The organism is Aequorivita capsosiphonis DSM 23843, from assembly GCF_000429125.1.
Lineage (GTDB): Bacteria > Bacteroidota > Bacteroidia > Flavobacteriales > Flavobacteriaceae > Aequorivita > Aequorivita capsosiphonis.
In genome coordinates, this window is sequence record NZ_AUBG01000014.1 from 57,672 (window position 1) to 115,342 (window position 57,671).

Below are 57,671 nucleotides of genomic sequence, written 5' to 3' on the forward strand. Positions count from 1 at the left end.
GTATAAATATCTTCTTTTGTTATTGTTTCTGAAATATTCATGGGAAGCATAAAATAACCTCCTGAAAGAAAATAACCTTCTTCTCTATATTTAACGTGTTGCTCCACAAAATCTTTTCGTGGAATACAATCGCCGTCGCTCATAATTATATATTCGGTAGTGCAATGTAAAGTGGCCTTGTTGAGAATTTGCGATTTCTGAAAACCTTTGTCCTCATGCCATACATGGATTATTGGGTAAAAAACCTCCTCTTGCATAATTTTAAGCAATTCTCTCGTCTCCTCATTAGAGCCGTCATCCGCTATTACCACTTCAAATTGCCTATAGGTTTGATTATTATAACCATACAACACTTTCTCCAGCCAATCGGTGGAATTGTAGGTACTTATAATAATAGAGGTATCTAATTGCTTCATACCTGCAAATATAAAGTTATTTATCAAGTTGGCTTAGGTTTAAAAAAGTTGTAATTTCGAAAAAATAAAAATGCCACATCCGAAGCTTCGGGACACGAATAATTTGAGAAAGACTTACAAGGTTTTAGAAATCTTTCAGGATATAGGATATTCGTGTATTTGCCTGTCAACAGTCAGATTTGTCGATAATAAAATATGCCGAAACTCACAGTAATCATACCTACCTTCAACGAAGAAGCCTATTTGGAAGATGCGCTTTTCTCAGTTTCCTTTGCCGATGAGATCATTATTATTGACTCCTTCAGTACTGATAAAACCCCAGAAGTCGCCAAAAGATATGCTACGAAATTTCTACAACGAAAGTTTGATAACTTCTCGAATCAGAAAAACTTCGCATTAAAAGAAGCAACTGGAGATTGGGTGCTTTTTGTAGATGCCGATGAGCGCGTTACACATTCCTTGGAAGCGGAAATCCTAGAATCCATAGAAAACCCCAAACACGCTGGTTACGTAATAAATTTCCCGCATTTCTATATGAATCGGTTTCTGTATCATCACAGTGACGATGTTTTACGTCTTGTAAAACGCGAAGGTGCTCATTTTACGGGAACAGTTCATGAAAAATTACACTGCAATGGCAGTGTTGGCAAGCTGCAAAATAAAATGCTCCATTTTACTTATAAGGGTTTGCGCAATTACATCAATAAAAAAGAATCTTATGCCTGGTTTCAAGCCGAAAACCTTTTTGAAAAGAACAAAAAAACAACCTGGTTTCACTTAGTTTTTAAACCTGGGTACCGGTTCTTTAGTTCCTACATCATAAAAGGCGGATTCCGAGATGGTATTCCTGGATTAACCGTTGCCGCAGTTAATGCTTATGGAGTTTTTCAACGCTATGTAAAATTGTTGTTGCTTCAAAAAGGAATGCGATAAAGCCCCCTAACCCCCGAAGGTGGAATTCAATGGGGTTCTGCCCATCTGTGAGGATGTTGGTTGTGGTCTAAAACAATTTTCCAAACCGAATTTTCTGTCTAAACTTCAATAATGACCACTCTCCTTTAACGTCTATTCTTTCAATTTCATAGGGTTTCTTAAAGGGAAATTGGTTTATTCGGTTGCCAATTCGCAGGCCAAATTGAATTCCGTTTTGCTGCATTATCTCATTAAAGATTTTGTTACGCTCTTTGTCCTTTGGGAACTTCCCGTAAGGATAAGCCAAGGCAGGAGAAAAGTTTAGTTCATTCACTGAAACAAATTCTATGCATCGGCGCGTATCGGCTTCTATTTCGGCATTTGAAAGCTCCGTGTATTTTTTATGATAAAAAGAATGAAAACCGAGTTCCACGATTTTAGGGTCCAATGACTTTAATTGTTTTAAATCCATTATTTCCAAAGAAGAAGTATTCCAGCTATCTGTCTTACTAAGAAAGTTTAAAGGCACAAAAAAAGTGGCTTTCAGCTTGTATTTTTTCAACAAAAGAAGCGCAAGTTGCATTTGACTCACGTAGGCATCGTCAAAAGTAATGACTATGTTTTTCCCTTCGGGTAACTCCTTTAAATGCAATAATTCCTCTAAATGGTAGCTTTTGTAATTATTTTCTGATAAATATTTAAATTGCTTTTCTAGGCTTTTCACAGAAATGGTCAAATCCTTTCCATCTTCAAGACTAACATCGTGGTACATTAAAATAGGTAGTTTCGCCATAACAGTTTTCAATTTTATCCCTGTAAAATTATTACTTTTACGCAAATTACAAACCATTCTTGGAAAACCCTACAAAAATCTCCGCGCTGGCCATCACCCTCAACGAAGCCCACAACATTGAAGCTTACCTTAAAGGGCTTTGGTTTGCTGATGAAATTGTGATCGTAGATTCCTTTAGTAGCGATGAAACCGTGGCTTTGGCTTCAAAACACGAAAAAGTTAAGGTTTACCAACGTAAATTTGATAATTTTTCTTCTCAAAAAAACTTTGCCATTTCAAAAGCAAACAATGATTGGGTTACATTCTTTGATCTGGATGAGGAAATAACGCCGGCCGTGGCTATGGAAATTTTACAAGTCTCAAAAAAACCAAAGGCCATTGCTTACTTTGTGAAACGCGATTATAATTTTATGGGAAAACGCATAAAATACAGCGGCTTTCAAACGGACTATGTCATTCGGTTTTTTAATAAAAATAAGTGTCGTTACAACTCAAACCTCGTTCACGAAACTATAGATGCCAATGGCAAAACAGAAAAATTGAGCCACAGTGTGCCGCACCACACCTATAAGTCTTTTGATCACTACACAGGAAAACTCCACCAATACAGTGAGCTACAGGCCAAAATGCTTTACGAAAAAGGCAAGAAGCCCACGCTATATCATTTCCTTTTTAGGCCATGGTATCGATTTTGGCATCAATATGTAATTAGGCTGGGAGTTTTGGATGGAAAAGAAGGTTTTATTCTAGCCTATGTAAGTGCGTTTTCAGTTTTTAAAAGGTATGTAAATCTTTGGCTTTTATATCGAAAAATAAATTGAACTATGAATGGAAAACATAAGATTGCTATAATATTCCTGGATGAGATCCATCACATTTATCATTTTGTCAGTGTGGCCGTGGAACTTGCCAAAAACAATGAAGTACATATTTTAACGCATCCCGCATCACATAAAGTACTTCACGACTCTCTGAAAACGCTTCATGGCGAAAATGTAATAGTTGAAAACCTACCTACTGCCTCCTTTCGGGCTTTTACCGATAAACTAAAAGGAAGAAGTTTACCGCGAAAAGGTTTTTGGATAAAGAAATATCAAAGCTATATTCTGAATAATTTTGACGCTGTTATATTTACAGATTATTTTCATCACTATCTTTTAAAAGCACGAGGGAATAGAAACATCAAGTTCATCTTTACGCAACACGGTACGCCAGGAAGAGCCTACGCATACTCAAAAGACACATTGGATTTTGATTTTCTACTTTTGTGTGGAAAATTCCATTACGAAAACCTAAAAAGTTTGGATCTTTTGAAAAGTGATCATAAAATTACAGGTTATCCTAAATTTGATGCGCTGGAGAAAATTCGAACTGACACTATATTTTCAAATTCTAAGCCCACAGTGCTTTATAATCCCCATTTTTCACCGCCATTTTCATCTTGGCACTTTAATGGTCCTGAAGTATTGGAGTTTTTTTATAATTCAAATCAATACAATCTCATTTTTGCGCCCCATATTAATCTTTTCAATAAGGTGGGAGGAGATAATAGTTCTGTTATCCCAAAGAAATACTTCACCGCCGAGAATTTTTATATAGACTTGGGCAGTGAAAAAAGTGTGAATATGACTTATGTTAATCAGGCTGATATTTACTTAGGCGATGTTTCCAGTCAAGTTTTTGAATACATGGTCAATCCTCGGCCTTGTATATTCTTAAATCCAGAAAACATTGAGTTTAAAGACGACATAAATTACCGCTTTTGGAAATGTGGCGACGTGATAAGCGCCACCAATGAACTAGAAGATGCCTTGAAAAATGCTTCAAAAAACTTTGAGGAAAAATATAAACCGATTCAGGAAAAAATGAATTCGGAAAATTATTATACCCAAGAAGGTTCCACTGCTTCCGAAAGAGCTTCAAAGGCAATTACCGAATATTTAGACAGGAGTTTATAGATATTTATCGATCCCGCTTCTGCACCATTTGCTATTTTCGGCTATCGATTTCTCCTGAATTTCATCGTTGGTCTCAAAACGACTTTGGTCTTTTATTTTATGCCAGATATGATATACAATTCCACGATACCTTAGCCTTCGTCCTTGCACCCCATTATTCATCATCCTTATTATCAGTTCTGAATCTTCTCTTCCCCATCCCTCAAATTCCTCATTGTATCCGTTAACAGCGATCACATCACACTTCCAAAAGGAAACATTACATCCTCGCATTTTTCCAGAGAGCTCATTGGTGATTTTGTAGAGATTGCTCAGTGCGGGAACACGAATATTCCGGGTTCGTTTCTTTATTCCTTTGTCAAAAAAATTGAACTTAATTTTTTGTGAAGCGAATAGCTGTGGAAGAAACTCCTCTTGAATATTCACACGACTTCCAAAAAGATAAACATTAGTTTCTGCCAATGCCTTGTGATCACGAATAAAATCCTTGTGCATTATGCAATCGCCATCTACTTGAACAATGTATTCACCTTTTGCTGCGGCAATGGCTTTATTCAAAATAACAGCCTTCCGAAAACCTTTATCCTCGTGCCATAGGTGATGAATTGGCACGACCAACATTTTTTTAAATCGCTCGATAAGTTCTCGAGTTGCTTCCGAAGAACCATCATCCGCAATCAATATCTCATTCGGCGGTTCAGACTGGTTACTAACACTAAGCAGAACAAGTTCCAATGCTTCCGGCCAGTTATATGTTGATATTAAAAGAGATGTTTTCATAAAAATTTAAAGTATATTCCAAATTGTCATGGGTATATTAACCAATTTTCGATTCTACATTCCGAAATCTATTTTAGGATTAGCCTAGGTTTATTGCTGGCAGAAAAATTATAGGTATCAATTTTCGATACATTTCCCAAAATTGCTATTATGTTATATTTTCAACCCACAAAAAGAATGATTGGTCTCACAAATATATAGTAAATTTACCGACCATATCTTGAAGTAAATTCATTGATTATTGCGTCGTCGAGTCTTGTCCAAGATAAAAAGCATTCCAAAAATAAAGATAATTAGTGAGTCGAGAAAAGGTTCATCCAATTCTAAAATCACGAATAAAAAACGAACCCTACAGATGAAAACTGAAATTGAAAACGCCCTTACAACCCTAAAAAGAGGCGGTCTCATCCTCTACCCTACTGATACTGTTTGGGGAATAGGTTGTGATGCAACAAATGCCGAAGCTGTGGAAAAAGTTTTTCAGCTTAAAAACAGAAGCGATAAAAAATCTTTGATCTGCCTAGTAAGCGATTTCAAAATGCTCAACGAGTATATTGAAGATGTGCCGGAAGTGGCCTATGATATTCTGAAATACGCAAAAAAACCAACGACCATTATTTACGACGACCCCATTCGCGTAGCCGAGAACATTATTGCAGAAGATAATTCGCTAGCCATGCGAGTTGCAAAGGATGATTTCTGCAAGAAGTTGATAAAGAAATTTCGCAGACCTATTGTTTCCACCTCGGCAAATATTAGCGACGCCAAGACTCCACAAAGCTTTGCCGAAATAGACCCTTTAATTTTGGAAGGCGTAGACTATGTTGTAAATTTGCACCACGAAAAAAAATCGGGAAAGCCCTCGGCGATTATTAAGTTGAAAAATGATGGAAGCGTGAAGGTGATCCGGAAGTAAGTCATGCCACAAATGCACGAATGATTTTGGAGTATGTGGAATATTGAATACTCACTAATGTTCAAAGATGAAAAAGCGAATAATGCATAAACGGTCTTGGAGAGTGAGTAGATAAGAATAAATAGGGATATTTAAAACGAGAATCGCCGAGAATTATCGATCTTTTAAAATTAGAATATTATGAACAACATAATCTATAAAAAAGAAAGTTATGATATAGTAGGATGCTTGTTTGATGCATAATAATCTTGGAGGTGGGTTTTCTGAAATAGTGTATAAAGATGCGTTGGAGTATGAGTTTAAATCATAAAACATCAATTACGAAAGAGAGAAAATGTATTCTGTGAAATATAAAGACATAGTTCTCCCCCATAAATTCTACGCAGATTTTGTGGTTATGGATAAAATTATTCTCGAAATAAAGTCGATAAAAACGTTCCACGACAAACATTTCGCCCAGTGTATAAACTATTTAAAAGTATCAGAATGTAAACTTGCACTTTTGATCAATTTTCATAGAGATTTTTTAAAATATAAAAGAATTGTACTCTAAATTTTAATAGTATAAAAAACCATTGCAATAATTAATGTGAATCCACTTAATTCAAAATAAACTCATCAAAAGTAAAAATATTATACATCTATTCTGGCGTAAAAGAGATTCGTGAAAATTCTCCTTTAAGCGGAGAATTATAAAATATTCGTGCATTAGTGGCAAAACAAATGACAAAACAAACTTACATATCCGCATTAGAAAACCCCATTTTTAGAACAATCTCCAAAGCCGCTTCAAACCTAAATCTTGAAAGCTATGTTATCGGCGGATACGTGCGTGACTTTATTTTGAAGCGCGGTGAAGCCAAGGATATTGATGTAGTAGCGGTGGGTAGCGGAATTGATCTCGCTCAGGAAGTTTCAAAACTCTTACCCGGAAAACCAAAAGTATCAATATTTAAGACTTATGGTACCGCCATGCTGAAAAGCGGTGGTGTAGAACTGGAATTCGTTGGTGCGAGAAAAGAATCCTATTCCGAAGAAAGTAGAAATCCTGCGGTGGAAAACGGTACTTTGGAAGACGATCAAAATCGAAGGGATTTCACTATAAATGCTTTGGCTCTCAGCCTGAGCAGTGAAAATTTTGGTGAATTGTTAGATCCGTTCAACGGAATTGAAGATCTTCAGAAAAAAATAATCCGAACTCCACTAGATCCAAACATCACCTATAGCGACGATCCGTTGCGGATGATGCGCGCAATTCGATTTGCAACGCAATTGGATTTTAAAATTGAACGTGAATCACTGGAAGCAATTACCAGAAACGCAGAACGCATAAAAATTATTTCCAAAGAACGAATTGTAGATGAACTGAATAAGATTCTACTTTCAGAAGTGCCTTCAAAAGGCTTTTCCCTTCTTCATAAAACAGGATTATTGCCTTACATTTTACCAGAATTAGTGGCACTACAAGGTATTGACGAAAAGGAAGGGCAAACACATAAAGACAACTTTTGGCATACATTGGAAGTGGTTGATAATATTTCAAAAACTACAGATGATCTGTGGTTGCGTTGGGCGGCTTTGCTTCACGACATTGGAAAAGCCCCCACAAAAAAGTTTGACAAGAAACTGGGGTGGACATTTCATACACATGAATTTGTGGGCGCAAAAATGGTCTATAAACTTTTCAAACGCCTAAAAATGCCATTGAACGAAAAAATGAAATTCGTTCAAAAAATGGTATTGATGAGTTCGCGACCCATCGTTTTGGCAAGTGATGTTACCGACAGTGCGGTGCGCAGATTAATATTTGACGCGGGGGAATTTGTGGAGGATTTAATGACCCTATGCGAAGCGGATATCACGACAAAAAACCCAAAGAAATATAAAAAATATCACGCTAATTTTCAGTTGGTCCGCAATAAGATTGTGGAAGTAGAAGAACGAGACCAAGTTCGAAATTTTCAACCTCCTGTTTCTGGGGAAGAGATAATGAACACATTTAACTTAAAACCTTCGAGAGAAATTGGAATCATTAAAGACGCGATTAAAGAAGCCATACTAGAAGGAAAAATCCCTAATGAATACGAAGCGGCAAAGGAGTTTATGGTGATTAAGGGAGAGGAACTCGGGTTAATTCCCCTGACCCCCAAAGGTGGGAAGTCGGACGGAAAAAAGAGAGAAAAGAAGAAAGATGAAAAAGAAAAGAAGAAAGAAAAAAGATGAAAGAGTAAAGAATTGTCAACACTTCGACTAAGCTTTGCTATTATATCTTAAAAAAGGCGAATATCAAAAGATCAATAAGAAGACATTTCAAATCTATGTGCTCTTGGTGCCTTTCATTATAAACTTTGTGTTTAAAAAAATATTAAAATCTAATTTGTGAATTCGTGGCATACTTCGACAGGCTCAGTAACCTTTATATGATAGGCAACTTTCAGTATTTAAAAATAACACCAAGAATAACAATAAAATTTATAAAGTGAAAGACAACAAAAAAGTAATCTATTGGCTCCTAACGGGCTGTTTTCTGATTTTTATAATGGTAGTGGTTGGCGGGATTACACGCCTTACTCATTCTGGACTTTCAATATCCAGTTATAAATTAATTTCCGGTACAATTCCGCCGCTTAACGAAGCGCAATGGATTGCCGAATTTGAACATTATCAACAATTTCCGGAATATCAAAAACTCCACAATCACTTTGACCTAGAAGATTTTAAGGATATTTATTTTTGGGAATACATCCACAGAATTTTGGGCAGACTATTGGGAATTGTTTTTATAATTCCTTTTTTCTATTTCCTTTTCAAAAAACAACTTACCAAACCAACCATTAAAAAGGCTATAATTCTTCTATTTCTTGGAGGTTTCCAAGGATTTTTGGGTTGGTATATGGTAAAAAGTGGCTTGATTGATAGGCCAAGCGTCAGCCATTATCGGCTTGCCATGCACTTAACGACCGCTTTTATCACTTTTGCTTATACTTTTTGGGTAGCCTTAGATTTATGGTATCCCATTAAAAAAGAGATTAATAAACATTTCAGAAACATAATTAGAGTCGGTCTGGCAGTATTGTTAGTACAGATTGTTTGGGGTGCTTTTGTTGCTGGATTGGGTGCCGGTTGGATTCACAATTTCTGGCCCATGATGAGCGATAACCAATGGATTCATGAAACCGTAACTACCGAACAAGTGCCCGTTTGGAGGAATTTTGTGGAAGGGAAAAGCGGCGTACAGTTTATTCACCGGTATATGGCTTATTTAGTAGTAGGAGTGATATTTTTTATTTGGTACAAAGCCAGAAAAATGCAGCTTACGCTTCCACAAAAGAATGGAATCAATTTATTGTTGCTCCTTGTATTGGTTCAGTTCACCTTAGGAGTTTTTACACTTTTATATCAGGTACCCGTAGTTTTGGGAGTGTTGCATCAAGTAACAGCGTTTTTCTTGCTTGCGGGAATGACTTTTGTGTTACACCGATTTTCTAAATAAATAGATTACCAAAACTGTAAACAGTCCCGAAAACTCTTTACTTTTTGATTAACTTTGCATTCCAAAAAAAAAACAAAAAAATGATTTACCGTTTCAGAATAATCCTCGACACTCACGAAGACGTTTTCCGCGACATAGAAATTAAAGCATCGGCAACATTAGAAGATCTTCACAATGTTATTATCCAATCTTTCGGGTTTGACGGGCAAGAAATGGCTTCGTTTTATACCAGCAACGATTTATGGGAAGAAGGAGAAGAAATTTCTCTATTCGACGTAAGTGATGAGCCTGGCGCCATCCGCGTTATGGCCGAAACTTATTTGGAAGATATTGTTGATGAACACAAAACACGACTACTATACGTTTATGACTTTTTGAATATGTGGACTTTTATGGTTGAATTGGCAGATATCGCAGATTCCGAAGAAGGCGTATTATATCCAAATCTGATGTTTGTTCAAGGTCAAATTCCGGAAGAAGCTCCTGAAAAAGAATTCATTGCAGAAGATATTGATGACGATGATGACGATTTCGATGAAGAATACGATCTAGATCCCGAAGACTATGACAGCCTCGATTTTGACGAAAATTGGAATTGATTCATTGTTCAGTGTTCAGTGTTCAGTGTTTAGTGTTTAGTGAAAACAATTTTAAGATCTATTCAATACAAGTTTTACACTAGTTATTTACTAATCATGATTTTATTGGCTAAACCTTTAAACTTTTAAACATCTCAACTCAAACATTAATAACTCATAACTAAAATAAATGATCAACCTTTTCTCCACCCATATTGCATCTCTTTCCATTCACCGAGTGGGTAATAAAAGCCGCAACGAGGCTATTTTTCTTTCAGGAGCGCCATATAAAATGGACGATGAAATAACACCATTGTTAAAGGAGTTCTTTCTAAAACCGTTTCGCGAGAAGGAGGAAAACTATTTTAAATTTACCCATGAAGCAGATCTGGAATTTCACGAGCTCAATAACATTGCAACGAGGGTTTTTAACAATCCGGAGAACATTCATGAAGAAAGCAGGAAAATCGCTACCTATTTATATAACCAGTCCGAACATCCACATATTAAAAGCGGAGAGGTATATATTGCATACCTAGAAAATGTTCAGTTGGACAATGTGAAAATGGATGCTCTCGGCATTTTTAAAAGTGAAGTAAAGCAAGATTTCCTTCAATTTTCGGAAGAAGGCAATCAATTGGATGCTATGTTACAACACGGGGTGAGCCTTAATAAACTTGACAAGGGTTGTCTTATTTTTAATACGGAAAAAGAAGAAGGCTATAAAATTCTTTCTGTTGACAGCAACCGTTATGACACACGCTATTGGCTGGAAAGTTTTCTTGGCGTAGATGCATTAGCAGATGATAATTTCCGCACTAAAAAGTATTTAAAATTTTGTCAAGATTTCGCAAAAGATGTAGTGCTACCTGCTGAAGATAAAAAGCAGGAGGTCATGTTTATGAATCGCGCCGTAAATCATTTTGCCAAGAATGACACTTTTGAGGAGACTGCATTTATGAATGATGTGATAGACAATCCAGATTTATTACCAGAATTTCGGCACTACAAAACCGAAAAAGCACCTAAATATAGCATTGAGGATTTAACCACTTTCCCTATTGCAAACACAGCGGTTACAGCGGCCCGGAAGAAAATAAAGAATGTAATCAATTTAGATACAAACATTCAAATAAAACTGGATTTCATTAATCCTGAAAGCGCCGAAAAGTTTGTTGAAAAAGGTTGGGATGAGGAAAAGCAGATGTATTATTACCTAGTTTATTTCAACAAAGAACAGAAAAGTTAGTATTCAGTGATCAGTTCACAGTGTTCAGAAAACAGTAATTTGTTTATTATGATGAAGACCAAGATTTTAGTTTTATTCTTTATCGCTGCTTGTGCTTTGAACTCTTGCAGCGTAGATAAATGTGATGTTGATTGTAATTCAGGACCTCTTAGTTTAAATTTTCAACTTTTAGATAAAACCATCGGCGAAAACCTATTTACAAACGGCACTTTTGATCCAACGGATATTCAAGTTTTAGATCTTGACAGTGAAAATAGTAATGTTCAATTCATCTTCAACACTGAAAATGATAGGAACATCATCAGCTTAGGCCCATTTGGTTGGGGGAATAATAATGTAAACTATATTTTAAAAATTGAAGAAAGAGCGGTTTTTACATTGAAACTTGATGCCGAGCAAAAAACTGAAGACTGTTGCTCTTTTGTTGCAGTGAATAACTTAGAAATCAAAAACACTGACTACGAACTCAACTCAGAAACTGGAATTTATGAAATTTTGGTAGCGTTGTAAATTAAAAAAAATCCATCCAGACAGCTATCGGGATAAAGTACCAAACCCGCCTGCCGGTCGGGCGTGTTCCAAAAAATAGATTAAATTTCAATGCCTTTGTGCGCAAAACATCAAGGCGTTTAATTCTTGGTAACTGCCCACTGTAACTGAATACTGCTACTTTTTCTACTAACCACTAATTCCCTACTTCACTGATAAATTTAATTCGGTACAACCTCAACTCCTCTTCGTCATAATCGCCATCAAATTCCTCCATGGCTTCTTCTAAATTATCAGTTTTCGCCTCGAGAAAATAATCATGAATTTCTTCTTGTTGGTCTTCATCAAGTACTTCGTCTATCCAATAATCAATATTGAGTTTTGTACCGCTGTAAACAATAGCTTCCATCTCTCTAATAAAATCGGTCATCTCAAGGCCTTTGGCATTGGCAATATCAGGTAAAGATAGTTTTCTATCTACATTTTGGATAATATATAGCTTTAAGGAACTATTGGTCCCCGTAGATTTTACAACAAAATCCTCAGGTCTTATAATATCGTTTTCCTCAACATAATCTTGAATTAGCTTTAAAAACGATTTACCATATTTTTTAGCTTTCCCCTCTCCTACTCCGTGAACATTGGAAAGCTCCTCCATGGTAACTGGATATTTGAGGGCCATGTCTTCCAATGAAGGTTCTTGAAAAATAACGAATGGCGGCAAGTCTAAATCGTGAGCCACCTTTTTAAGCTGAGCTTTTAATAGTTTAAACAAGTTTTTATCAACTACATCGCCTCCTTGGCTTACATTGACTATCACATCATCATTCGCATCTTTAAAGGAATGATCTTCAGTCATCATAAAAGTAGTTGGTGATTTAATAAATTCTTTTCCTGCATCCGTCAAATGGATAACGCCATAAGTTTCAATGTCTTTTTTAAGATAACCAGCAACCAGTAGTTGACGTAAAAGAGCCATCCAGTAAGCCGGTTCTTTAGAAGCGCCAGTTCCAAAATATTCTTGAGTATCGGTTCGATGAGACTTGATAAGTGCATTCGCTTTGCCCACTAATACATTTACAATTTCTTTACTTTTGTAATGTTCATTGGTTTTTGCAACCACTTCCAAAAGCTTTTTGGCGCTATCTTTTGCTTCGTTTTTCTTTTTTGGATGACGCATATTGTCGTCCATCATGCCGCCCTCTCCAGTTTCTGTATCAAATTCTTCACCAAAATAATGGAGAATAAATTTCCTACGAGACATAGAAGTTTCAGCAAAAGCGACTACTTCTTGTAATAGTGCATGCCCTATTTCCTGTTCGGCCACAGGCTTGCCACTCATAAATTTTTCTAATTTCTCTATATCCTTATAACTGTAAAAAGCAAGACAATGTCCTTCGCCACCATCTCTACCAGCACGTCCAGTTTCTTGGTAATAGCTTTCAATACTTTTTGGAATATCATTATGGATAACAAAACGCACATCTGGTTTGTCTATTCCCATTCCGAAGGCAATGGTCGCCACCACAACATCTGCATCTTCCATCAAAAACATATCTTGATGTTTTACGCGGGTCTTCCCATCGAGGCCAGCATGATATGGAACGGCTTTTATCCCGTTTACCTGTAATGCTTGCGCAAGTTGTTCTACTCTTTTTCGGCTTAAACAGTAAATAATTCCGCTTTTTCCCTCGTTCTGTTTTACGAAACGAATAACATCAGCATCAACGCTTTTTGTTTTCGGCCTTATTTCATAATAAAGATTTGGGCGATTAAACGAAGCCTTAAAGGTGTTGGCATCTGGCATGCCTAAGTTTTTAAGGATATCTTCCTGAACTTTCGGTGTGGCAGTAGCGGTTAGACCAATAATTGCAATATCGTCGCCTATGCGTTGAATAATACTTTTAAGATTTCTATATTCTGGCCTAAAGTCGTGACCCCATTCGCTTATGCAATGCGCTTCGTCTATGGCCAAAAAAGAAATTTTCTGCGTTTGAAGAAAATTAACATATTCTTCCTTAGTCAGTGACTCGGGTGCTACATAGAGCAATTTTGTTATTCCCGAAGCGATATCGCTTTTCACTTTTTTCACTTCCGTTTTATTTAGGGAAGAGTTTAAAACATGAGCCACTCCTTCTTCAGAAGAAAGTGCCCTCAGTGCATCCACCTGATTTTTCATCAATGCAATTAGCGGAGAAACCACGATCGCAGTTCCCTCCTGCATAAGAGCCGGAAGTTGATAACAAAGTGATTTTCCTCCTCCGGTAGGCATAACCACAAAAGTATTTTTACCTTCAAGAATGCTTTTGATAACATCTTCTTGTAAGCCTTTAAACCGGGTGAATCCAAAATATTTTTTTAGGGACGCGTAAATATCAATTTCTGCCACGCTAGTAGATTTTTTTGTGTGTAATTCAGTTTTAGCCAACAATATATTGTTTTAAAGATTAACAGTTGTAATTTTGCAACCGTTTTAAGTTGACTGCATCTTAAAAAGAGAACCATTTATATTAAGATTGTGAATTGGATTTAATTCTCTTCTAAATATACTAATTTCTGAAACAGTTACAAACATTCAAAAGGATTAAAATTTTGAACCAGCAAGATAGAATTATTTCCATAGCGAAAAAAACCATAGAGACTGAAAGTAAAGCAATTGCAAACCTCATAGATTTAGTGGATAAAGAGTTTGCCGGAGCGGTTGACCATATTTATCATTCTAAAGGAAGAGTTATTGTTACCGGAATAGGCAAAAGCGCCAATATCGCCACCAAAATAGTGGCCACTTTAAACTCTACAGGAACTCCTTCCATATTTATGCACGCCGCAGATGCAATTCACGGAGACCTGGGAACTATTCAAGAGAATGATACTGTAATCTGTATTTCTAAAAGTGGAAACACCCCAGAAATAAAAGTTCTTGTACCTTTAATAAAGGGTATGGAGATTAAATTAATTGCCATTACGGGTAACGGCGATTCTTTTTTAGGACAACAGGCCGACTTTGTGCTGAATGCCTATGTAGAGAAAGAAGCTTGTCCAAATAACCTGGCGCCAACAACAAGCACCACTGCACAATTAGTTATTGGTGATGCCTTGGCCATGTGTCTTTTGGATCTACGCGGGTTCTCCAGTAAAGATTTTGCACGGTTCCATCCCGGTGGCTCCTTGGGGAAAAAGCTCTATTTACGCGTTAGCAATCTAACTTCACTAAATGAAAAGCCACAAGTAAGTCCCGATACCGATGTAAAGAAAGTAATTATAGAAATCTCCGAAAAAATGCTTGGTGTAACAGCCGTTGTTGAAGACGGAGTGATTGTAGGTATTATTACTGACGGTGATTTGCGTAGAATGTTGACAAAATCGGATACCTTTACGGGATTAACTGCTAAAGACATCATGACACGTAACCCAAAAAGAATAGCAAACAACGCCATGGCAGTGGAGGCTATCGAAATGATGGATAAATACGGTATAACACAGATTCTCGCTGAAGATAAAGGTAGGTACAGCGGCGTGGTCCACATTCACAATCTTACCAAAGAAGGAATTATTTAATGAAAAAGAAATCAACTGACCCAGAAAAAGAAATGTCTTTCCTAGATCATTTGGAAGAATTGCGCTGGCACCTTGTCCGCTCTACGCTGGCAGTATTGATTGTAGCCATTTTGGCTTTCATATTCAAGCGGTTTATTTTTGACACGCTAATCTTTGGGCCCTCCAGACCTGAATTTGCCACCTATTCTATTTTCTGCGACATTTCACGAGCGCTAGGTATGGACGCTTTCTGTTTTCAGGAAATGCCTTTTAAAATTCAAAGTAGAACCATGGCTGGGCAGTTTTCCGCACATATGTGGACTTCTATTTACGCAGGTATTATCATCGCTTTTCCATATATTCTCTATGAATTTTGGAAATTTATAAGCCCCGGCTTAAATGAGAATGAACGAAAATCCAGTCGTGGGTTTATCGTGATCGCTTCGTTTCTCTTCTTTTTAGGTGTTTTGTTTGGATACTATCTAATCACCCCGCTAAGCATCAACTTTTTAGGAAGTTACCAGGTAAGTGATGAAGTGATAAACCAGTTTGATTTAGATAGCTATATTTCCTTGGTAAGAACCTCCGTCCTAGCCTGTGGAATTGTTTTTGAATTGCCAATCCTCATGTATATCCTTACCAAAATTGGTTTGGTATCTCCAGAAATTCTTCGGAAATATAGAAAATTCGCTTTGATTATCGTTTTAGTACTTTCTGCTGTTATTACCCCACCAGATATTGTAAGTCAAATAATTGTTGCTATCCCAATAGTTATTCTTTATGAAGTGAGTATTTATATTTCAAAAGTTGTCATTAAAAATCAGGAGAAAGAGTTAAAAAAAGAGGAACGGAAAAAGAAGAAAGAGGAAAGAGAGTAGAAAGTAGAAAGTAGAAAGTAGAAAGTAAAAAAATCTATAATTTCTTAAACACAGAAAATTATGACAAACAATCAAATTGAAGAATTTAATGCATATCGCGAAAAGATGAATGCAACCATGCTTGCGGATAACAACAAAATCATCAAGCGTATTTTTAACTTGGACACTAACGCCTATATGGAAGGTGCGCTTTCCAAAAAAACAAAAGAGCTTTTAGGCCTAGGTAATTCGTTGGTTTTAAGATGTGACGACTGTGTGCGTTATCATCTGGAAGAATGTCATAAAATGGGGCTTACAAAAGAAGAAGTGGTTGAAGGCATGAGCATTTCGTTACTTATTGGTGGAACGATTGTAATTCCACATTTAAGAAGAGCTTTTGAGTATTGGGAAGCATTGGATGCTCAGGTTAAATAAAAATTTACCACTAAGACATGGATAATTAATATATTCGTGAATTAGAGGCAAAAACTTAAATCAAATAATGAAACTAAAAGCCGAAAATCTTATAAAATCCTATAAAGGCCGAAAGGTCGTAAAAGGCATCACTGTAGAAGTAAATCAAGGTGAAATCGTCGGTTTACTAGGGCCCAACGGTGCCGGAAAAACCACTTCTTTTTATATGATTGTAGGCCTAATAAAACCAAATGGCGGCAGGATATTTTTGGAAGGAACCGAAATCACCAAATATCCAATGTACAAACGCGCGCAGAACGGAATTGGTTATTTGGCCCAGGAAGCATCTGTTTTCAGAAAATTAAGCGTTGAGGACAATATTTTAAGTGTATTGCAACTCACAAAACTTTCAAAAAAAGAACAGCGCCACAAGATGGAAACGCTTATTGAAGAGTTCGGTCTAGGCCATATCCGCAAAAGTCGTGGCGACCTCTTGAGTGGTGGGGAAAGACGTAGAACCGAAATTGCCCGTGCTCTTGCAACCGATCCACATTTTATCTTGCTAGATGAACCTTTTGCGGGTGTAGATCCCGTGGCTGTTGAAGATATTCAGCGCATTGTGGCCCAGCTTAAAGATAAAAACATCGGCATTCTCATAACAGATCACAACGTACAGGAAACACTTGCAATCACAGATAGAACCTACTTAATGTTTGAAGGAAGCATCCTAAAACACGGAGTTCCCGAAGAACTAGCCGCAGATGAAATGGTCCGGAAAGTATATTTAGGCCAGAACTTTGAACTTCGGAAGAAAAAACTGGAGTTTTAAAATTTGTTTTATACTAAAACTGGTAAATTAATGGCAAAAAATCTTTGTTGAAAACCTCCGAAAAAATTCCACATTAACACTTGACCCAACTTATATATTTAAAGTATTTTTGCCTATGCAAAACAACGTCCTCATTTTAGATTTTGGTTCACAGTACACCCAATTGATCGCCAGACGCGTACGGGAACTGAACATTTACTGCGAAATCCATCCTTATAACAAAATTCCAGAAAACCTTGAACCATTCAAGGCCGTAATTCTTTCAGGCAGTCCTTTTTCGGTTCGTGCCGAAGATGCGCCACATCCGGATCTTTCACAAATTCGTGGTCACAAACCTCTTTTGGCGGTTTGTTACGGTGCGCAGTATTTAGCGCATTTTAACGGCGGAAGCGTTGAAGCTTCAGACATTCGTGAATTCGGAAGAGCGAAACTTTCTATGATTAAAGCTGAGGAAGATTTCTTTAAAGATATTCCCGAAAACACCAACGTTTGGATGAGTCACGGTGATACCATCGCTAAACTCCCGGAAAACGCAGTGCGATTGGCAAGCACCACAGATGTACTAAACGCGGCATATAGAATTGAAGGGGAAGAAACCTATGCCATACAATTCCACCCCGAAGTTTATCACTCAACTCACGGCAAACAATTACTCGAGAATTTCTTGGTAAATATTGCCAACGTTGAACAATCCTGGACCCCCGCAGCTTTTGTAGACACGACGGTTGCATCTTTAAAGGAACAAATTGGCGATGGTAAAGTTGTTCTTGGTTTAAGTGGCGGTGTAGATTCTACTGTTGCAGCGATCCTTCTGAATAAAGCAATCGGCAAAAATCTTTACTGTATTTTTGTAAACAACGGTTTGCTTCGGAAAAACGAGTTTGAAAGTGTTCTTCATCAATATAAGGATATGGGGCTTAACGTGAAAGGCGTTGATGCTTCAGAACGTTTTCTAAAAGCTTTAAAAGACGAAAGCGATCCCGAAAGAAAACGCAAGGCCATTGGAAATGCATTTATTGAGGTTTTTGATGATGAAGCGCATCAAGTATCTGATGTAGATTGGCTTGCACAGGGAACCATTTATCCAGATGTTATTGAAAGTGTTTCGGTAAACGGGCCTTCGGTAACTATAAAGAGTCATCATAATGTTGGTGGATTGCCAGATTTTATGAAACTAAAAATCGTTGAACCCCTAAGAATGCTTTTTAAAGATGAAGTGCGCCGTGTAGGGAAGGAAATGGGTATTGATCCAGAATTATTGGGTAGACATCCGTTCCCCGGACCTGGACTTGCTATCAGAATTTTAGGAGATATTACCGCGGAAAAAGTCCGTATTCTGCAAGAAGTTGACGCCATCTTTATCAATGGATTGAGAAAGTGGGAACTTTACGATAAAGTGTGGCAAGCTGGAGCGATTTTACTTCCCGTGAACAGCGTTGGAGTAATGGGCGACGAGCGAACTTATGAAAAGGTGGTCGCTTTACGCGCCGTAGAATCTACCGATGGAATGACTGCTGATTGGGTAAACCTTCCGTACGAATTTCTACAAGAAGTGAGTAATCATATAATAAACCGTGTGAAAGGCGTTAATAGAGTAGTCTATGACATTAGCTCTAAACCGCCAGCAACCATTGAATGGGAATAAGGCATCGATATTAATTTCAGCATTGCTCTGCATGTTGAAATTGGCTTCACCACCTTATTGCAGCCGTTTTTAAACCGAAATTGAGATTATGTTTACAAAATCTAAAAAATCGATTATCCATATGTTGAAATGTTTCATCTATGTTTCTGTGATTATACTTTTCACAGTTAGTTGTGGCTCTGTAGCACAGCAGCAATACAAAAGCCACGCCGTACAAAAAGGTGAAACGGTTTACAGCATTGCCATGGATTATGGTGTTTCTGAAGAAACCATTTACAATCTTAATCCGGATACACGTAAAGGATTAAAAGTAAACAGCATCCTTATTGTTCCTTCCAATAACCTGATTAGCTCTGGCTCAAGCAATAAAAACATCCGTGAACACAGGGTTAAGGGAAAGGAAACTCTTTATGGAATTGCTCAAATTTACAATGTTAGCGTTGACGATATTAAAAAACTCAACAAGGAATTGTACTCTCGAGGTCTTCGGAAAGGAGAGCGTTTATTTATTCCCCCAGCTACCAAAAGTACAGAAACAAATGGCACAGGTTCTGGTGATGTTATGCCTGGAACGAAGCTATATACGGTGCAAGCAAAAGAAACCAAGTTCGGAATTGCAAGAAAATTTGGTATTACCATTGCTGAGCTGGAAGATTTAAATCCAGATTTAAAGGAGGGGCTTAAAGTAGGTGCAACCATTGTAGTTCCCGAAAAAACCGTGATTGATGAAGCAGAAATTGACGATGCTGATTTTCAGTATTACGAAGTAAAGCCTAAAGAAGGTTTTTATAGATTGAAAGTGAAATTTGGCCTTTCAGAAGAAGAAATAGTTGCACTAAATCCGTATGCCAAAGACGGCCTTATAGAAGGAATGATTCTGAAGTTGCCCAAGAATGGAACTTTTACTGCAACTGAGGATTATTCTGTAGTTGATCTTGAAGATAGAATAGCCAACAAAAAAATGAAAACGGTGGCCTTAATGCTTCCTTTCCGATTAGAGCGCAGTACGGGGGATTCTGAACAAGACGACAAAGATTTAGTTAAAAAAGATCCAACCCTTCGTGTAGCTCTAGATTTCTATAGCGGTGCCTTGATGGCTGCAGAATTCGCCAAAGACAAAGGCATTCCGGTAACTCTAAATGTATATGACACAGAAAACAGCGATAGTAAAGTAGCCTCAATTCTGTCAAATGGCAACTTTAAAAAAGTAGATGCAGTAATTGGCCCACTACTTCAAAAGAACGTTGAAAAAGCTTCGAATGTGTTGAAAAGAGATGAGATTCCAGTCTTTTCCCCTTTGAGCAATCGAGATATGGCCATGAACGAAAATCTTTTCCAAACCCTACCAACAAATGCCGTGCTTGAGAAAACCATGATTCAATATTTGGCGCAACACGCTATGGGAAAAAACATCATTATTATTTCAGATTCCAAAAGAACAAAGCAAAGAGAAATGATAAAAGCTGCGATTCCTTCAGCAAAAACAGTTTCACCACGTAGTGGAGGCTATATTCAAGCCAGCGACATTACTGCTGTAGCTTCTGATGGAATGGACAATTGGGTAATTCTTGAGTCTGAAAACCCTATTATGGTAAGTAGTGCAGTAAATGTATTAGCAGCAATGCCTGGAAGTTATAAAATTCGTTTATTCACTTTAGATAGAAATGAAGCTTATGAATGGCATGAAGTTTCGAGCAGCAGACTTGCAAAACTGAACTTCACATTTCCCTCGGTAAATAGAAGTTTATCTGAAGACGATCGAGGACCATTTTTAACAAGCTATAAAAATAAATATGGCGTCTTGCCCAATCGATATGCAATTCGCGGTTTCGATGTAACCTATGATGTTTTGTTGCGTTTAGCTTCAGAAAAAGACATCTATGATGCTATACTTCCGGAAAATGAAACGGTTTATATCGAAAATAAATTTCGTTATGAAAAATCGGATACACAAGGATACTGCAATGAAGCGGCTTATATTTTAAAGTATAACGACGAACTTAAATTTGAAGAAGTAAAATGAGCACATCAAAAGTAACTTACCTTGGAAATCTTCGTACCGAAAACGAACATCTAAAATCTGGAAATAAATTTATTACCGATGCTCCTACCGATAACAACGGAAAGGGTGAAGCATTTTCACCTACGGACACTGTAGCAACAGGTTTAGCAAATTGTATGATTACGGTTATGGGAATCAAGGCTCGCAATATGGACGTAAACATGGATGGTACAACTGCTATGGTCACCAAAACTATGGCTGCAGATCCACGACGTATTTCAAAAATTGAAATTATCCTGAATTTCCCTTCCGGAATAGATGCCAAGTCAAGAAAAATCTTGGAAAACACCGGCAGAACTTGTCCTGTCTTTTTCAGTCTTCATCCAGATATTGAAAAGGTGATTGAGTTTAATTGGTAAAGCCTCCCCCAACCCCACCAAAGGAGGGGCTTAAAAAAGGTATCGTTTTTGATATTTCATAAATATGAAATTACTTCTTGTCTTTATATTTTCCTTTTTGCTCTTTCCGCAAAGTGATTCTGAAAAAATACTGTGGAATGAAAATCGAAAACTTACTTGGGAAGATTTTCGCGGGAAACCCATTCCCAGCGCAAGTTTTGTGGCTAGCACAAATACCGGCATCAATTTTCAATATTCCTATTCATTAAAAAACGGGGAAGTAACTGTAGAATATTCCGTGGCTAGCTTTTTTTATCCTGAGAAGTCTTGGTTTCAACCGGGGAAAGTCAATCAGTATATTTTAAACCATGAACAGGCGCATTTCGATATTTCGGAATTACACGCACGGATGCTTCGAAAGAATCTCGAAGGAAAGAAATTCTCAAAAAGGGTTAAGCTTGAAATTAAAAGAATCTATCATCAAACAGAACAAAAACGACGCGCCATGCAAGTAAAGTTCGATGTTGAGACAGACCATTCCCGAAACGAAATTCAAGAAGCTATATGGGAAAAACAAATCGCAAAACAGCTCAAAAGTTATGAACCTTGGAAGTAGCCCGGATCCCAATCACTTGATTGAACTTGCCAACTATAAAATGCCCTTCGGTAAATATGAAGATTATTATTTGGCGAATATTCCCGAATATTATTATGTCTGGTTTAAGCAAAAAGGCTTCCCCGAAGGAAAATTGGGAAGGATGATGGCCGAAATGTATGAACTGAAATTGAACGGACTTGAAGGTTTGCTTAAGAAACTAATAAAGAAGTAGTGCTTCGGCTCCGCTCAGCAACCGATAATGTCGAAAAAATTTCTAAGTTACATCTGGCCTATTACACGACGTTTTTCTTCGGAAGTAAACGGGACTTTGGAAGTAACTTACGTCAATGGAAAAAAGATTTTGGACACTGAAAATGCCAACTATTCCTATGGTTCACTTCAAAAAATCTTAGAAATTGGATTAACAAAGGTTGATTTAAAATCAGTCGAAAACTTGTTGATTTTAGGAATGGGTGGTGGCAGCGTCATTAAATCGCTTCGGGAAACTTTTGAGTATCAAGAAAACATTGTTACAGTGGAGATTGACCCCGAAATCATAAAACTTGCTAAAGACGAATTCGGAATTTCCACTTCAGAAAACCTTCAAATCATTCAAGAAGATGCTTTTGAATACGTAAAGACTTCCGACCTGTCCGCCGGGGCGGAAGAGAGATTTCAACTAATTATTATCGATCTTTTTATTGATATAAACGTCCCTCCTATTTTTTACGAAAAGGAATTCTGTGATAATGTTTCTTCACTTCTTCAGAAAAATGGTTTTATTATTTTTAATGTAGGGCTGAATCTGGAAAAAAAATCTAACATCGTTGAAACCATTATCTCCAATTTCGGGAATGGTTTCCAGTTTGAAATCCTTTCAAAAGTAAATAGAACAAACACTTTGCTCATTGCACAAAAATTGATGTCTTGATCGGTTTTACTCCACTTCATTTAAGGCGAAACAAATAACGAATATACCTTCCCCCTTTCCACAATAAAAATGTACCTTTGCATCCCGTATAATCATTTCAGCAAACGTATTCATGAGCACCACAAAATACATCTTCGTTACGGGCGGGGTTTCATCATCATTAGGAAAAGGAATTATTGCCGCATCACTGGCCAAACTACTACAAGCCAGAGGTTACCGAGTTACCATCCAGAAATTGGATCCATACATAAACGTAGATCCAGGGACCATGAACCCTTATGAACATGGCGAATGTTACGTAACTGACGATGGTGCCGAAACAGATCTAGATTTAGGTCATTACGAACGTTTCCTGAATGTAACCACTTCTCAAGCAAACAACGTTACCACCGGACGAATTTACCAGAGCGTTATTGAAAAAGAACGTCGTGGTGAATTCCTTGGAAAAACCGTTCAGGTTATTCCACATATCACCAATGAAATTAAAGAACGCGTTCAGTTGCTTGGAAACACTGGTGACTATGATATTATTATCACTGAAATCGGCGGTACAGTTGGCGATATAGAATCTCTACCATATATTGAAGCCGTTCGGCAAATGAAGTGGGAAATGGGTGATGACAATGCTTTGGTTATTCACCTAACGCTTGTTCCCTATCTTTCTGCTGCTGGAGAATTAAAAACAAAGCCAACTCAACATTCCGTAAAAACCTTGATGGAAAGCGGAATTAGAGCAGATATTTTGGTGTGCAGAACCGAGCACGAACTTTCAAGAGATTTAAGGAGAAAACTTGCTCTTTTTTGTAATGTTAAAGAAGAGGCGGTAATCCAATCTATCGATGCTTCCACTATTTACGACGTTCCCAATATGATGCTGGAGGAAGGTTTAGACAAAGTGACCCTTCAGAAATTAAACCTAAAAGACACAAAAAAACCAGATTTAAAGAAGTGGAACAAGTTTTTGGATAGACATAAAAATCCAAAAGGGGAAGTTCGCATTGGTCTTATAGGAAAATATGTAGAATTGCAAGACAGCTATAAATCTATTCTTGAATCTTTTATTCACGCGGGTGCTGAAAATGAAGTGAGAGTGAAAGTGGAATACATAAACTCTGAGCACATTAACGCAAAAAGTATTGGTAAAAAACTTTTAAAGCTGGACGGAATTTTAGTCGCTCCTGGGTTTGGCGAACGTGGTGTTGAAGGGAAGGTTGCTGCCGTGCAATATGCCCGAGAAAACAATTTACCATTTTTAGGTATTTGCTTAGGAATGCAAATGGCAGTAATAGAGTTTGCCCGCAACGTACTTAAACTGAAAGATGCGAATAGCACAGAAATGGATTCGCAAACAAAAAATCCTGTGATTAGCATCATGGAAGATCAAAAAAACATTACCGAAATGGGTGGTACCATGCGGTTGGGCGCTTGGAAATGCGATTTGAAAAAAGGTAGTATTGTAAGTAAAGTATACAAATCAAAAACCATAGAGGAGCGTCACCGCCACCGCTATGAATTCAACAATAAATATCTGGAGCAGTTTGAAGCTGCAGGTCTTGTTGCGACCGGTGTAAACCCTGAAACAGGATTAGTAGAAATCATTGAAATTCCAACGCATCCTTGGTTCGTTGGTGTACAATATCACCCAGAATACAAAAGTACCGTAGCCAACCCACATCCGTTGTTTGTTGCCTTTGTAAAAGCGGTACACGAACACGCCTCGAAAAAGAAATAAGACAATATGGCGTATTGCCAAAAAAGGCGGGATTGTTGTTTACTTGAATCCACCTTCTAATTGAAATAAAAATCAACCTTTCGAAAGAAATTTTTCGGAATTCATTAAAACGATTGTGGATCAAGTCCGCGACATAGTATGGAACAAAAGAAATTCGACTTTAACTCACTTATAGGCTTTGTATTAATTGGTGGAATCCTAATTTGGATGCTTTACCTCAACAAACCAAGCGAGGAGGAAATTCAAGCCGAAAAGGCCAAAACTGAAGCCGCGGCAAAAGGAGAGGCAGCTGCAAATGAAAAGAAATCAGAAGAAATAAGCTTATCTGAAGCGACTTCCGATACTATGAATGGCTTAAAACCGGGCGATTCTTTGGCTATGGAACAACTAAAGAACAAATTGGGTTCTTTTGCTTATTCCGGAACGCTTCCTTCTGCAACCGATGAAAGTACCGTTTTTGAAAATGATGTGCTTTATCTAAAAGTGAGCAACAAAGGAGGTTATATTTCCGAAGCGCGACTAAAGAATTTTACAAAATTCGATTCTATTCCTGTTTATCTAATTAAAGATGGAAATGCTTCGTTTAACCTTCAGTTTTCTGCAGAAAACAGAACCTTAAACTCCCAAGATCTATATTTTGAGCCTACGTTAAGCAAAAATGGTGAAGACCAAGTGCTCTCCATGAAGCTTAAAACTTCGGAAAATGGATACATTGAATATCGCTACACCTTGCATCCTGGAGAGTACATGATGGATTTCAGCATCAATAGCCAAGGTTTAGATAACATTCTTAGTACTTCAACTCCCATGTATTTAGACTCGCAGTTGAAAGGGTATCGTCACGCAAAGAGTATTTCGTATGAAAACCGATATACACGTCTAACTTATGAATATGACGGGGAGAAACATTCAAAACTCTCCGCAGGTAGTGACGACACAGAAGTGGAAAAAGATGTTGCTTGGATGAACTTTCGTCAGCATTTCTTTAGTTCCATGTTGTTGACGGACACTCCTTTTAAAGAGGTTACCCTTAGTTCTGAAAACCTTGTTCACGACGAAGAAATTGACACGGTTTACACAAAAAAATACGGCGCAAAAATACTTTTGGAGCCTAAAGGTGGAGGGATATCTTATGATATGAATATGTATTACGGTCCATCAGACTATCAGATATTCAAAAAATATGGACGTAACCTTGATGAGGCGATGCCATTAGGATGGGGTATTTTTGGAGTTATAAACAAGTATCTTATTATTCCTTTGTTTGCATTTTTGACGGATTTCCTTCCTGCCGGAATTGCCATTATCGTATTGACCATTCTTATAAAACTTTTACTGTCTCCTGTACAATACAAACAGTATTTGTCTCAAGCAAAAATGAAGGTTTTAAAACCTGAAATGGACGAGATCAAGGAGAAGTATAAAGACAATAAACTTAAGATTCAGCAAGAAACCATGAAGTTGCAAAACTCCGCTGGCGCCAGTCCGCTCAAGGGATGTTTACCGGCTATATTGCAGATTCCGGTGTTTTATGCGCTGTTTACGTTCTTCCCATCGGCCTTTGATTTGCGACAGAAGAGTTTCCTTTGGGCAGATGACCTTTCCAGTTATGACAGCATTGCGGAACTACCATTCCACATACCATTTTACGGAAGTCACGTGAGTTTGTTCCCAATTTTGGCCTCTATCGCCATCTTTATTTATATGATGATGACTACTGGACAAAGTATGCAACAAAACCAACAACCGGGAATGCCAAACATGAAGTTCATCATGTATCTTTCACCGTTGTTTATGTTGATATTCTTCAACAACTATGCGAGCGGACTTTCGTTGTACTATTTTATTTCAAACTTGATTACCATTGGGATTATGCTTGTAATCAAAAACTTCATTATTGATGAAGACAAGATTCACGCTAAAATTCAGGTGAAAAAGGCAAAACCTAAGAAACAGAACAAGTTTCAGCGTAAAATGGCTGAAATGATGGAACAGGCTGAAGAGCAGAAAAAGAAGAAATAAAATCTCCAAAGCCTACTTCAACAAGCTTAGTATAATTTAAAAGGCTGGGGAAAAAAGAAAGGATTTTCCTGCAAGGTGTCATTGCGAGGCACGAAGCAATCTCCTTGTAGGTTTAAAAATAGGTTCTAAATTTCTTCGTTGTCTGTATTGACAAATGATTAAAACAATGAAAAAACTAAGTCTTCTTTTTTTCTTCGGAATAGTTTTCTGTTGCGTAGATGCGCACTCACAAAGTGATATCAACCAGATGGATGCTCAAGGTGAGCGCCATGGAGCCTGGCAAAAAACATATCCCGGAAGCAAGCAAGTGCGCTATGAAGGCACTTTTGAACACGGAAAGGAAGTTGGAGAATTCAAATTTTATTGCGCAGATTGTAAGGACAAGCCTTCCGTGATAAAAATCTTTAACGACAAAGACGCTATCGCCGATGTAAAATACTTTACTGCTAAAGGAAAATTAGTCAGCGAAGGGAAAATGAAAGCGAAAGACCGAATTGGCGAATGGGTTTATTATCACAAAAACGCTAATGAAGTTATGACTCGTGAGTATTACGAAAATGGTAAGCTTCACGGAAAAGTGACCACCTACTATCCCAACGGTAAAATAACCGAAGAAACCGATTATAAAAACGGTATCAAGGAGGGCGAAGACAATTACTATTCGCCTGACGGCGTGTTATTAAAAAAACTCCTTTATAAAAACGACGAACTCCACGGTGAAGCTACCTATTTTGATGCATTTGGAAATGTAATAATTGAAGGGTATTATAAAAACGGAAAAAAATACGGTCTTTGGAAATATTACAAAGATGGAAAACTGATCTTGGAAGAGACTTTTCCGAAAAATAAAGGGAAATAGTTACATATCTGAATTGCTTCCGCTGGGAGGCAATTGTTCTTTAATTATTTTTTTTATTGATACCTCTAGCTTTGGAATATCCACCGAACAAACCTTCCAAATCAAACCTATGCTTATCCCGAAATATTGATGGACAACAACATCTCTCATTCCAGCCATTTCGCGCCAAGGAATATCAGTATTTTTATTTCTGACATTTTTTGAGATATGCTTAACGGCCTCCCCTATTATTTCCAACCTCCGAATAACTGCATCTTGCTTTTCGATATTGATTTCAAAATCTTGTTCGGATACTTCCTCAATATATTCATTTATTTTTATAATGCACTCCAAGATATCCTCAAGAAAAACTAGGTCATCACGCATTTCTTTACTATCCATAAATTCTTAATTCTTCAGATAATATACGGTTTTTCAATCTTGGCTTTAATGCTCTATATTCTACTAAATCTACCTTTTTATTAAGTAAACTTTCAAGATCCAGTTTAATCCTAACAAAATCCAATAGACTCATATTTTCTCCCAATTCAACCAAAATATCTATATCACTATCCTCGGAGTTTATACCTTTTGCATATGAACCAAATATTCCTGCACGAGTAATGCTGTTCCTTTTTAACAAAGGAATAACGTGTTTCTTAATACTTTCTATTGTCATCTGAAAAATCTTTTATGCTTCCTTAAAATTAATCTATTTTATACGTAATGACACATTTAAACATAAAAAATAAGGAAAACGTTTTATTATTGTAATTTTGCAGAACTATGAAAAAACGAGTAGTTGTTGGTTTGAGTGGAGGCGTTGATTCTAGCGTTGCAGCCTATCTTTTGAAGGAACAAGGCTATGATGTTATTGGCCTGTTTATGAAAAACTGGCATGATGATTCCGTAACCATATCTAATGAATGCCCTTGGCTGGAAGACAGTAACGATGCCATGCTTGTAGCTGAAAAACTAGGCATTCCTTTTCAAACGGTAGATCTAAGTGAAGAATACAAAGAGCGTATTGTAGATTATATGTTTAGTGAATACAAAATGGGCCGCACACCAAACCCAGATATATTGTGCAATCGCGAGATAAAATTTGATGTTTTTCTGAAAATCGCTCTTAGTTTAGGAGCAGATTTCGTTGCTACTGGACATTATTGCCGTAAAGGAACGATTGAAAAAGATGGGAAAGAAATATATCAGCTTCTCGCTGGGAAAGATCCCAATAAAGATCAATCCTATTTTCTGTGTCAACTTTCACAGGAACAGCTTTCAAAAACACTTTTTCCTATTGGGGAATTATTAAAATCTGAAGTGCGAAAAATTGCTGCCGAACAAAACTTGATTACCGCCGAAAAACGCGATTCCCAAGGTTTATGTTTTATCGGAAAAGTAAGGCTTCCCGAGTTTCTTCAACAGAAATTGGCGCCAAAAGACGGAGTTATCATAGAAGTTCCTGCAAGTTTTTCAGAATATAAGAGAAGTCAACCAGCCTTTGCTTCCGAAGAAGATAAGCTTAGCTATCTTTCAACTAAACGAAAATACTCCAAAGTTGATGGCAAACAAGTGGGAATACATCACGGAGCCCATTATTTCACAAATGGGCAGCGTAAAGGCCTTGCCGTTGGAGGGACCAAAGAGCCACTTTTTGTAATTGCTACAGATGTTGAAGAAAACGTGATTTATACTGGTCAAGGTAAGGATCATCCAGGATTATTTGGTCGCGGGGTATTTGTTAAAAAAGATGAGATTCATTGGGTTCAGGAGGACTTGGCGCTTGCCGAAGATGAAAAAATGGAAGTTATGGCTCGAATTCGTTATAGGCAGCCCTTAGAAAAAGCAACATTACACCGTACATTTTCAGGACTTTATATTATCTTTGAAAATCCGCAATCCGCGATAACTGAAGGTCAGTTCGTTGCATGGTACAAAGGTTCGGAATTACTAGGAAGTGGTGTTATTTCTTAAACTAACTTTTATGGTGAATGCTTATATCTATCTCAGATTAATGGGCTATTAACGATAAAACATTACATCTTTCTAAAACCAAACACTATACACTGATGAAAAAACTACTCCTATTAGCTATCATTTTTATTTCTTTTTTTAGTTTCGCTCAAAATCAAGAGGCCCTTGTATTGCTTGAAGCTAAAGACCCAGCCGTTGTTGCTGCAGCCCTGGCAAACCCAATTTCGATCATGACGCAAGCAGCCATTGATAGAAAAATGGCTCAAGGTACTGCGATTGATAATCGGGACGTTCCTTTGAACGAGGTTCAAAAAGCTGCTATTTCCGCTTCTACCGGAATTACAGTTTTGGCAAAGTCTAAATGGCTAAACGGCGTTTATGTTCGCGGTACTATAAACAATATTGATAATCTTCTGAATCTTGGTTTTGTTACCGATATTGAGTTTGCCGATAAAAGTTTAAACAGACCTGCTGCTAGACAGTTTACAAAAGACAAGTTTGAGATTGAAAACCAATCCAGAACTAATTATAATTATAATTACGGAAGTGCCACAAATCAAACAGAAATGATTAACGTAGATTATCTTCACGATAATGGTTATAATGGTGAAGACATTCTTGTTGCATTTATGGATAATGGCTATCCTGGTGTTTTAACAAATCCCGCCTATGCAAATTTGCGCAATGAGGGGAGATTACTTGGATATTATGATTTTGTTGATCGTGTAGAGAGCCCAAATGGAACAGGAAGTCACGGATCATCAACCTTTAGTGATGCCGCTGGATTTTTGGATGGTCAGTTCGTTGGTACTGCACCTGGTGCTTCTTATTATTTGTTTATAACTGAAGATGGCAGAGGGGAATCTCCTGCTGAAGAGGCCTATTGGGTAGAAGCCTTAGAACGTGCAGATAGCTTAGGGGTTTATGTAACAAATACTTCTTTAGGCTACCAGCAGTTTGACAGATCTGCGTATGATCATACCTACGCAGATCTTGATGGACAAACAACAATTGGTGCTCGCGGTGCTAATGCAGGTTTTGACAAAGGAATGATTAACGTTGTTTCAGCTGGAAATGACGCACAAGGTTTTGGATATGTTAATACTCCTGCTGATGCTCCTGGTTCTCTTACTATAGGCGCAGTTGATTTTCAAAAGAACTATGTATATTTCAGTTCCTACGGACCAAACTCTGCCGGCGTTATCAAACCAGATGTAATGGCCAAAGGTCTTGATGCAGCGGTAGTAAATCGATTTGGTAATGTTACTACTTCAAATGGAACTTCTTTTAGTTCTCCTATTACAGCAGGAGCGGTTGCTTCTTTATGGCAAGCGGCTCCAAACTTAACAAATGATGTAATTATGCAAGCTATCCGTGAATCTGCAGATAGATATACTAATCCAACTGATTTATATGGATATGGTGTTCCAGATTTTGGCGAGGCCCTTAATTCCATTTTGACAATTGGGATAGAAGATCAACTTTTGGACAAGCACTTTGCGTTATATCCAAACCCGGTTACAACCCAAATAAATATATCTTTCCCGAAATGGGCAGAAAGAGCTGAACTTGTATTGTTTAATATTTTAGGAGAAAAAATTCTTCAAAAAAATATTAGTCCGCTGAAAAACAGTGTAGATGTTTCTGAGCTTGCCTCAGGAATGTATATTGCTTCTATAACTTCAAACAACAAAACAACAAGTTATAAAATCATTAAGCAGTAGAGAAGAATAGTATATGCGCCAACTATTTAATTTTTAATATCCCAAAAATAAGTTGGAATAATTTGAAGCAGCAATAGAAGCCTTGCCTATGCTGTTTCAGATACTAGCGAAATGGGACTCTATTAAGCACTGACTTTTATATTTTCAGAATTCTCTCAGTTTAAATCTGTCTAACTTCTATCCCCCATATATAAAGTCATAGAAGTCAGTAGTTAAATGTCTATGCTAAATAAACTGTAAGTTATTCGGACTTTATATTATCTTTGAAAACGCGCAAATTTCAATAATTGAAAATCAGTTTATTGCATGTTCATAAGTTCTGAAGTACTCAAAAGCAGTGTTTTTTTTGCGTAAAATATTTTATATTTATTTTGAGTCAATGAAGTTTAATCAATAGAGAATCCACTTTTTTAAAAACAAATATTATATCCCTATGAAAAAATTATTCCTATTAACTACTATTTTTATTTCAACATTAAGCTATGCGCAAGTAGAAGACGCCCTTATATTTCTTGAGGCTAAAGACCCTGCAGTAGTTGCTGCAGCTTTGGCCAATCCAATCTCCATAATGACTCAAGCAGCCATTGACAGGAAAATGGCACATAGTATTGCAATTGACGATCGTGACGTTCCTCTGAACGAAACACAGAAAGCTGCTATTTCGGCTTCTACAGGAATTACAGTTAAGGCGAAATCAAAATGGTTAAACGCAGTATATGTTCGCGGCACTAAAAACAACATCGATAATCTTCTGAACCTTTCTTTTGTTTCGGAAATTGAGTTCGCGGATAAGAGTTTTAATAGGCCTACCGGAAGACAATTTACGAAGGATAAGTTTGAAATTGAGAATCAATCACGACCTAATTATAATTACGGAAGTGCTACCAATCAAACCGAAATGATTAACGTAAATTATCTTCACGATAATGGATACAATGGCGAAGATATTCTTGTGGCCTTTATGGACGATGGTTATCCAGGAGCTTTAACAAATCCTGCATATACCGAATTACGTAACGAAGACAGATTACTTGGCTATTATGATTTTATTGAGCGCGTAGAGGATCTTAATGGTAGTGGAAGTCACGGTTCTCTAACATTTAGTGATGCTGCTGGACTTTTGGATGGACAGTTTGTTGGCACCGCCCCGAAAGCCGCCTATTACTTATTTATTACGGAAGATGGCAATGAAGAGTCACCAGCCGAAGAAGCTTATTGGGTAGAGGCTTTAGAAAGAGCGGATAGTTTAGGCGTGTATGTAACCAATACTTCTTTGACATATCAAGCTTTTGATAAAAATAGATACGATCATAATTATCAAGATCTTGACGGCCAAACTACTATTGGAGCCCGAGGCGCAAATGCAGGTTTTGATAAAGGTATGATAAATGTAGTTGCTGCCGGAAATGATGCGCAAGGTTTTGGTTTCGTTACCACGCCTGCAGATGCACCTGGCTCACTTACAGTTGGTGCTGTTGATTTTCAAGAGAACTATGTATATTTCAGTTCATTTGGCCCTAATTCTGCGGGGGTAATTAAACCAGACGTAATGGCAAAAGGACTTGATGCTGCTGTTGTTGACCAATATGGTTCAGTTATAACTGCAAATGGTACCTCTTTCAGTTCTCCAATTACTGCGGGTGCTGTAGCAGCTTTATGGAGTGCAGTTCCCAATTTAAAAAATGATGTGGTTATGCAAGCCATTCGTGAATCTGCAGATAGATATAATAATCCAACGAGCTTATACGGTTACGGCGTGCCAGATTTTGGTGATGCCCTAAATAATCTTTTAACAATCGGTGTAGAAGAGCAAATGTTGGAAAATAATTTTGCATTATATCCAAACCCTGTAACTACACAAATAAACATATCCTTTCCAAAATCGGCAGAAAAAGCTAATTTCGCCTTGTTTAATATTTTAGGAGAAAGAGTTCTTCAAAATAGCATCAGTCCTCTAAAGAATAATATAGATGTTTCTGAGCTTGCTTCGGGAATGTATATTGCGTCTATCACTTCAAATAATAAAACAACAAGTTATAAAATTATTAAGCAGTAATGCAAAATCGTATTACCGAACTTTTTAAAATAGATTATCCCATAATTCAAGCTGGAATGATTTGGAACAGTGGTTGGCGACTTGCCAGTGCTGTTTCAAATGCTGGCGGATTAGGCCTTTTGGGGGCAGGTTCTATGTATCCTGAAATTCTTCGTGAACACATCGTTAAATGTAAAAAAGCAACCGCTAAACCCTTCGGTGTAAACGTGCCCATGCTTTACCCAGATATTGATAAAATAATCGATATCATTATTGAAGAAGGAGTAAAAATTGTTTTCACCTCAGCAGGGAATCCAAAAACTTACACTTCAAAATTAAAGGAAAATGGAATTACAGTCGTTCACGTTGTTAGCAGTGTAAAGTTTGCGCTGAAAGCACAAGATGCTGGTGTGGATGCTGTTGTTGCTGAAGGTTTTGAAGCGGGCGGACATAACGGCCGTGAGGAAACGACTACGTTTACATTAATTCCAATGGTGAAAGAGCAATTGGAAATTCCTCTAATAGCTGCTGGAGGAATTGCTACAGGACGCGGAATGTTGGCAGCAATGGTTTTAGGAGCGGACGCTGTGCAAGTGGGAAGTCGTTTTGTAGCTTCGGAAGAGGCATCCTCACATCGTGCATTTAAGCAGATGGTAGTAGATGCCAAAGAAGGCGACACCCATCTAACTTTAAAAGAACTGGCACCGGTGCGAATGTTGAAAAACAAATTCTTCGAAAGTGTAATTCAACTTTATACCACCAATCCAACAAAGGAAGATCTACAAAACCATCTAGGTCGAGCTAGAGCCAAACGCGGCATGTTTGAAGGTGATTTGGAAGAAGGCGAATTAGAAATTGGTCAAATTGCAGGACTTATTCACGATATAAAACCAGCCGCGCAAATTCTAGAAGAGATACTTATAGATTTTGAAAGCGCTAAAAATGAGGTTGCTAATTTTTAAAGAATTTTAAAAAACTATTCCTTAAAATATTCCTAGAAAACGAAAACCCTTCCTTTTAAAAAAGGAAGGGTTTTGATTTTGAACTAAAATTTAAAACTTATTCCTTAATAAGTTTTTTCGTTATCTGGCCATTGTTACCTTGAATTAAAATAAAGTAGATAGAAGAAGCCATTTCAGAAACGTCAATGGATTTTTCAAGTCCCATAGTATGCATATCAATTGTTTTTATCAACCTTCCTCTCATATCATAGATATTCAAATTATCTAATGAAAGCTGCTGCGGATTCGTAATGGAAATTTTGTCCTTAGTAGGATTCGGATACATTTGTATGCTTGCGAAATCAGCGTCATGATCCCCTATCCCTGCTGTGATATCTACCGTAAGTTCAAATGTACAAGTAGTATTATTTCCAGATTCATCTTCAGCAGTTAAAGTAACAGTATAAACCCCATTGTCTAGCTCTGTGCCCGCAACAGGAACTTGCGTAGTCATGGTTATAGGATCTGTACAGTTATCTGTAGCAGTTGCCTCACCATTAACGAAATAATCCGGAACTACATACAAATTGCCAGCTCCAGGATCTTGAGTTTGATCTACTGGACAAGTAAGATCAGGAGCAATAGTATCTTCTACCGTAACAACGGCAACACAAGTTGCTGAGTTTCCATTAACATCTGTTATCGTTAACGTAATATCATTATCGCCTAAATCATCACAAGTAAAGGAATCTGACGATATGCTCATGGAATCGATGGCACAGTTGTCAGTACTTCCATTTTCTACTTCTGCGACGGTTATAGAAGCATTTCCTGATGCATCCAACTGAACACTAATATTCTGGCAAACGGCCGCTGGCAGTTCTGTATCATTTATAGTTACGTCAAATGAACAAGTTTGCACAGGGTTTACACCATCGTCATACTCAAAAGTATTGGTGGTGGTTCCAACTGGAAAAGTGCTACCACTAACCAGACCTTCTGTCTGTGTTAAGGTTCCACCGCTACAACCCACTGGAGAATCCACTATGTAGGATATCTCTGCACCACATAATCCTGGGTCATTATCTTGAGAGATATCACCTGGACAGCTCAGGGTTCCACCACCACCTCCGCCAATTACGTTAACAATAGCAGCACATGTGGCGGTTGCTCCATTATCATTTTTAGCTTCAACAGCTATAGTATTGTTTCCAACATCTGCACAAGTAAAACTCACTGTTGCCGCCAATGGATCTCCTGCCAATACCGAATAGTCCCCACAATCAATTGAAGCGCTAAAAAGCAAATCCTCAGCATTTATAGTGGCGTTTCCATTGCTGTCTAAGACAACATCTAATATTGGAGCAGAAATTTCATAATCATAATCTAAGCCCCAACTATTTAGTGTACCTGTTAATGCATAAGCGACATCTGCAACTGTAAGTTCCCAAACGCCTAAAGTACTTTCACCATCAAATACTGATAATGGGTTGTTAGGAATAAATGTTCCGTCTATTGCTGGTGTAGTCGAAGCACACTCATTCTCCACTGGAGTGGCAGCTTCATCATCCAAAGTAGCCAAAATATCATCACCTGAACAACCATAACCAGAGGAAGTTCGTCCTGGTCGATCTATTATTGTTGCAGTAGTTCCTGAAGGCGACTTTATCTTGACTATTAGATCGCCCACCCATCCATGGGTTATGTTTACATTGACATCTAAATCTGTTATGCTAACATTTTCCGTTACGTCCATAGTTACCGTTACTCCTGAAGCATTCCCATCTGGGATAGAGACTCCAGCATTACTTGATTGTGAACCGGACATTGGAATTAATCCAGAACCAACACATATAATTTCTGGAGGATTGTTGGTTACATCAATATCGTCTGTTAAGGTTGTAGGGGCGCCAGTACAAAAATCATTTACCATATAAGTAACAGTCACAAGACCTTCTCCTCCAACACTAGGATCAAAAGTAAATGTAGAACCATTGCCATCATCTGTTACGCCGGGCCCACTGTAAACACCACCTTCCGGGTTTCCTCCTGAAAGTCCGGTCTGAATTCCGTCGGCAAGACACACTTCATCAACAACATTTAAACTGGAAAAAGTAGGCGGTAAATCAAAAGCTTCCGTACCGTCACTTTTGCTACCTGATGAACCTTGACTTGCACTATAACCTAAACCTCTTCTAGCAAATGCTTCCCATATTGCACAAATATGTGCGCCACCATACAATGCTTGGTCTGCTGCTAAAATCGCATCCCGACCATCTACAAACCCTGGACTACAAGGCTGTAGTTTTAACCCTTCCGTTACTAGAGCAAGGGCAACGTTATTTCCTCCTGTTCCATTATAAACATCAGGATCAAAAGATTCTGTAGCCATAATTTCCCAAGTCATCTCCCAAAGCATGGTAGCCCAAATCTCTCCTACTCCGTGGGGTGCTACAGCAGTTTTAATATTATCATAAGTATGAGGGTTTACACCAAAATTAGTACTGTATGGATGCACTCTAATACCTGGTCCACCAGGACCTTCCCCAATAAGCCAAGTCCCTACACCTCTGGAATCTGCTCCTGAGTCTCCTGGTTCCATGGTAAGCATCAAACCATAAAAATCACTCCAGCCTTCACCCATTTGTTCCTGATTTTGAAGACAGTTAACCTGCGAAGGACCTCCGGTTAATCTAATTGAAATACCATGACTATATTCATGAAGTATAACACTATTGTCTAAATCCCCATCGCGGTCGCTACAAACGTACATTTGCATTCTAGGTCGACTGCCATCTGGAGGCGTGGAAAAATTGGCATTACATGTTCCTGAACCATCTTGAGCCTCTGCATTTACAGGATCATTCCCAGCACCACCTTTTCCATAATTATTATGTTGGAAGTTTCCACCAACTTCATCGAAACCATACTGATATGCAACATCGTGAAGAATGTTTGTCCAGTAAAAAAGATTCGTTACGGCCGCATCTTCAGATTGGTCAGCATTACTGTAATTAAGATTTAAAGGAAAGTCAAATATCAAATTACCTCCAGGACTGAAGGCATATTTTCCATCAGGATTATTATTTGCATTATCATCATCATACGCATCGGCATTATTACCTCGTGTGTTGGTGTATTCAGCACCTTCTACCCCATTTGTATCATGCCATCCATAAGGTGATGCCAATAGATTCTCTGGATTTGTAACCAACGTTCTTGTTCCATAGTTCGGGTTTTCAGTAGGCATAGCGAAAACATTATAGCTTGCTGCAGGAGGTGCAGTACTTAAACTTGCCTCAGTGTTATTACGAACTGGTTCCCTCATTGGCCCAACGAAGGGAACTGCAGCTGAAGAAGCAGCGTGCAAATGATCACGATGATCCCCTAAAATGTTACAGGAAACGGTCCAGTTATCCTTATCCAATATTCTACCTGTAGAAGCATCCACAAGGAAGTTCCACCAATCTGAAGAAGTCTTTTCGGCAATAGAAAGCTCCCAAATCAACTGGGTACCGACTCCTTCCTTATAGTAATACATTAATTTTGTTGGAATATCTTCTGAAGAGATATTGGCTTTATTAAAAACCACTGATTTATTTTTACCACCAATATTTTTAATTTCCTGAAGATTGGAAACTTTGTATCCCATTTGGTTCGCCACAGAAACTATAGCTTGTTTCGCGGTAATTCCTTGTGAACTATTTTTAAGTGTGGCCGGGGCATCTGCCAAAAATTTATTGTGGACCACCAAAACCTTTCCGGTTTTATCAAAATGCACACTGGATTCGGTTCCGTAAATTTCCAGGCCATTAATAGCCTGGCGTAAATAAACATTGCGAACTTCACTAACTCGGCTTATATTCTCATTTGTAATTACATAAGAGCCGTTATTTACTTTTATAAGTTCTTCTAAGGATATAGTTGAAGATTTTGAAGCCATCTGTGCGGCTTTCTCTTCCCTTTCCCGCTCCTGATCTTGGGCGGAGAGCTGAATTGTAAGAAAACATAACACCATTAAGGCTAATGTAGATTTTTTCATATTTAAATTTGGTTTTAGTTAGGCCACTAAAATTACAATTAAAATATAATTATCAAGCATCTATCATTGATTAATTCCGCAGGTTATTTTTTATAACGAAAATAAACTGCTCTGGACTAAAGCCTTATCTTTTTAAAACAGACTGAAAGCGCTGGATTCGGGAAATAGCTAGTGAATTATTTCTCCCCATGTTTTCAGAGGAACAAGTGAGCTTAAACGTCGGGAGTGGAAAATTTCTAGCGACGAGTGGCTCGGGGGAGTGCGAGATGCACCAAATTGCATCGTTTTAACGCTATTTGAGGTTAACACAATAAAAAAAGCCTCCCGATTGGGAGGCTTTGACTTAAAAAAATTGTGTGTATTAAAGTACTTTTACGTTAACCGCGTTCAATCCTTTTTTTCCTTCTTGAAGATCAAATTCTACTTCATCACCTTCACGAACTTCGTCGATTAGGCCTGAAATGTGTACAAAATGTTCTTTGTTGGTTCCTTCTTCAGTGATAAAACCAAAACCTTTGGTGTCGTTGAAGAATTTTACTGTTCCTTTGTTCATTGTATTTAAATAAAATAATTAATATAAGCCGCAAAGATAGCATAAACATCGACATTACACACTTTTATATCACTTTATTTTATAAAATTTAAGAATAGCTATAAATAATAGAATAGTTACCGCTCTAGATCATCGTACAAAGACTTTCCTTTTTTTTGATTCAATCTTGTTAATCAACCATTGCGGATAGTTTGAAGAATCTTCGGCATCATAAAGTTGTATATTTTGATCGCCATTGGCTTCTAAAAGTTCAGCTTGTTTCTTATTTAAAATTTCTCCAGCCGTTTGCACTCCAGAATACCCTGCTCCTGCAACACCATGGCTGGCAATACTAGCGCCGCATAGGTACAAATTACTGATCTCGCTTTTGGCTTTATAGGCAAAAGGACCAATTTGAGTGAGTTTTTTTTCGGTACCGTAAACGCTTCCGCGAGTAGCATTTATATAGTATTCGTTGGTGATTGGCGTGCCCAATTCACAATGGACAATATGATCACGGATATTAGGGATAATTTTTTCTATTGTTTTGATCATCTTTTCAGTAAGTAGTTCTTTTAGTTGAAGATATGCTGGGGAACGCGAATCCTTTTCATTTTGAAATTTTTCAAAAATATCATAATCCAAATAAGTAATAGCTTCAATACTGTGATGCAAACCATCAAAACTGGAAGGATCTTTTAAAGTTGTGCAGCTAAAGAACATTCCCTGAAAGGCTTCATCATTCGTTATGTCTGGAAGCATCATCTTTTTGTAAACGGTATCCAGGTCTTCATTTGGCATTAACCATATATTGCCAGAATCTATGCCTGCCGCTTTTAAATCCATGGCAACGGTGAGAAAAAGCATTAGTGATGTACAGGAATAGGTGGTTTTATTTAGTTTCCGCTTTAATTTACTGCTCAGGTTTTCTTCACCTATCAAATTTAAATAGGTAGTATTCGGATCAGCATTTGATATAATTCGTTTTGCAAAAATCTTCTCTCCACTTTCCAGCTCAACGCCTATCGCAGATTTCTTCTTTTGCCCTTTTAAGAGAATCCTTTTTACATTTTGTTGTGTTTTTACGACACCATTATTCTCATTTATTGCATTAGTCATAGCCTTAACAATTGCACCGCCACCGCCACACGGATAGTAACCACCGTTAAAATAATGATCCATAACTGCAGCATGCAGAGGAAAACTAGCTTTTGAAGGCGCAAGTCCGTGGTCTCCAAACTGAATGTTGAGGATTTTTTTAAGAAGCGGGTCTTTAATATGCCAATCAATTACGCGCCTCAAACTGAATAAGGCGTACTTCCCCATATTTTTGGTGCGAAACGGAATAGCAACATGTTGCCAAAAACCTTCCACATTTGGAAGCAATTGCAATTCGGCACTTACATTTCTAACCAGGTTTAAATATTTTTTGATGTTTTTTTCCTCCTTCGGAAATCTTTCTATTAGCTTTTCAACCAATTCACCAAAGTTTCCTGGAAAGTCAAACCGCTCTTCTCCTATATATGCGTGTTCATAGGCCGAAGGATTCATTCTAAAGAAAGTCAAGTTTTCAGCAATACCTAATCCCTCGTAAAGCTGTGCTGTGGATTGCCCTTTTCCCAATAGACCAACGTAATGTACTCCAGGCGTAAATCGATGTCCGTTTAAATAAAAACTATGACACCAACCTCCCGGAACATCGTGTTGTTCTAAAACCAAAACCTTTTTCCCTGCTTTAGCCAAACATATTGCGGCAGAAAGACCACCAACACCGCTCCCTATAATAATGATATCAAAATTTTCTTTGGCAGAATTAGGGCTTTTATTTTTCAATTTTGAAGTCTTGTTTAAATTTTAATTGTCCAATTTAAACAAAACCATGTTCTTTTTGCGAAATTAGAACGGCAATTTTAAAAGACTACAAGTCAATTGAAATTTGATTTTTCAGAATATCCTCAAAAGTTTCCCTTTTTCTAATTAAAATCTCAGCCTCCAGCCAGATCATTTCCCCAATGGAAAAATGTATCTTCGGTTTATATTGCTTTTCAAATTTTATTTTTCAATAGTTCCCTAGAAGTATAAAATAGGAATGCCAAAAAACATTAGTCCATTCCTGTTACATTTGTTATTTTTGCAGTCCATAAACAAAACTGCCCACCAAACGGGTAGGTTAGAAAACCGCTATTATGAATTTACACGAATATCAAGGAAAAGAAATCTTAAACAGTTTTGGCGTTGAAATCCAGCGAGGTATCGTGGCCACCACTCCAAAAGAGGCAGTGGAAGCCGCAAAAAAGCTTACCGAAGAAACTGGAACAAGCTGGCACGTAATTAAGGCCCAAGTTCACGCTGGTGGCCGTGGAAAAGGTGGCGGTGTAAAAATTGCAAAAAGCCTTCAAGAAGTTGAAGAAATTTCTGGAAACATAATAGGAATGAACCTTGTAACTCCACAAACTTCTTCGGAAGGAAAAAAGGTACACCAAGTTTTAATCGCCGAAGACGTTTATTACCCCGGTGATAATGAGCCAGAAGAATATTATATGAGCGTTCTTTTAAACCGCTCTACAGGAAGAAACATGATCATGTATTCTACCGAAGGAGGAATGGATATTGAAACTGTTGCTGAAGAAACTCCACATTTAATTTTTACCGAAGAAATTGATCCTGCAGTTGGTCTTTTAGGTTTTCAAGCGCGAAGAGTAGCTTTCAACTTGGGATTGAGCGGAAAAGCTTTTAAGGAAATGACAAAGTTTGTTACAGCGCTTTATAAAGCTTATAACGAGTCTGATTCTTCATTGTTCGAAATCAATCCTGTTCTAAAAACAAGTGACGATAAGATTATTGCAGTTGATGCAAAAGTAAGTCTTGATGACAATGCACTTTTCCGTCATAAAGACTATATGGAAATGCGCGACAAGCGTGAGGAAAATCCTGTAGAAGTTGAAGCAATGGAGAAAGGCCTAAACTATGTGGACCTAGACGGAAACGTTGGCTGTATGGTTAATGGTGCCGGACTTGCCATGGCGACTATGGATCTTATTAAACAAGCTGGTGGCGAACCTGCAAACTTCCTTGATGTTGGGGGAACAGCAGATGCCGAGCGTGTTGAAGCTGCTTTTAAACTGATCTTAAAGGACCCTAGCGTAAAAGCGATTTTAGTTAATATTTTTGGAGGAATTGTTCGTTGTGACCGTGTGGCACAGGGAATTGTTGATGCCTATAAAAATATGGGAACTATTGAAGTACCAATCATTGTTCGCTTACAAGGAACCAATGCAGACATTGCAAAAGAATTAATAGACAACAGCGGACTTGACGTTCAAAGTGCTATTGAATTTCAAGAAGCTGCAGATAAAGTTAAAGCAGTACTTGCTTAATTAACAATTAAGAATAATCATTTTTAAAGCCTTCCTAAAATATTTTGGAAGGCTTTTTTTATTCTACCCTTTCCATCCCAGCCAATTTTCTCAGAACCTGCACGTCTTTGTCAGAATCAAAATCCATCCCATCGATTAAAACCTCCAATTCTTCATTAATAGCTTCTTTATAGGAAGTGTCCTCGACATTTTGTTCTGCTAAATACTTGAGCATCAAGATTAGTTTCTGCATCACGATGGGATCGTGTTTACAGTAAGTACGTAATGAAGCCATGACATTATAGAGCAATTCCTTGAATTGAATTATAGCAATTTTCACGTGTCTTTCCCCATTATAGGTAACAACACCTGAATCATTTTTCTTCATTCGCAACGCAAAAAGTTCCGTCAAGTAGTCAATTGCATTTATTGTAGTTCCCGGATCATTAATCCCGGGAGACATAGCTTTTACAGCTATTTCGGTAATCTGTTTAAAAGCGAGAATATAATTATCTCCAATATATTCACCACGGGCAAAGTTAATATTAGAAAAAATGTTCTTCACAATATCCTCTTCCAACAACTTATCTGTCTTTAAAATAGAGTTGTTTTTATTGATAAAAATCCCTTTGGGTATTGTAACATAAACACGCACATCATTTTTTTTACAGATATCGGCTATATTCTCAATAGAAATATTCTGAAAATAACCGCTTTTAGGAGATGAATACTTGTGCCAATTGGAGGTGTCCGGAAAATAAGGAGTTGGCATTTTACTAGATTTCTCTTCCGCATCAACAATTTTATTTAGACGATTTATGGCCTCCATATAAATTCCATCCATGATATTGTTGATCTGAATACTTTGTGAAATATTATGGATAAAAAATATAAAAGCAGAAAGACAAACGATGGTAAAAAATACACCCAATAATATTGAAAATCCAGGCAGAGTATATTTTTCCTCACTCGGTTCAATTGAAAATAAAGTAAAGATATTATAGACTATTGAAGCCAAAAAGATACCTAAAATTATTTGATGCTTTTTGTCAGAAATAAGTCCGGGAAGCAATCTTGGCGAGAAATTACTGGAGGCTTGGCTTAAAAGTAGCATCACCATAGAAAAACTAAATACCATCATGCTAATCAAACCTCCAACACAAGTATTCATAAGGTTTATAGCAGTACTCCCATCCTCTACCATCAAAAGTGGAAATATTTTAATAATCTTCCGAGAAACACCGTCTTGCTCTAAAACTATCATTAATAGAGAAAACGCAAAACCAAAAATCGCAAAAAGAGTGGGATAAAAGGCAATATTACCTTTGATGACACTAAAGAATGTGGAAATACGAACAATGAATTGTTTCATAAAATGTAATTAATATTCAGACCGCCAAAATGGCATTTAAAAAAAATTAAATCCAGACACAATGTCTGCTTTTTAGCAATGGAATTGTTATTGCTTTTGAATGATTGAAATTAGTAAAAAATAAAACAATATATAGTTATGAAAACACTTAATAAAAACAATATTTGGTTCTCCGGTCTTTTAGATAATTTGTCCGTTGAAAATAGGCTTGACGCCCTAAATAATTATGAAACATTTAGCACTCCGGCAGTAAATATCACTGAAAATTTGACGAATTTTGTAGTCGAATTAGCAGTTCCAGGATTAGAGAAAAAAGATTTTACCATTGAGGTTGAAGAAGATACACTTAAAATCGCTTCAAAGAAGGTAACAAATAAAGAAATTGACAAGGAGGGCGAAAGTTCTCGATTTACGAAAAGAGAGTTTAATTACGCAAGTTTTAAGCGCTCTTTTAAACTTCCTGAGAATATTGAATCTGAAGCGATTCAGGCTAATTACGAAAATGGGATCCTTCAGGTTACACTCCCAAAAATGGAAGAAAAGAAAGTTTTGAAGAAAATGGTTGAGATTTCATAATTGAAATTTAATTTGGTTAGTTAGTTGAAAATGACCGCGTGCTACTCAATCGGTGCGCGGTTTTTCTTTGGTGCTAATTAGGCCCTCTTCTCCTTCTTCCCCCTGTGCTTTGTTGCTCCCGATTTGCTTTTCGTTCTTCACGTCTCTTTACTTCTGGCTTTACTTCTTCTGGTTTCTCTCGACCTACATTTCCATAAGCTTTTGGCAGGCCATCGCTATCTTTTACTGAATCTTTTAAAGCCTTTAGTTCTTCGGAAGTAAGATCACGCCACTCGCCCACTGGCAAATCACCTAATTCTAAATTCATAATTCGTATCCGCTGTAAAGCCACAACTTCATAGCCTAAATATTCACACATTCTTCTAATTTGTCTATTTAGACCCTGAACTAGAAAAATTCGAAATTCAAATCGGCTGATTCGCTCTACCTTACAACGTTTGGTTACCGTATCTAAAATAGGGATTCCAGAACCCATTCTTTTTAAAAATTCATCTGTAATGTGTCGATCCACTTTTACTATATACTCCTTTTCGTGGGCGTTTCCAGCGCGAAGAATTTTATTTACAATATCACCTTCATTCGTTAATAAAAGTAAGCCTTCACTGGGTTTATCCAATCTTCCAACAGGGAAAATACGTTCGGGATGGTTTATAAAATCCACCACATTATCATCAAATCGCCGGTCCGTAGTACAGGTAATTCCGACAGGTTTATTCAACATTATATAAACCAGATTTTCATTTTCTGTAATAAGTTTTCCATCAACGCGAACCTCATCTCCAGGCATAACCCGATCGCCCAATGTACTTTTTTCACCATTGATGGTAACACGGCCTTTTTCGATTATTGAATCGGCTTCACGACGGGAACAAAATCCACTGTCACTGATGGCTTTATTTATTCTAACGGAATCTGGATGATGCATAAATTTCTTTTTTTGTAAAGATACTGCTAGGTATCCGAAATCAAAAAGGTTAAAATTGATTTAAACATACTTTTCATAAAGTTGAAAAATTGTAATTTCCACAAAACTTAATTTTATATGGCAATACTCGGTTCCATTATCAAAACTGCAATAGATCTTCGCGGCGCTATTGTCTCAGATAAATCTCCCATAGAATCCCAAAAAGAAGTACTTGAGCATTTACTGGAAAAAGCAAAAGATACTGCATTCGGTAAATATTATGGATTTTCAAAAATTTTAGAAGCTGAGGATATCCAAAAAACATTTTCGGAAAAATTACCGTATTTCGACTATCACCAAATGGAAACCGAATGGTGGAATAAAACCCAAGAAGGCTTAGAAGATATAGCCTGGCCGGGCTGTCCAACCTATTTTGCTCGCAGCAGTGGCACTACTGGGAAAACATCCAAAAAAATTCCTGTTACCGACGATATGATTGAAGCCATCCGCACCACTGGAATTAAACAAGTAGGAGCGCTTACAAACTTTGATGTCCCTTCAGATTTCTACGAAAAGGAAATTATGATGCTCGGCAGCAGCACCGATCTTCAAGAACAAAACCAATTTTTAGAAGGAGAAATAAGTGGAATTAGTGCGAGTAATATTCCTTTTTGGTTTCGCGGTTTTTATAAACCGGGTCAAGAAATTGCGTTAATGGAAGATTGGGACGAAAAAGTGGACACCATCGCCAAACGCGCATTAGATTGGGATATTGGAGCACTAAGTGGGATTCCATCGTGGATGGAATTGATGCTTAAAAAAGTAATTGAACATCACAACGTAAAAAACATTCACGAAATCTGGCCTAATTTACAGGTTTACACCACTGGTGGAGTTGCTTTTCAGCCTTATGAAAAAAGTTTTAATCAATTACTCGCCCATCCAATAACTGTTATAGATACCTATTTGGCTTCGGAAGGATTTTTAGCATTTCAAAATAGACCTGAAACTACCTCGATGAAATTAGTGACAGACAACGGAATCTATTTTGAGTTTGTTCCTTTTCTACCAGAATATATTAACGAAGACGGCTCGCTTTCGCAAGACGCTCCTGCCTTAACGCTAGCTGAAGTTGAACTGGATACAGATTACGTATTAATAATAAGTACCGTTTCGGGCGCTTGGCGCTATTTGATTGGTGATACCATCGCCTTTACTGATGTTGAAAGGGCAGAAATCAAAATAACCGGTAGGACCAAATTCTTTTTAAATGTTGTTGGCTCACAGCTTTCAGTCAATAAAATGGAAGTCGCTTTGCAGGAAATGGAAGAAAAGTTTGATATTAAAGTTCCTGAGTTTACTTTGGCGGCAGTTAAGGTTGATGGTGAATTCTATCATCATTGGTATTTGGGCTCGGAAACGGAAATCAATTCCGAAGAAATCGCGAACGCATTGGATGAATCTCTTAAAGAAGCAAATAATAATTACGCGGTGGCAAGATCAAAGGCATTAAAAGGTGTTAAGGTAACAACCATCAATCCCGATATTTTCCACGAATGGAATGCCAGAAATAAAAAGAAAGGCGGACAGGTAAAAATGGAAAAGGTGATGGACGAGGAGAAATTTGCAGAATGGGAAGAATTTGTTGAATCACAAGCTAATTAATCCTTCTCTCCAACAATTTCAGGTTCTTCGTGGACTTTATTTTCATTTATAAGTTCCATTACCTCTTCAGGAGAAATATACAATCTGCGGATTCGCTCTTTGTACTTTTCGGAAAGATCGGCATTATCTAAAATGAAGTTCTTGGTTTTTAAGATATAATCTCCCATTCCGTGAGCGATAGCGAACGTATCGGCCGCGCGCTCCACTTCCTTAATATGTGCTGACGAAAAGAGATATTTTAACCCAAAAATAAGCATCCCCATATTGGTTCGGTGACTGTAATCTACCACATGCCCCAATTCGTGACCGATCCATCCAATTTTTACGTCGGAAGGAATATCATCCATCGTAAACCGCTCTCCTTCAATCTGAATATTTCGACTGATAAGAATTACATACTCTCGATTCTCTTTTCGCTTAAAGAAACTGGCAAATCGCGGCTGCGCCTGCATCGTAGATTTTTTAATATTATCCTTAAACTTAAATTCAATAGCAGTTTCGGCAAGTTCTGGATAAAATGAGAGCGCCTCTAATGCTTCTTGTTCTATATTCTTGGGAATAATTTTATTATCCAAATCAATGTTTTGTGCTGTAGCCATAGAAAGGGTAAAATACAAAATAGGTTTTATGAAGGACGTTAACAACATTATAAAGTTATAAGTGTGGAGTTATGAGTTATGAGTTTTTCAAGTAATTATTATTTAGTAAATCTTGAATTTTGAACCTTGATTTTTTAAACCGCCTCCAACTGTTTTTGAAAGGTTTTTATCTTATCCCGAAGCTTCGCAGCCATCATAAAATCAAGTTCTTTCGCGGCTTTTTCCATAGCTTTTCTACTGTCGCGAATTTTCTTTTCTATCTGCGGTTTGGTTAAATATTCCACTTCCGACTCTGCCGCTAAGCTTTCTGCAGTTTCAAAAGTGTATGCAGCTTGTTTGGATTTTGTCAACGAGTTTTCAAAGGATTTTTTAATTGCAGTTGGTGTAATGCCGTGTTTTACATTGTACTCCATCTGTTTTTCCCTCTTATAATTTGTGCTGTCAATAGTTTTCTGCATACTGTTGGTCATTTTATCAGCATACATAATTGCTTTACCATTCAAGTTTCGTGCAGCACGACCAACGGTTTGAGTAAGCGATCTTTCACTTCTCAAGAAACCTTCTTTATCGGCATCCAAGATTGCAACTAAGGAAACTTCCGGTAAATCAAGTCCTTCCCGTAATAGGTTTACTCCCACCAAAACATCAAAAAGACCTAAACGTAAATCCTGCATGATTTCCACACGTTCCAAAGTATCTACATCGCTGTGGATATAGCGGGTGCGAACTTGAACACGTATTAAATATTTCGTGAGCTCTTCTGCCATTCTTTTGGTTAACGTGGTCACTAAAATACGTTCGTCCTTTTCTATACGAAGATGAATTTCCTCTAGCAAATCGTCAATTTGGTTTAAGCTTGGTCGCACCTCAATTGGTGGATCCAATAAACCAGTAGGACGAATAATTTGCTCCACATAAACTCCACCACTTTTTTCCAGTTCGTAGTCTGCAGGAGTTGCGCTAACATAAACCACTTGGTTTTGCAGGGCCTCAAATTCTTCAAATTTCAGTGGTCGATTATCCATGGCAGCTGGTAAGCGGAAACCATAATCCACCAAGTTCTCCTTTCGGGAACGGTCGCCTCCATACATCGCACTCACTTGCGGAATGGAAACGTGGCTTTCATCTACAACCATTAAATAATCCTTCGGAAAATAATCTAAAAGACAGAACGGTCGCGTTCCTGGCAAACGTTGATCCAAATAACGCGAGTAGTTTTCAATTCCGCTACAATAGCCAAGCTCGCGAATCATTTCAAGATCAAAATTGGTACGTTCTTCCAAACGTTTCGCCTCCAAATGCTTTCCTATTTCTTTAAAATACTCTATTTGTAAAACCAAATCATCCTGAATACCCCTAATCGCTCCCTGTAAAACATCCGGTGACGTAACGAACATATTTGCAGGATAAATATTCAATCGCTCGTATTTTTCTTCTACATGGTTATTTAGAGGGTCGAAAACCTCAATTTCCTCAATTTCATCTCCGAAGAAATGAATTCTAAATGCATTATCAGCATAACCAGGAAAGACATCAACAGTATCTCCTTTTATTCGGAAACGACCATGGTTAAACTCAGCTTCCGTTCGAGAATAAAGACTTTGTACCAAACGGTGCAACAACTTTGTACGGGAAAGAACTTGTCCCTTTTCCAAACTTATTACATTCTTCTGAAATTCCACAGGGTTTCCAATACCGTACAAACAGGAAACTGAGGAAACTACAAGCACATCCCTCCTACCTGAAAGCAATGAAGAGGTTGTACTAAGTCGCATTTTTTCGATTTCTTCATTGATAGAAAGATCCTTCTCAATGTAGGTTCCGCTACTGGGTATAAAAGCTTCCGGCTGATAATAATCGTAGTAGGACACAAAATACTCCACCGCATTTTCTGGAAACAGATTTTTAAACTCGGTGTAAAGCTGGGCAGCCAAGGTTTTGTTATGCGCTAAAACGATTGTGGGTTTTTGAACTTGCTCGACCACATTTGCCATGGTAAAAGTTTTCCCAGAGCCCGTAACCCCCAAGAGTGTTTGATATTTTTCTTCGGAATTGAGCCCTTCTACTAATGATTTTATCGCCCCAGGTTGGTCGCCTGTAGGTTGAAATTCTGAGGATATTTTGAAATTCATAGATTCTTTTTCAATGCTTTACAAAAGTAATGAAAATAGAGGTGAGTCGGAGAGCTCAAGGCGTTTTGGTTTTAATGCTTTCCCATAGTATTTAGCAACTTGAATAAATAATAAACAGTATTCTTGAACTCCAACTCGTTTTAAAAATCGCAACAAGCCTTGAGAACCAAATTTTATATGTTTTCTTCAAAACATTAACAATTGTATTTTAAATCATAATTTTTTCTTAATTTTAATGTCTTTTAAAATCAACTGAACGCTTATTCATAATAAATTACCCAAATCATTATATGAAATCTATTGTATTCCGAATATGTTTTCTGATGTTTTCTTTCATTGCTTTCTACGCGTGTAAGGACGATGAAGACTCAGGCTACGTTCCTTTAAATATTATTGCCAATGCAGATATTGGAGAGGTCTTTCAAAATTCTTCCCTGGAAATCGCTGTTTTTGATAACGACTCCAATATTCCCGCCAACGGGGAAATAACAGTTACAGCTCCCCATAGTGGAACGGTGACTATAAAAAATAATGGAACTCCAACAAATATTCTAGATGACTCTATGCACTATACCCCTAATGAAACTTTTGTAGGGGAAGTAACTTTTGAATATACTGTTTGTGATCCTACGGGACAAAGTTGCGCCACTGCAACTGTGACCATTAAGGTTTTGCCTTTTTCCCCAGTGAATTTTGATATTAATACCGTTCCGTTTGAGAAGCTTTCCGATTATAATTTCTTTGAAGGAAACTTAGCTCAGTTATCTCCTGTATATGGTGTTTTACCCTATGAGCCCATAAACCCTTTGTTTTCAGATTACGCACATAAAAAGCGTTTTATTTGGATGCCCTATAATGTAAAAGCAACATATGTGAGTGATGGCAACGTCTTAAACTTTCCTACTGGGAGTGTTTTGATTAAAAGCTTCTTTTATGAAAATGTTTTACCTAATAACACCACTCAAAATATCGAAACCCGTTTGTTAATTAAAAAAGATGAAGCTTGGATTTTTGCAAATTATATTTGGAATGAAGAGCAACAAGAAGCCATTCTTAATACAACCGGATACGGCTTTAATGTTCCAGTTGAATGGGTGGAAAATGGGGTCACAAAATCGGTTAACTACAGAATCCCTTCAGATTTAGAATGCTTTATTTGTCATAAATCCAACGACGTAGTTTTCCCTATCGGGCCAAAGCCGCAAAACTTAAATGCTATTTATGAATATGCCGACGGAATTGAAAATCAACTTCACAAATGGGAAGAAATAGGATATCTTTCAAATACAAATATTCCCGCTACCATTGAAACAGTACCAAGTTGGAAAGACATTTCACAGAGTTTGGAAGTAAGAGTACGTTCCTATTTTGATATGAATTGCGCCCATTGTCATATAGATGGCGGTCATTGTGGCGCACGTTCGTTGCGATTGGCGTTTAGAGAAAGCCACGATCACGATAATTTAGGCATTTGCACAGATCCCGATCTTCAGATTCCCGGGTATGATGGTGCAAAACTCATTATACCGGGTGATGCCGAAAATTCAATTCTGTATTTTAGAGTTGCCACCACATTAGAAGAGTATGCCATGCCCATGATTGGGCGATCATTAGCGGATGAAGCGTTTCTTCCTGTTTTAGAAGAATGGATTAACTCCCTCAATATACCATGCGACTAACCAATTAAATCTATTGATATGAAAAAAACATTTACACTAATCTTAATAATGGCGTTTTTTGGAATTGCAAATGCGCAGGTTTCATTTACATTTTCCCCTATTTCAACAACTGGCGCAGAACGTGCTGTAGTTGACATGAACGGTGATTTTTTAGATGATGTGGTTTCGGTAACCGCCAACAATATTCAAATACATTATCAACGACCGAACGGTGGTTTTTTAGAAACAAATATCCCTACCACGTATGCAGACCATACCCCTTCTTGGAGTCTAGCAGCTGCAGACTATGACAAAAATGGGTTTACCGATTTACTTTACGGAGGAGCTAACGGTGTTACTTTTATGAAAGCAAATGATACAGGTACTGGCTTTGAAGAAGTTTCATTTCCGCAATATGTATTTTCGCAACGTTCCAACTTTGTAGATATCAATAATGATGGCCATTTAGATGCTTTTGTATGCCACGATGTTGCTCCAAGCGTTTATTATATTAATAACGGAGACGGAAGCTTTACGTTTCATCAAGGGGATATAGGCGATTTTGATTCGGGAGGAAATTATGGATCCGTTTGGATAGATTATGATAATGACGGCGATATGGATGCGTTTATCGCAAAATGCAATGTGAACGGAGATGTGAATGAAAGAAGTGAAAATCAACTATACGAAAATGATGGAGCGGGTAATTTTGTAGAAGTAGGTGAAGCTACCGGACTAAAAGACAATATGCAAACTTGGTCTGCCACTTGGGCAGATTTTGATAATGATGGCTATTTGGATGTTTTTATTGGAAGTAGCGATGGCAATTTCACCCATAAATTAAATAGGAATAATGGCGATGGAACTTTTACAGATATTTCGGAAACTACAGGAATACACGCATTAACTATTACTGGAATTGAAAATTGCAGCTATGATTTCAATAATGATGGTTATGTTGATATTTTATCTAATGGAAATATTCTTCTAAACAATGGCGACTTAACCTTCACTTTAATTCCTTACGCATTGCCTAATAACAATGGCTCTTTAGGCGATTTAAATAATGACGGATTTATCGATTGTTTTACGGGCGGATATATTTATTATAATGATGCCAACGCAAATCATTGGATAACCATTAACACGATAGGTGTAGAAAGTAATATAAACGGTATTGGGGCTCGAGTTGCCATCACGTCAGACTTAGGAACACAAATTCGTGAGGTGCGAAGTGGCGAAGGTTTTAAATACATGAGCACCCTGAACACCCATTTTGGTTTAGGGGCAGATACCGAGATTACTTCGCTTACAATTACTTGGCCTTCCGGTACCATAGATACTTTAGAAAATGTAGCTGTCGATCAAGTGATTTCTGTGGTTGAAGGCTCTACAATTCTCAGTTTAAATGATAATTTAGTAAGCAATCTTATTCTTTATCCCAATCCAACTCAAGAAACTCTAAACCTTGGCAACTTAACAGGTTTTAAAAACCCAGCATATTCAATTTTTGATATTCAAGGCAGAAAAGTGATGGACGCTAAAGTTGACCTAAGTCATATTGAGGTTTCAAATTTGCCAACAGGAAGTTACATTCTTAAAATTCAAGATAGTAATACAATAAAAACGCAGCGGTTTATTAAAAAGTAGGTTTTAAGAGAAGATTTAAATACATTCATTCCTTATATTTTTACTAGCTTCATCTATGAGAAATGCAGTAAAAAAGACAACCATTTTTGCGATTGTGTCGAGGTAAACCTTTTGCCTTTTATTTTCTCTAATATTCCAGTTGCCAAAAAATTTTAGCAATTGGAAAATATAAAACTGTTTTGGGATTAAGCAAGAAGCAAGAGCTTCTTTTAGTTCTTTTGGCTCTTTGTGGTGTTTTGGTTACTTCTAAATCGTTTTTAATTCTATTGACAATCCCAAGGCGTTGGCCAATAAAGCGAAATTAGACAAGCGAATATCCTCACCGTTTTCAATTCGTGAGATATAAGGTCTTTTTTTGCCAACTTTTTCAGCTAGATTTTGTTGACTCATATTTAATTCCTTTCTGCGATTTTTTATAATCTCTCCAAAATAAAAAGAAAAAGCACCTTCGCGGAATTTTTCACGTTCTTGAGTTCCTTCTTCTCCATATCTTTTGGCAATTAATTCCCTTGCATTTAATGACTTTCCCATAATTACTTCTCTTTTAAGTACTCTTTTAATATTTTTTCAGCCTGCTTTATCGCTCTTTTGTAATCTTTCGTTGATTTTTTTAGAAAACCACAAAGGCATACTGCTTTGGTGCATTCAGCAAAATTTATAACGCGATATTCATTACCAGCTTTAATTCGCAATTCATAAAATTGTGTTGATTGCAGTCTTTTCAGAAAGTTTGAGTTTACGACTTTTATTTCTCCGATAACTTCGATAAGCTGAAAGAATTTCAACGAAACCCGTTCGTCTTGGCTGTCTATAAAGCTCAGACATTCTTCCGTTATATCGACTTCTCTCATAGCACAAATGTAACGAATTAGTTACATTTGTACTGTTCAAATTAAAAATTTTCGAAAGCTAATTTTTACTTCTCAATTTTTATCTGATACTTATCCAAAAGCCCTACAACTTCAGGCATCGAAAACCTAGCCCCTTTTATTCGGTTTTGCTCGGGGTCTATAGAATAATTGGTGGCATTCCGTAAATCTGTCATTTCTAGATTTGTATTTTGGAATGTTGCCTCTAGCAAGTTACAGCCAATGAATTTTGATTTTTTTAAATCTGTTTCCGTAAAATCGACGCCTTTCAATTGCGAATTAGAAAAGGAGCTTCTGTTCAATTTCATTTTAAAGAAAATGGAGTGATCCAATTGACATGCATCAAAGCTTGCAGCAAAACCAAATTGACTACAGGAGTCAAATTGTAATCCCAACATTTTGCAATTTTTAAACTTAACATCCTGAAATGATACGTTTACCAAATTAGCATTACTGAAGTTGCAATCAAAAAATTCACACTCCAAAAATCTAATTTCAGAAAGAATGGTGTTCGAAAAATTACAATTTATAAATGTACAATATTCGTACTCGGCTATATCTAAAGATTTTTCAGCATAATTAATATTAGTAAACGTCTGTTCGTCAATATATTTAATATCCATTTTTCATTACTTTTTTTGTAGGTTATCAACTTCTAAACTATCGATTTTTAAAATTGTGTCCACCTTTTCAAATTTTTTAATTTCAATTTTATCACCATAAAATTTGGGTTCAACATTGAATACGATATCTAGAAACGCCTTCGTTCTTGCAAAATATTCACGGAGTTTTACCTTAAACCCATTCGTTCCTTCAACATCTTGCGCATTAAAACCAATGGCATTGATTCCTTTTTTCTCTGCGATATAAATTGCCCTTTCATTATGAAATTGCTGCGAAATGATTGTAAATTCATTTTGACCAAAAACAGCCTCAGCACGTACGACGGAATCCAAGGTTCGAAATCCAGCGTAATCTAAAAAGATAACCTCTTCTGGAATACCTCGTTTTATAAGTTCCTTTTTGAATGTCATCGGCTCGTTATAATATTGCGAGCCATTATCGCCACTAACCAAAATAAAATCAATCTTATCCTTTCTATAAAGTTCAACAGCAGCGTCGATTCTATATTTAAAATAAAGGTTTATTCCTCCTTCCTTATAATATTTCGCAGTTCCCAAGAGCAGACCGACCCTATTCTTTTTTATAGTGGAGCTATTTGAAAATGTCTTGCCTTTGGTAGAATTTGTTATGGTGTAATTTGAATAAAAAATCAACAATAGTACCCCAAAAACCAATAAGCCAATAATTTGAATGAATCTCTTTTTAATCATGTTTTGAGAAGGGTAAAACTTGTTTTAGCTGCGATAAAGCAAAGTCTGTTTCAGAAAAAATGCTTTTAAAGGAAGACTTGTTTTAGTATTGATAGCCCACGAGACAAAGCTACGGAACGGATTTTATCTTGACTTATATTTTCAAGGGAAATAACTTCGGAAGTAAAAAAACAGGATTAATAAATAGCAAAGTATTATACCGTCGGATCTCTTCTGAAAACTTCTGCCAAATTAAATAGAAGAATACAGAAAAACACCCATATCAACCCAGCAATATATCCGCCAGCAATATCTGAAGGAAAATGAACGCCTAAGTAGATACGGCTCATACCAATGCTAAAGATTACAGTTATTAACAGTAGAATAACAACAAATTTAAGGAAGACGTTTATTTTAAATCTGGAAAAGAGGTAGATTAAAAACCCATAAAATGCCATGGCACCCATGGCATGGCCACTGGGATAGCTCAAGGTTTCTACCACAACCAAATGTTCCACTCCCGGCCGTGCGCGATTTACCAATCTTTTTAATAAAACGTTTGATATTGAAGATAATAGCAGTACGAAGACTGTTTGAAGAATATATTTCCAATTTTTAAAATACAGGGCAGTTACAACTATGGCGAGGGCTAGCACAATTAAGTAGCCATAAACATCCCCTACATCTGTTATAAAAATAAAATAGTCGGTGAGCAATGGTGAGCGAAAAGAAACCACATATTCTGAAATCTGTTGGTCGTATTGGGCCAACAGGTCATCCTTTAAAAACTCGGTTAGTTCTATAAAGATGTTTATTCCGGCAACTACAATAATAAGAGCTACTAGAACAATAATTATATAAGGTAGTTTGGGATTGTCTTTCCTAAAATGGTGTTTTAAGAAATCTCTAAAATTTCGTATTAATTCAAATAGGGTTTGCCTCATTTCTAAAGGAAAAACTTTAAAGATAAGTTCATTTTAGGAAGTAGCGATAATTTTTAGATTATAAATTTTAGGAACTTAAGTGGGCTCTGACTTTAAACCTCAACAACGTAAATTGCAGATTTTATTTTGAAGTATCCCTAATACTATTACGATTGTGAAATTTGAGTTTCCTTATTCTATGGCTATATAAATTTCCACTTCAGAATTTTCTCCGTTTTGTGAGTTTTCGCCATACACCTCGAAATCATAAGTATAACTTCGGTTTAATTCGGAGTCATTTCCCCAAATCTCCTGCCATTTATCGGCTACAGCTTTGGGCATTTCTCCCTTGGCAAGAAACTTTTTAAAGTTTCCAGCTTTAAACTCACGACCTATTAATCCTTTTGGAATTTCGTCAAGCGAATTTACTTTTTGACCGATTATCGTTTTATAGCTTCCTCTATAATCCGATTCGTAATCGGTATAAATGGAATATACTTCTTCGCTGGTTTTATTAGGAATTTGAGCAGGAATATTTTCGGTATAAAAACGCCCCCACAACTTTCCCAAATCCACTGCCGATTTCCCGGCTTCATTGGTGGTTTCTATTTCAATTCCTATTATTTTAAAACTTTCAATTGTTGTCATTTGGAGTTTTTTCATCTATATCTTATGCACCTAGACAAGCTCAGCAAAGCGCCTACCAGTAAAATTCAATCTAGGCAATATAGTTAAAGTAAACCAAGAACCACTGATTTAAGATTCTGAATGCACACCAATCATATTTCCTTCGGTATCACTTCCCAAAACCATAAATCCATATTCTCCAATCGATTGCTTTGGTTTAATAACTTTTCCACCAGCGTCTTTTATTCGCTTTTCTTCAATACTACAGTCGTCGCTGCCAAAATACACTACGGTAGAATTACCACCGGGATTAACATCTTTCATTTTTACCAAGGCACCGGCGGCTCCATCTCCGTTCATTTCCATCGGAAAAAAGAGCATTTGCATCTCCTCTCCAGTGTCTGGCATTGGTAATTCACTTAATTCGAGTTTAAGTACCGTTTCATAAAATTTCTTGGCTCTTTTTAAATCGTTTACATAAATTTCGAACCATACTACAGGATTGCTAGTTTTCATAATTTTTAGTTTTTTAGTTGAACATAACCAAAACTAACATCTTTAATCCTGAATTTTCTTGCCTTAGGACAAGGTTTAAGGATTTATGGAGATTTCCTTTCTAATTCGGCTTAAGGAAGTATCGGTAACACCCAGATAAGAAGCTATATATTTTAAAGGAACTTGCTTAATAATCTCAGGCTGATCTTTTATGAGATCTAAATATCTTTCTGTAGCGCTTTGGGTGAGCATATTTACCGCGCGTTGTTTGGAAATAAACAATTGGTTGGACATCCACGTTCTTCCCCATTCCGTAAAACCGGCAATGCTGCTGAACAACTTTTGAAAATCAGAAAATTCTATTTTCCATGCAGTGCCGTTTGTCAGGGCTTGTAAATTTTCTTTGGAAGGTATTCTTAGGAATAGTGAAGGAACTTCAATCAATATTTCGTTGGGGCCAAAAAATGCTGTAGTTATTTCATTGCCCTTAAAATCGATTACAAAGGAACGAAGCAATCCAGTTTCAATTAAATAATACGAATTACTGATTTTTCCTTCATTCAATATAAGTTCATTCTTTGAAAACTCAATCTTTGTATGCGAAGCGATCAGCTCTTTATAATCTTCTTTGTTAAGAGAAGGATGCGCGTATATTTTTTCAAAAAAGAGATGATCCATAGTTTAAGTGTTTGCTTATTAAATTATTGCAAATAAAAATAAGCTAAAAATTTAAGAATATTTAGGAGTTGAAATATTTAAGCACAAATAATTATTGTCTAAAAGAAGTTTCAAAAATAAAGCATCAGCATATCTGTCAAAAGCAAAAAAGACCCCAAATGGAGTCTTTCTTAGTCGATTTTAAAGGAAGCTTATAATGCTTCTGAGCCTGCAGTT

53 protein-coding genes and 1 pseudogene (2 of these 54 cut by a window edge) are annotated in these 57,671 nt (G+C 37.2%); 32 read left to right on the top strand and 22 right to left on the bottom strand.

All coding sequences use genetic code 11. The annotated features are described in order from the left end of the window. A protein-coding gene (locus G440_RS0112540) for a glycosyltransferase family 2 protein (RefSeq protein ID WP_026451624.1) crosses the window boundary here: on the bottom strand, positions 1-416 show its 5' portion. 406 nt of this gene lie to the left of the window's left edge; the window shows 416 of its 822 coding nt (coding positions 1-416); it begins with the start codon at positions 414-416; its stop codon lies off the left edge, out of view. 195 nt (positions 417-611) lie between these two features. On the opposite strand from G440_RS0112540, the gene G440_RS0112545 reads away from it, so the two are divergent. Continuing rightward, the gene (locus tag G440_RS0112545; protein WP_026451625.1) at positions 612-1,349 is read left to right on the top strand and encodes a glycosyltransferase family 2 protein; all 738 of its coding nucleotides are present in this window, start codon (positions 612-614) and stop codon (positions 1,347-1,349) included. Positions 1,350-1,416: 67 nt separating this feature from the next. Here G440_RS0112545 and G440_RS0112550 read toward each other — a convergent pair whose 3' ends face one another. Continuing rightward, positions 1,417-2,121: a polysaccharide deacetylase family protein gene (locus tag G440_RS0112550; RefSeq protein WP_026451626.1), complete on the bottom strand. Its 705-nt coding sequence runs from the start codon at positions 2,119-2,121 to the stop codon at positions 1,417-1,419. Between the two features lie 59 nt (positions 2,122-2,180). On the opposite strand from G440_RS0112550, the gene G440_RS0112555 reads away from it, so the two are divergent. Beyond that, positions 2,181-2,942 (top strand): glycosyltransferase family 2 protein, encoded by a 762-nt coding sequence (locus G440_RS0112555; protein ID WP_026451627.1) that lies wholly within the window; start codon positions 2,181-2,183, stop codon positions 2,940-2,942. Positions 2,943-2,945: 3 nt separating this feature from the next. Beyond that, a complete protein-coding gene (locus G440_RS0112560; protein ID WP_026451628.1) occupies positions 2,946-4,079 on the top strand; it encodes a CDP-glycerol glycerophosphotransferase family protein in 1,134 nt (377 codons plus the stop codon). On the opposite strand, the gene G440_RS0112565 is transcribed toward G440_RS0112560, so the two are convergent. Beyond that, the gene (locus G440_RS0112565; protein WP_026451629.1) at positions 4,074-4,859 is read right to left on the bottom strand and encodes a glycosyltransferase family 2 protein; all 786 of its coding nucleotides are present in this window, start codon (positions 4,857-4,859) and stop codon (positions 4,074-4,076) included. The two genes, G440_RS0112560 and G440_RS0112565, sit on opposite strands and share 6 nt — an antisense overlap. Before the next feature lie 355 nt (positions 4,860-5,214). Here G440_RS0112565 and G440_RS0112570 point away from each other — a divergent pair, with 355 nt between their 5' ends. The 7 genes and pseudogenes from G440_RS0112570 (at position 5,215) to G440_RS0112600 (ending at position 11,605) form a co-directional block, all read left to right on the top strand. Continuing rightward, on the top strand, positions 5,215-5,775 hold the full coding sequence (locus G440_RS0112570) for an L-threonylcarbamoyladenylate synthase (protein WP_026451630.1): 561 nt from the start codon (positions 5,215-5,217) through the stop codon (positions 5,773-5,775). Between the two features lie 235 nt (positions 5,776-6,010). After that, positions 6,011-6,328 (top strand): annotated as a pseudogene (locus tag G440_RS21650) (GxxExxY protein). Positions 6,329-6,498: 170 nt separating this feature from the next. Beyond that, on the top strand, positions 6,499-7,998 hold the full coding sequence (locus G440_RS19960) for a CCA tRNA nucleotidyltransferase (RefSeq protein WP_245574857.1): 1,500 nt from the start codon (positions 6,499-6,501) through the stop codon (positions 7,996-7,998). A 256-nt stretch (positions 7,999-8,254) separates the two neighbouring features. Next, a complete protein-coding gene (locus G440_RS0112585) occupies positions 8,255-9,268 on the top strand; it encodes a COX15/CtaA family protein (protein ID WP_026451631.1) in 1,014 nt (337 codons plus the stop codon). Positions 9,269-9,348: 80 nt separating this feature from the next. Next, complete coding sequence (locus tag G440_RS0112590; RefSeq protein WP_026451632.1) at positions 9,349-9,867, top strand: IS1096 element passenger TnpR family protein; 519 nt, start codon at positions 9,349-9,351, stop codon at positions 9,865-9,867. A 169-nt stretch (positions 9,868-10,036) separates the two neighbouring features. Then, positions 10,037-11,095, top strand: a complete 1,059-nt coding sequence (locus G440_RS0112595) for a nucleoid-associated protein (protein ID WP_026451633.1) — start codon at positions 10,037-10,039, stop codon at positions 11,093-11,095. A gap of 48 nt (positions 11,096-11,143) precedes the next feature. Beyond that, positions 11,144-11,605 (top strand): hypothetical protein, encoded by a 462-nt coding sequence (locus G440_RS0112600; RefSeq protein ID WP_157417977.1) that lies wholly within the window; start codon positions 11,144-11,146, stop codon positions 11,603-11,605. 175 nt (positions 11,606-11,780) lie between these two features. Here the strand turns inward: G440_RS0112600 and G440_RS0112605 are convergent, their stop codons facing one another. Then, positions 11,781-13,973: a RecQ family ATP-dependent DNA helicase gene (locus tag G440_RS0112605; RefSeq protein ID WP_026451635.1), complete on the bottom strand. Its 2,193-nt coding sequence runs from the start codon at positions 13,971-13,973 to the stop codon at positions 11,781-11,783. Between the two features lie 203 nt (positions 13,974-14,176). On the opposite strand from G440_RS0112605, the gene G440_RS0112610 reads away from it, so the two are divergent. The 13 genes from G440_RS0112610 to G440_RS0112675 all read left to right on the top strand — a co-directional run bounded on the left by G440_RS0112610 (position 14,177) and on the right by G440_RS0112675 (position 27,408). Then, the gene (locus G440_RS0112610; RefSeq protein ID WP_026451636.1) at positions 14,177-15,142 is read left to right on the top strand and encodes a KpsF/GutQ family sugar-phosphate isomerase; all 966 of its coding nucleotides are present in this window, start codon (positions 14,177-14,179) and stop codon (positions 15,140-15,142) included. Continuing rightward, positions 15,142-15,999, top strand: a complete 858-nt coding sequence (tatC, locus tag G440_RS0112615) for a twin-arginine translocase subunit TatC (protein WP_026451637.1) — start codon at positions 15,142-15,144, stop codon at positions 15,997-15,999. The genes G440_RS0112610 and tatC overlap by 1 nt, the downstream gene beginning before the upstream one ends. Before the next feature lie 60 nt (positions 16,000-16,059). Beyond that, positions 16,060-16,413 carry a carboxymuconolactone decarboxylase family protein gene (locus G440_RS0112620; RefSeq protein WP_026451638.1) on the top strand — a complete coding sequence of 118 codons (354 nt, stop codon included), beginning with the start codon at positions 16,060-16,062 and terminating at the stop codon, positions 16,411-16,413. Positions 16,414-16,480: 67 nt separating this feature from the next. Beyond that, positions 16,481-17,221, top strand: coding sequence for an LPS export ABC transporter ATP-binding protein (lptB, locus tag G440_RS0112625; RefSeq protein WP_026451639.1), 741 nt, complete (start codon positions 16,481-16,483; stop codon positions 17,219-17,221). 115 nt (positions 17,222-17,336) lie between these two features. Next, positions 17,337-18,866 carry a glutamine-hydrolyzing GMP synthase gene (guaA, locus tag G440_RS0112630; protein ID WP_026451640.1) on the top strand — a complete coding sequence of 510 codons (1,530 nt, stop codon included), beginning with the start codon at positions 17,337-17,339 and terminating at the stop codon, positions 18,864-18,866. Positions 18,867-18,954: 88 nt separating this feature from the next. Beyond that, entirely contained in the window at positions 18,955-20,889 is a 1,935-nt protein-coding gene (locus G440_RS0112635) for a LysM peptidoglycan-binding domain-containing protein (RefSeq protein WP_051285360.1), read from the top strand. Continuing rightward, positions 20,886-21,287 carry an OsmC family protein gene (locus G440_RS0112640; protein ID WP_026451642.1) on the top strand — a complete coding sequence of 134 codons (402 nt, stop codon included), beginning with the start codon at positions 20,886-20,888 and terminating at the stop codon, positions 21,285-21,287. Before G440_RS0112635 ends, G440_RS0112640 begins: the two co-directional genes overlap by 4 nt. A 64-nt stretch (positions 21,288-21,351) precedes the next feature. Continuing rightward, positions 21,352-21,882 (top strand): DUF922 domain-containing protein, encoded by a 531-nt coding sequence (locus tag G440_RS0112645; RefSeq protein WP_026451643.1) that lies wholly within the window; start codon positions 21,352-21,354, stop codon positions 21,880-21,882. Continuing rightward, the gene (locus G440_RS0112650) at positions 21,866-22,096 is read left to right on the top strand and encodes a DUF3820 family protein (RefSeq protein WP_026451644.1); all 231 of its coding nucleotides are present in this window, start codon (positions 21,866-21,868) and stop codon (positions 22,094-22,096) included. Before G440_RS0112645 ends, G440_RS0112650 begins: the two co-directional genes overlap by 17 nt. Positions 22,097-22,123: 27 nt before the next feature. After that, positions 22,124-22,795, top strand: coding sequence for a spermidine synthase (locus tag G440_RS0112655; protein ID WP_026451645.1), 672 nt, complete (start codon positions 22,124-22,126; stop codon positions 22,793-22,795). A 112-nt stretch (positions 22,796-22,907) separates the two neighbouring features. Continuing rightward, the gene (locus G440_RS0112665) at positions 22,908-24,527 is read left to right on the top strand and encodes a CTP synthase (RefSeq protein WP_026451646.1); all 1,620 of its coding nucleotides are present in this window, start codon (positions 22,908-22,910) and stop codon (positions 24,525-24,527) included. A 138-nt stretch (positions 24,528-24,665) separates the two neighbouring features. Then, on the top strand, positions 24,666-26,549 hold the full coding sequence (yidC, locus tag G440_RS0112670) for a membrane protein insertase YidC (protein ID WP_026451647.1): 1,884 nt from the start codon (positions 24,666-24,668) through the stop codon (positions 26,547-26,549). 166 nt (positions 26,550-26,715) lie between these two features. Further along, positions 26,716-27,408 (top strand): toxin-antitoxin system YwqK family antitoxin, encoded by a 693-nt coding sequence (locus tag G440_RS0112675; protein ID WP_034259530.1) that lies wholly within the window; start codon positions 26,716-26,718, stop codon positions 27,406-27,408. Here G440_RS0112675 and G440_RS0112680 read toward each other — a convergent pair whose 3' ends face one another. Next, a complete protein-coding gene (locus G440_RS0112680; RefSeq protein WP_051285362.1) occupies positions 27,409-27,789 on the bottom strand; it encodes a HepT-like ribonuclease domain-containing protein in 381 nt (126 codons plus the stop codon). Continuing rightward, positions 27,782-28,066, bottom strand: a complete 285-nt coding sequence (locus tag G440_RS0112685; protein WP_026451650.1) for a nucleotidyltransferase family protein — start codon at positions 28,064-28,066, stop codon at positions 27,782-27,784. The genes G440_RS0112680 and G440_RS0112685 overlap by 8 nt, the downstream gene beginning before the upstream one ends. Before the next feature lie 107 nt (positions 28,067-28,173). Between G440_RS0112685 and mnmA the strand changes: the two genes are divergently transcribed. The 4 genes from mnmA (at position 28,174) to G440_RS0112705 (ending at position 34,085) form a co-directional block, all read left to right on the top strand. Next, on the top strand, positions 28,174-29,364 hold the full coding sequence (mnmA, locus tag G440_RS0112690; RefSeq protein WP_026451651.1) for a tRNA 2-thiouridine(34) synthase MnmA: 1,191 nt from the start codon (positions 28,174-28,176) through the stop codon (positions 29,362-29,364). Positions 29,365-29,459: 95 nt separating this feature from the next. Continuing rightward, the gene (locus G440_RS0112695) at positions 29,460-31,088 is read left to right on the top strand and encodes a S8 family peptidase (protein WP_034259509.1); all 1,629 of its coding nucleotides are present in this window, start codon (positions 29,460-29,462) and stop codon (positions 31,086-31,088) included. A 433-nt stretch (positions 31,089-31,521) separates the two neighbouring features. Continuing rightward, on the top strand, positions 31,522-33,144 hold the full coding sequence (locus G440_RS0112700; RefSeq protein ID WP_026451653.1) for a S8 family peptidase: 1,623 nt from the start codon (positions 31,522-31,524) through the stop codon (positions 33,142-33,144). Next, positions 33,144-34,085, top strand: coding sequence for an NAD(P)H-dependent flavin oxidoreductase (locus G440_RS0112705; protein WP_026451654.1), 942 nt, complete (start codon positions 33,144-33,146; stop codon positions 34,083-34,085). The genes G440_RS0112700 and G440_RS0112705 overlap by 1 nt, the downstream gene beginning before the upstream one ends. A 97-nt stretch (positions 34,086-34,182) precedes the next feature. Here the strand turns inward: G440_RS0112705 and G440_RS20760 are convergent, their stop codons facing one another. The 3 genes from G440_RS20760 to G440_RS0112720 all read right to left on the bottom strand — a co-directional run bounded on the left by G440_RS20760 (position 34,183) and on the right by G440_RS0112720 (position 40,471). Beyond that, positions 34,183-38,106 (bottom strand): M36 family metallopeptidase, encoded by a 3,924-nt coding sequence (locus G440_RS20760; protein ID WP_051285364.1) that lies wholly within the window; start codon positions 38,104-38,106, stop codon positions 34,183-34,185. A gap of 361 nt (positions 38,107-38,467) precedes the next feature. Beyond that, on the bottom strand, positions 38,468-38,659 hold the full coding sequence (locus G440_RS0112715; protein WP_026451656.1) for a cold-shock protein: 192 nt from the start codon (positions 38,657-38,659) through the stop codon (positions 38,468-38,470). Between the two features lie 129 nt (positions 38,660-38,788). Further along, on the bottom strand, positions 38,789-40,471 hold the full coding sequence (locus G440_RS0112720; RefSeq protein WP_026451657.1) for a phytoene desaturase family protein: 1,683 nt from the start codon (positions 40,469-40,471) through the stop codon (positions 38,789-38,791). Between the two features lie 353 nt (positions 40,472-40,824). On the opposite strand from G440_RS0112720, the gene sucC reads away from it, so the two are divergent. After that, complete coding sequence (gene sucC / locus G440_RS0112725; RefSeq protein WP_026451658.1) at positions 40,825-42,015, top strand: ADP-forming succinate--CoA ligase subunit beta; 1,191 nt, start codon at positions 40,825-40,827, stop codon at positions 42,013-42,015. A 58-nt stretch (positions 42,016-42,073) separates the two neighbouring features. Here the strand turns inward: sucC and G440_RS0112730 are convergent, their stop codons facing one another. Next, a complete protein-coding gene (locus tag G440_RS0112730; RefSeq protein WP_026451659.1) occupies positions 42,074-43,366 on the bottom strand; it encodes a DUF2254 domain-containing protein in 1,293 nt (430 codons plus the stop codon). Positions 43,367-43,504: 138 nt separating this feature from the next. On the opposite strand from G440_RS0112730, the gene G440_RS0112735 reads away from it, so the two are divergent. After that, complete coding sequence (locus tag G440_RS0112735) at positions 43,505-43,942, top strand: Hsp20/alpha crystallin family protein (protein WP_026451660.1); 438 nt, start codon at positions 43,505-43,507, stop codon at positions 43,940-43,942. Positions 43,943-44,015: 73 nt separating this feature from the next. On the opposite strand, the gene rluF is transcribed toward G440_RS0112735, so the two are convergent. Beyond that, entirely contained in the window at positions 44,016-44,867 is an 852-nt protein-coding gene (gene rluF / locus G440_RS0112740; RefSeq protein ID WP_026451661.1) for a 23S rRNA pseudouridine(2604) synthase RluF, read from the bottom strand. A 117-nt stretch (positions 44,868-44,984) separates the two neighbouring features. Between rluF and G440_RS0112745 the strand changes: the two genes are divergently transcribed. Continuing rightward, the gene (locus tag G440_RS0112745; RefSeq protein WP_026451662.1) at positions 44,985-46,511 is read left to right on the top strand and encodes a GH3 family acyl-acid amido synthetase; all 1,527 of its coding nucleotides are present in this window, start codon (positions 44,985-44,987) and stop codon (positions 46,509-46,511) included. Here G440_RS0112745 and G440_RS0112750 read toward each other — a convergent pair. After that, positions 46,508-47,110, bottom strand: a complete 603-nt coding sequence (locus tag G440_RS0112750; protein WP_034259512.1) for a hypothetical protein — start codon at positions 47,108-47,110, stop codon at positions 46,508-46,510. The two genes, G440_RS0112745 and G440_RS0112750, sit on opposite strands and share 4 nt — an antisense overlap. 134 nt (positions 47,111-47,244) lie before the next feature. After that, entirely contained in the window at positions 47,245-49,242 is a 1,998-nt protein-coding gene (gene uvrB / locus G440_RS0112755) for an excinuclease ABC subunit UvrB (RefSeq protein ID WP_026451664.1), read from the bottom strand. A 323-nt stretch (positions 49,243-49,565) separates the two neighbouring features. Here uvrB and G440_RS0112760 point away from each other — a divergent pair, with 323 nt between their 5' ends. Beyond that, complete coding sequence (locus tag G440_RS0112760; protein ID WP_051285366.1) at positions 49,566-50,921, top strand: Ig-like domain-containing protein; 1,356 nt, start codon at positions 49,566-49,568, stop codon at positions 50,919-50,921. A gap of 18 nt (positions 50,922-50,939) precedes the next feature. Next, a complete protein-coding gene (locus G440_RS19970; protein WP_084426763.1) occupies positions 50,940-52,550 on the top strand; it encodes an FG-GAP-like repeat-containing protein in 1,611 nt (536 codons plus the stop codon). Between the two features lie 246 nt (positions 52,551-52,796). On the opposite strand, the gene G440_RS0112770 is transcribed toward G440_RS19970, so the two are convergent. The 9 genes from G440_RS0112770 to G440_RS0112810 all read right to left on the bottom strand — a co-directional run. Beyond that, complete coding sequence (locus tag G440_RS0112770) at positions 52,797-53,081, bottom strand: helix-turn-helix domain-containing protein (RefSeq protein ID WP_026451666.1); 285 nt, start codon at positions 53,079-53,081, stop codon at positions 52,797-52,799. A 2-nt stretch (positions 53,082-53,083) separates the two neighbouring features. Beyond that, positions 53,084-53,401, bottom strand: a complete 318-nt coding sequence (locus G440_RS0112775; RefSeq protein WP_026451667.1) for a type II toxin-antitoxin system RelE/ParE family toxin — start codon at positions 53,399-53,401, stop codon at positions 53,084-53,086. Between the two features lie 65 nt (positions 53,402-53,466). After that, entirely contained in the window at positions 53,467-54,042 is a 576-nt protein-coding gene (locus G440_RS0112780) for a pentapeptide repeat-containing protein (protein ID WP_026451668.1), read from the bottom strand. A 6-nt stretch (positions 54,043-54,048) separates the two neighbouring features. Further along, positions 54,049-54,753 carry a SanA/YdcF family protein gene (locus tag G440_RS19975; protein ID WP_084426766.1) on the bottom strand — a complete coding sequence of 235 codons (705 nt, stop codon included), beginning with the start codon at positions 54,751-54,753 and terminating at the stop codon, positions 54,049-54,051. Between the two features lie 194 nt (positions 54,754-54,947). Continuing rightward, on the bottom strand, positions 54,948-55,676 hold the full coding sequence (locus G440_RS19980) for a phosphatase PAP2 family protein (RefSeq protein ID WP_026451669.1): 729 nt from the start codon (positions 55,674-55,676) through the stop codon (positions 54,948-54,950). A 171-nt stretch (positions 55,677-55,847) separates the two neighbouring features. After that, complete coding sequence (locus G440_RS0112795) at positions 55,848-56,303, bottom strand: GyrI-like domain-containing protein (protein WP_026451670.1); 456 nt, start codon at positions 56,301-56,303, stop codon at positions 55,848-55,850. Positions 56,304-56,411: 108 nt separating this feature from the next. Then, on the bottom strand, positions 56,412-56,798 hold the full coding sequence (locus G440_RS0112800) for a VOC family protein (protein ID WP_026451671.1): 387 nt from the start codon (positions 56,796-56,798) through the stop codon (positions 56,412-56,414). 75 nt (positions 56,799-56,873) lie between these two features. Beyond that, positions 56,874-57,455, bottom strand: coding sequence for a Crp/Fnr family transcriptional regulator (locus tag G440_RS0112805; RefSeq protein WP_026451672.1), 582 nt, complete (start codon positions 57,453-57,455; stop codon positions 56,874-56,876). A 191-nt stretch (positions 57,456-57,646) separates the two neighbouring features. Further along, positions 57,647-57,671, bottom strand: the 3' end of a protein-coding gene (locus G440_RS0112810) for a GlcG/HbpS family heme-binding protein (protein ID WP_026451673.1). It continues 374 nt past the right edge of the window; 25 of the gene's 399 nt are visible here — the last part of the coding sequence; the start codon falls outside the window, past its right edge — the gene reads right to left on this strand; the stop codon is at positions 57,647-57,649.

Coding starts and splice junctions, on each gene's coding strand:
- G440_RS19980 (WP_026451669.1), bottom strand. CDS start 55,676: ATGAGGCAAACCCTATTTGAATTAATACGAAATTTTAGAGATTTCTTA.
- G440_RS0112805 (WP_026451672.1), bottom strand. CDS start 57,455: ATGGATCATCTCTTTTTTGAAAAAATATACGCGCATCCTTCTCTTAAC.
- G440_RS20760 (WP_051285364.1), bottom strand. CDS start 38,106: ATGAAAAAATCTACATTAGCCTTAATGGTGTTATGTTTTCTTACAATT.
- G440_RS19975 (WP_084426766.1), bottom strand. CDS start 54,753: ATGATTAAAAAGAGATTCATTCAAATTATTGGCTTATTGGTTTTTGGG.
- G440_RS0112795 (WP_026451670.1), bottom strand. CDS start 56,303: ATGACAACAATTGAAAGTTTTAAAATAATAGGAATTGAAATAGAAACC.
- G440_RS0112640 (WP_026451642.1), top strand. CDS start 20,886: ATGAGCACATCAAAAGTAACTTACCTTGGAAATCTTCGTACCGAAAAC.
- G440_RS0112655 (WP_026451645.1), top strand. CDS start 22,124: ATGTCGAAAAAATTTCTAAGTTACATCTGGCCTATTACACGACGTTTT.
- G440_RS0112680 (WP_051285362.1), bottom strand. CDS start 27,789: ATGGATAGTAAAGAAATGCGTGATGACCTAGTTTTTCTTGAGGATATC.
- G440_RS0112685 (WP_026451650.1), bottom strand. CDS start 28,066: ATGACAATAGAAAGTATTAAGAAACACGTTATTCCTTTGTTAAAAAGG.
- G440_RS19970 (WP_084426763.1), top strand. CDS start 50,940: ATGAAAAAAACATTTACACTAATCTTAATAATGGCGTTTTTTGGAATT.
- G440_RS0112750 (WP_034259512.1), bottom strand. CDS start 47,110: ATGGCTACAGCACAAAACATTGATTTGGATAATAAAATTATTCCCAAG.
- guaA (WP_026451640.1), top strand. CDS start 17,337: ATGCAAAACAACGTCCTCATTTTAGATTTTGGTTCACAGTACACCCAA.
- G440_RS0112760 (WP_051285366.1), top strand. CDS start 49,566: ATGTTTTCTTTCATTGCTTTCTACGCGTGTAAGGACGATGAAGACTCA.
- G440_RS0112565 (WP_026451629.1), bottom strand. CDS start 4,859: ATGAAAACATCTCTTTTAATATCAACATATAACTGGCCGGAAGCATTG.
- uvrB (WP_026451664.1), bottom strand. CDS start 49,242: ATGAATTTCAAAATATCCTCAGAATTTCAACCTACAGGCGACCAACCT.
- G440_RS0112560 (WP_026451628.1), top strand. CDS start 2,946: ATGAATGGAAAACATAAGATTGCTATAATATTCCTGGATGAGATCCAT.
- G440_RS0112695 (WP_034259509.1), top strand. CDS start 29,460: ATGAAAAAACTACTCCTATTAGCTATCATTTTTATTTCTTTTTTTAGT.
- G440_RS0112635 (WP_051285360.1), top strand. CDS start 18,955: ATGTTTACAAAATCTAAAAAATCGATTATCCATATGTTGAAATGTTTC.
- G440_RS0112665 (WP_026451646.1), top strand. CDS start 22,908: ATGAGCACCACAAAATACATCTTCGTTACGGGCGGGGTTTCATCATCA.
- sucC (WP_026451658.1), top strand. CDS start 40,825: ATGAATTTACACGAATATCAAGGAAAAGAAATCTTAAACAGTTTTGGC.
- G440_RS0112730 (WP_026451659.1), bottom strand. CDS start 43,366: ATGAAACAATTCATTGTTCGTATTTCCACATTCTTTAGTGTCATCAAA.
- G440_RS0112600 (WP_157417977.1), top strand. CDS start 11,144: ATGATGAAGACCAAGATTTTAGTTTTATTCTTTATCGCTGCTTGTGCT.
- G440_RS0112595 (WP_026451633.1), top strand. CDS start 10,037: ATGATCAACCTTTTCTCCACCCATATTGCATCTCTTTCCATTCACCGA.
- G440_RS0112780 (WP_026451668.1), bottom strand. CDS start 54,042: ATGGATATTAAATATATTGACGAACAGACGTTTACTAATATTAATTAT.
- G440_RS0112770 (WP_026451666.1), bottom strand. CDS start 53,081: ATGGGAAAGTCATTAAATGCAAGGGAATTAATTGCCAAAAGATATGGA.
- lptB (WP_026451639.1), top strand. CDS start 16,481: ATGAAACTAAAAGCCGAAAATCTTATAAAATCCTATAAAGGCCGAAAG.
- G440_RS0112705 (WP_026451654.1), top strand. CDS start 33,144: ATGCAAAATCGTATTACCGAACTTTTTAAAATAGATTATCCCATAATT.
- G440_RS0112800 (WP_026451671.1), bottom strand. CDS start 56,798: ATGAAAACTAGCAATCCTGTAGTATGGTTCGAAATTTATGTAAACGAT.
- mnmA (WP_026451651.1), top strand. CDS start 28,174: ATGAAAAAACGAGTAGTTGTTGGTTTGAGTGGAGGCGTTGATTCTAGC.
- tatC (WP_026451637.1), top strand. CDS start 15,142: ATGAAAAAGAAATCAACTGACCCAGAAAAAGAAATGTCTTTCCTAGAT.
- G440_RS0112650 (WP_026451644.1), top strand. CDS start 21,866: ATGAACCTTGGAAGTAGCCCGGATCCCAATCACTTGATTGAACTTGCC.
- G440_RS0112745 (WP_026451662.1), top strand. CDS start 44,985: ATGGCAATACTCGGTTCCATTATCAAAACTGCAATAGATCTTCGCGGC.
- G440_RS0112550 (WP_026451626.1), bottom strand. CDS start 2,121: ATGGCGAAACTACCTATTTTAATGTACCACGATGTTAGTCTTGAAGAT.
- G440_RS0112590 (WP_026451632.1), top strand. CDS start 9,349: ATGATTTACCGTTTCAGAATAATCCTCGACACTCACGAAGACGTTTTC.
- G440_RS0112775 (WP_026451667.1), bottom strand. CDS start 53,401: ATGAGAGAAGTCGATATAACGGAAGAATGTCTGAGCTTTATAGACAGC.
- G440_RS0112735 (WP_026451660.1), top strand. CDS start 43,505: ATGAAAACACTTAATAAAAACAATATTTGGTTCTCCGGTCTTTTAGAT.
- G440_RS0112675 (WP_034259530.1), top strand. CDS start 26,716: ATGAAAAAACTAAGTCTTCTTTTTTTCTTCGGAATAGTTTTCTGTTGC.
- G440_RS0112570 (WP_026451630.1), top strand. CDS start 5,215: ATGAAAACTGAAATTGAAAACGCCCTTACAACCCTAAAAAGAGGCGGT.
- G440_RS19960 (WP_245574857.1), top strand. CDS start 6,499: ATGACAAAACAAACTTACATATCCGCATTAGAAAACCCCATTTTTAGA.
- G440_RS0112700 (WP_026451653.1), top strand. CDS start 31,522: ATGAAAAAATTATTCCTATTAACTACTATTTTTATTTCAACATTAAGC.
- rluF (WP_026451661.1), bottom strand. CDS start 44,867: ATGCATCATCCAGATTCCGTTAGAATAAATAAAGCCATCAGTGACAGT.
- G440_RS0112715 (WP_026451656.1), bottom strand. CDS start 38,659: ATGAACAAAGGAACAGTAAAATTCTTCAACGACACCAAAGGTTTTGGT.
- G440_RS0112620 (WP_026451638.1), top strand. CDS start 16,060: ATGACAAACAATCAAATTGAAGAATTTAATGCATATCGCGAAAAGATG.
- G440_RS0112645 (WP_026451643.1), top strand. CDS start 21,352: ATGAAATTACTTCTTGTCTTTATATTTTCCTTTTTGCTCTTTCCGCAA.
- G440_RS0112545 (WP_026451625.1), top strand. CDS start 612: ATGCCGAAACTCACAGTAATCATACCTACCTTCAACGAAGAAGCCTAT.
- yidC (WP_026451647.1), top strand. CDS start 24,666: ATGGAACAAAAGAAATTCGACTTTAACTCACTTATAGGCTTTGTATTA.